The sequence below is a fragment of the Curtobacterium sp. BNK-1 genome (genome assembly GCF_048685235.1).
Taxonomy (GTDB): domain Bacteria; phylum Pseudomonadota; class Gammaproteobacteria; order Enterobacterales; family Enterobacteriaceae; genus Pantoea; species Pantoea agglomerans.
This window is the reverse complement of sequence record NZ_JBLQTJ010000001.1, coordinates 2,464,037-2,521,707: the sequence shown is the minus strand read 5'-3', so window position 1 is coordinate 2,521,707 and position 57,671 is coordinate 2,464,037. Positions and strand designations below refer to the sequence as shown.

At 57.7% G+C, this 57,671-nt stretch carries 30 protein-coding genes and 1 tRNA gene (2 of these 31 running past the window's edge); 15 read left to right on the top strand and 16 right to left on the bottom strand.

The window, feature by feature from the left end; genetic code table 11:
- Both gyrA and rcsC read left to right on the top strand, forming a co-directional pair.
- Window positions 1–1,045, top strand: the 3' portion of a protein-coding gene (gene gyrA, locus ACMGGP_RS11850) for a DNA topoisomerase (ATP-hydrolyzing) subunit A (RefSeq protein WP_498798467.1). 1,628 nt of this gene lie to the left of the window's left edge; only the last 1,045 of its 2,673 coding nucleotides appear in the window; its start codon lies beyond the left edge, outside the window; its stop codon occupies window positions 1,043–1,045.
- Between the two features lie 887 nt (window positions 1,046–1,932).
- A complete protein-coding gene (gene rcsC / locus ACMGGP_RS11845) occupies window positions 1,933–4,785 on the top strand; it encodes a two-component system sensor histidine kinase RcsC (RefSeq protein ID WP_022625067.1) in 2,853 nt (950 codons plus the stop codon).
- Between the two features lie 54 nt (window positions 4,786–4,839).
- Here the strand turns inward: rcsC and rcsB are convergent, their stop codons facing one another.
- Genes rcsB through ACMGGP_RS11830 form a run of 3 tightly spaced genes read right to left on the bottom strand, consistent with a single transcriptional unit; the run spans window position 4,840 to window position 9,323 of the window.
- Window positions 4,840–5,490: a response regulator transcription factor RcsB gene (gene rcsB, locus ACMGGP_RS11840; RefSeq protein WP_009089068.1), complete on the bottom strand. Its 651-nt coding sequence runs from the start codon at window positions 5,488–5,490 to the stop codon at window positions 4,840–4,842.
- Between the two features lies 1 nt (window position 5,491).
- Window positions 5,492–8,149 carry a phosphotransferase RcsD gene (gene rcsD, locus ACMGGP_RS11835; protein ID WP_010248389.1) on the bottom strand — a complete coding sequence of 886 codons (2,658 nt, stop codon included), beginning with the start codon at window positions 8,147–8,149 and terminating at the stop codon, window positions 5,492–5,494.
- Window positions 8,150–8,168: 19 nt separating this feature from the next.
- Window positions 8,169–9,323: an MFS transporter gene (locus ACMGGP_RS11830; protein WP_022625065.1), complete on the bottom strand. Its 1,155-nt coding sequence runs from the start codon at window positions 9,321–9,323 to the stop codon at window positions 8,169–8,171.
- A gap of 737 nt (window positions 9,324–10,060) precedes the next feature.
- On the opposite strand from ACMGGP_RS11830, the gene ACMGGP_RS11825 reads away from it, so the two are divergent.
- The 6 genes from ACMGGP_RS11825 (at window position 10,061) to ompC (ending at window position 37,064) form a co-directional block, all read left to right on the top strand.
- A complete protein-coding gene (locus ACMGGP_RS11825) occupies window positions 10,061–28,066 on the top strand; it encodes an Ig-like domain-containing protein (RefSeq protein WP_498798466.1) in 18,006 nt (6,001 codons plus the stop codon).
- Between the two features lie 347 nt (window positions 28,067–28,413).
- A complete protein-coding gene (locus tag ACMGGP_RS11820) occupies window positions 28,414–30,357 on the top strand; it encodes an Ig-like domain-containing protein (protein WP_498798465.1) in 1,944 nt (647 codons plus the stop codon).
- A gap of 304 nt (window positions 30,358–30,661) precedes the next feature.
- Window positions 30,662–32,017, top strand: coding sequence for a TolC family outer membrane protein (locus ACMGGP_RS11815; RefSeq protein WP_010248373.1), 1,356 nt, complete (start codon window positions 30,662–30,664; stop codon window positions 32,015–32,017).
- Between the two features lie 16 nt (window positions 32,018–32,033).
- Complete coding sequence (locus ACMGGP_RS11810) at window positions 32,034–34,187, top strand: type I secretion system permease/ATPase (RefSeq protein ID WP_010671026.1); 2,154 nt, start codon at window positions 32,034–32,036, stop codon at window positions 34,185–34,187.
- Window positions 34,184–35,353 carry a beta-barrel domain-containing protein gene (locus ACMGGP_RS11805; RefSeq protein ID WP_010248368.1) on the top strand — a complete coding sequence of 390 codons (1,170 nt, stop codon included), beginning with the start codon at window positions 34,184–34,186 and terminating at the stop codon, window positions 35,351–35,353. The genes ACMGGP_RS11810 and ACMGGP_RS11805 overlap by 4 nt, the downstream gene beginning before the upstream one ends.
- 598 nt (window positions 35,354–35,951) lie before the next feature.
- The gene (ompC, locus tag ACMGGP_RS11800) at window positions 35,952–37,064 is read left to right on the top strand and encodes a porin OmpC (RefSeq protein WP_045140631.1); all 1,113 of its coding nucleotides are present in this window, start codon (window positions 35,952–35,954) and stop codon (window positions 37,062–37,064) included.
- Between the two features lie 17 nt (window positions 37,065–37,081).
- On the opposite strand, the gene ACMGGP_RS11795 is transcribed toward ompC, so the two are convergent.
- On the bottom strand, window positions 37,082–37,276 hold the full coding sequence (locus ACMGGP_RS11795) for a hypothetical protein (RefSeq protein ID WP_010248364.1): 195 nt from the start codon (window positions 37,274–37,276) through the stop codon (window positions 37,082–37,084).
- A 431-nt stretch (window positions 37,277–37,707) separates the two neighbouring features.
- On the opposite strand from ACMGGP_RS11795, the gene apbE reads away from it, so the two are divergent.
- The 3 genes from apbE to ACMGGP_RS11780 all read left to right on the top strand — a co-directional run bounded on the left by apbE (window position 37,708) and on the right by ACMGGP_RS11780 (window position 41,144).
- Window positions 37,708–38,754 carry an FAD:protein FMN transferase ApbE gene (apbE, locus tag ACMGGP_RS11790; RefSeq protein ID WP_187510629.1) on the top strand — a complete coding sequence of 349 codons (1,047 nt, stop codon included), beginning with the start codon at window positions 37,708–37,710 and terminating at the stop codon, window positions 38,752–38,754.
- On the top strand, window positions 38,754–39,395 hold the full coding sequence (alkB, locus tag ACMGGP_RS11785) for a DNA oxidative demethylase AlkB (protein WP_033767444.1): 642 nt from the start codon (window positions 38,754–38,756) through the stop codon (window positions 39,393–39,395). Before apbE ends, alkB begins: the two co-directional genes overlap by 1 nt.
- Window positions 39,396–39,491: 96 nt before the next feature.
- The gene (locus tag ACMGGP_RS11780; protein ID WP_010671022.1) at window positions 39,492–41,144 is read left to right on the top strand and encodes a multidrug ABC transporter permease/ATP-binding protein; all 1,653 of its coding nucleotides are present in this window, start codon (window positions 39,492–39,494) and stop codon (window positions 41,142–41,144) included.
- 170 nt (window positions 41,145–41,314) lie between these two features.
- Here the strand turns inward: ACMGGP_RS11780 and ACMGGP_RS11775 are convergent, their stop codons facing one another.
- The 5 genes from ACMGGP_RS11775 to ACMGGP_RS11755 all read right to left on the bottom strand — a co-directional run bounded on the left by ACMGGP_RS11775 (window position 41,315) and on the right by ACMGGP_RS11755 (window position 44,901).
- Complete coding sequence (locus ACMGGP_RS11775) at window positions 41,315–42,031, bottom strand: 4'-phosphopantetheinyl transferase family protein (protein WP_498798464.1); 717 nt, start codon at window positions 42,029–42,031, stop codon at window positions 41,315–41,317.
- A gap of 71 nt (window positions 42,032–42,102) precedes the next feature.
- Window positions 42,103–42,306, bottom strand: a complete 204-nt coding sequence (locus ACMGGP_RS11770; RefSeq protein ID WP_003854174.1) for a hypothetical protein — start codon at window positions 42,304–42,306, stop codon at window positions 42,103–42,105.
- Between the two features lie 440 nt (window positions 42,307–42,746).
- A tRNA-Pro gene (locus ACMGGP_RS11765) sits at window positions 42,747–42,823 on the bottom strand.
- Between the two features lie 73 nt (window positions 42,824–42,896).
- Entirely contained in the window at window positions 42,897–44,651 is a 1,755-nt protein-coding gene (gene yejM / locus ACMGGP_RS11760; RefSeq protein WP_022625056.1) for an LPS biosynthesis-modulating metalloenzyme YejM, read from the bottom strand.
- A gap of 22 nt (window positions 44,652–44,673) precedes the next feature.
- Complete coding sequence (locus ACMGGP_RS11755; protein ID WP_010248348.1) at window positions 44,674–44,901, bottom strand: YejL family protein; 228 nt, start codon at window positions 44,899–44,901, stop codon at window positions 44,674–44,676.
- 158 nt (window positions 44,902–45,059) lie between these two features.
- On the opposite strand from ACMGGP_RS11755, the gene yejK reads away from it, so the two are divergent.
- Entirely contained in the window at window positions 45,060–46,064 is a 1,005-nt protein-coding gene (gene yejK / locus ACMGGP_RS11750; RefSeq protein WP_010248346.1) for a nucleoid-associated protein YejK, read from the top strand.
- A gap of 118 nt (window positions 46,065–46,182) precedes the next feature.
- Here yejK and rplY read toward each other — a convergent pair whose 3' ends face one another.
- Together rplY and radD are read right to left on the bottom strand one after the other, a co-directional pair.
- The gene (gene rplY / locus ACMGGP_RS11745) at window positions 46,183–46,467 is read right to left on the bottom strand and encodes a 50S ribosomal protein L25 (protein WP_003854168.1); all 285 of its coding nucleotides are present in this window, start codon (window positions 46,465–46,467) and stop codon (window positions 46,183–46,185) included.
- Window positions 46,468–46,643: 176 nt separating this feature from the next.
- Entirely contained in the window at window positions 46,644–48,398 is a 1,755-nt protein-coding gene (gene radD / locus ACMGGP_RS11740; protein ID WP_031292692.1) for a DNA repair helicase RadD, read from the bottom strand.
- A gap of 155 nt (window positions 48,399–48,553) precedes the next feature.
- Between radD and rsuA the strand changes: the two genes are divergently transcribed.
- The 3 genes from rsuA to ACMGGP_RS11725 all read left to right on the top strand — a co-directional run bounded on the left by rsuA (window position 48,554) and on the right by ACMGGP_RS11725 (window position 51,134).
- The gene (gene rsuA / locus ACMGGP_RS11735; RefSeq protein ID WP_010248342.1) at window positions 48,554–49,273 is read left to right on the top strand and encodes a 16S rRNA pseudouridine(516) synthase RsuA; all 720 of its coding nucleotides are present in this window, start codon (window positions 48,554–48,556) and stop codon (window positions 49,271–49,273) included.
- Between the two features lie 49 nt (window positions 49,274–49,322).
- A complete protein-coding gene (locus ACMGGP_RS11730) occupies window positions 49,323–50,519 on the top strand; it encodes a Bcr/CflA family multidrug efflux MFS transporter (protein WP_010248339.1) in 1,197 nt (398 codons plus the stop codon).
- Between the two features lie 294 nt (window positions 50,520–50,813).
- Complete coding sequence (locus ACMGGP_RS11725; RefSeq protein WP_010248336.1) at window positions 50,814–51,134, top strand: YejG family protein; 321 nt, start codon at window positions 50,814–50,816, stop codon at window positions 51,132–51,134.
- Here the strand turns inward: ACMGGP_RS11725 and yejF are convergent.
- The 5 genes in view from yejF to pdeN are tightly spaced (at most 43 nt apart) and all read right to left on the bottom strand, a layout consistent with a single transcriptional unit that may run on beyond the window.
- Window positions 51,121–52,725: a microcin C ABC transporter ATP-binding protein YejF gene (gene yejF, locus ACMGGP_RS11720; RefSeq protein WP_498798463.1), complete on the bottom strand. Its 1,605-nt coding sequence runs from the start codon at window positions 52,723–52,725 to the stop codon at window positions 51,121–51,123. The genes ACMGGP_RS11725 and yejF overlap by 14 nt on opposite strands.
- Window positions 52,726–53,748, bottom strand: a complete 1,023-nt coding sequence (locus tag ACMGGP_RS11715; RefSeq protein WP_033772273.1) for an ABC transporter permease — start codon at window positions 53,746–53,748, stop codon at window positions 52,726–52,728.
- Complete coding sequence (locus ACMGGP_RS11710; RefSeq protein WP_010248326.1) at window positions 53,745–54,839, bottom strand: microcin C ABC transporter permease YejB; 1,095 nt, start codon at window positions 54,837–54,839, stop codon at window positions 53,745–53,747. Before ACMGGP_RS11710 ends, ACMGGP_RS11715 begins: the two co-directional genes overlap by 4 nt.
- Window positions 54,840–54,850: 11 nt before the next feature.
- Window positions 54,851–56,659 carry an extracellular solute-binding protein gene (locus ACMGGP_RS11705; protein WP_498798462.1) on the bottom strand — a complete coding sequence of 603 codons (1,809 nt, stop codon included), beginning with the start codon at window positions 56,657–56,659 and terminating at the stop codon, window positions 54,851–54,853.
- 43 nt (window positions 56,660–56,702) lie between these two features.
- Window positions 56,703–57,671, bottom strand: the 3' portion of a protein-coding gene (pdeN, locus tag ACMGGP_RS11700) for a cyclic di-3',5'-guanosine monophosphate phosphodiesterase PdeN (RefSeq protein WP_346554605.1). 594 nt of this gene lie beyond the right edge of the window; only the last 969 of its 1,563 coding nucleotides appear in the window; the start codon falls outside the window, past its right edge; the stop codon is at window positions 56,703–56,705.

The window sequence follows — 57,671 nt, the reverse complement described above, 5'->3', positions numbered from 1 at the left end:
GTCGCATCAGGGCTATGTGAAGTATCAGCCGCTGACCGACTATGAAGCGCAGCGTCGTGGTGGTAAGGGCAAGTCAGCCGCACGTATCAAAGAAGAGGACTTCATTGATCGTCTGCTGGTCGCCAATACGCATGACACGATTCTTTGCTTCTCCAGCCGTGGCCGTCTCTACTGGATGAAGGTTTACCAGCTGCCGGAAGCAAGCCGTGGCGCACGTGGACGTCCCATCGTCAACCTGCTGCCGCTGGAAGCCAACGAGCGTATTACGGCGATTCTGCCGGTACGTGAGTATACCGAAGGCTTTAATATCTTTATGGCGACCGCGCTCGGTACCGTGAAGAAGACCGCACTGAAAGAGTTCAGCCGTCCACGCAGCGCGGGCATTATTGCCGTGAATCTGCGTGACGACGATGAGCTGATCGGTGTGGCGCTGACCAACGGTAACGATGAGGCGATGCTGTTCTCAGCGGCCGGTAAAGTGGTGCGCTTTGCAGAAACCGCAGTCCGTGCGATGGGTCGTACCGCCTCTGGCGTACGCGGCATCAGGCTGGCTGAAGGCGATCGCGTTGTGTCATTGATTGTGCCGCGTGAAGAGGGTGCAATTATGACCGTGACGCAGAATGGTTACGGCAAGCGTACGGCCAACAGCGAATACCCGACCAAGTCGCGTGCGACTCAGGGTGTTATTTCAATCAAAGTGACCGAACGTAATGGTCCGGTGATTGGCGCCGTTCAGGTCGTTGATGGCGATCAGATTATGATGATCACCGATGCCGGTACGCTGGTGCGTACCCGCGTTTCAGAAGTGAGCGTCGTGGGTCGTAATACCCAGGGTGTGATTCTGATTCGTACCGCAGAGGATGAGAACGTCGTGGGTCTGCAGCGTGTTGCCGAGCCGGTTGAAGAAGAAGAGCTGGATTCAATCGACGGTAGCGTGGCGGAAGGCGAGGAAGATATCGCGCCGGAAGCAGAGAACGACGATGAAGAGATTGCGCCGGAAGCGGATGCAGAAGACGAAGACGACGCGGCTGAAGACGAAGAGTAATTTGTCTGGCGTGAGCTGAGGTTCGTTGCAGAAACGGCAGGTCAGGGGAAACCCGGCCTGCCGTTTTTTTTGTGTGATGGGGAGGGAGCAGGGAGCTTAGGGCTGGAGGCTGGTTGCTGGTTGCTGGTGGCTGTGAGTTGGGAGCCGCCGAAAGGCCCACTATGCCCGATCGCAAAGGATTCCCGCATCCATGCGGATCGGCCACGCCATCGCGGGCCAGACGCTTTGCTCTTCGGGCATAGCAGGCCTTTCTTGTTGGGGTTGTGATGTCGCTTTGATGGGATGGGCGTGTTGTTTGAGGTCTTAGAGGCGGGTCGGGAAAATGGCTGATGGCTGTGAGTCGGGAGCTGCCGAAAGGCCTGCTGTGCCCGATCGCAAAGGATTCCCGCATCCATGCGGATCGTCCACGCCATCCCTGGCGTGGACGCTTTGCTCTTCGGGCATAGCAGGCCTTTCTTGGTGGGATTTGGGTGTCGCTTTGAGGGGATGGGCGTGTTGTTTGAGGTCTTAGAGGCGGGGCGGGAAAATGGCTGGCTGATGGCTGTCAGATGGGAGCCGTCGCAAGGCCTGCTGTGCCCGATCGCAAAGGGTTCCCGCATCCATGCGGATCGGCCACGCCATCGCGGGCCAGACGCTTTGCTCTTCGGGCATAGCAGGCCTTTCTTGTTGGGGTTGTGGTGTCGCTTTAAGGAGATGTGTGCGTGCATTTGTTTGAGGGGGAGAGGCGGCGACTTCTTCCTAAGATAAAGATGTTGCTTTGGCTGTCTTAAAAGATTCCCAAACCGCCCGCTAAGCCTGCGGCTGGCTGGCTTTTTACGCCCGATAAAGCTAGTGTATGGGCATTAAAAATCGATGATGCGACTAACCTTGCCAACTGCGAGTTACCTTTGAAATATCCTGTCTCTTTCCGCACTACGCTTCGCATCTCGCGCTATCTTTTCCGCGCGCTGGCGCTGCTAATCTGGACGCTGGGCGCCGTTCTTACTGCGTTTTACATTATCAGCGTGCTGCACAATAAAGAGACGCAGGTTCGGCAGGAGTTTGCCAGCAACTACGGCACCATACAGTGGTATGTGCGTCATTCGGCGGACATGATGCGTGAGCTGAAATATATCACCGAAAACCGCTTAACCAACGCCAGCAGCGGTCTGGATGTGCTGACCGGCATGATGCCAGGTAAAACATCTCAGCCGCAGTTTACGCCCCTGTTTTCGGATGGCGACTGTACCTCGATGAGCAATACCTGGCGCAACTCGCTCGATTCACTCAGTTATTACATCAATTACTGGAAAAGTAACTTCGCTTCATCGTATGAGCTGAATCGGGTGTTCTTTATCGGTGGCGAGAGTCAGTGTCTGGCCGACTTCACGATTGGCAGCAGCAATGCTGACCGGGAACGCAGCCTGAAATCGCTGCGTGAGAATGTGCTGCGCTATCGCAACAGCAGCGAAGAAGATCGCCGCAATCCGATGTACTGGATTAACAGCAGTGCTCAGCCAGGCGTCGGAACCTTCTTTATGGTGGTGCCCGTCTACGTTGCTAATAAGTTACAGGCGCTGCTTGGCGTCGAACAGAATATCCGTCTGGATGAGTTTATTCAGCCGGGCAGCCTGCCGATTATCGCGTCCATTACCGATGAAAATTATCGTCCACTGCTAAATTCGCGGCGCGGCGGGCTGGGCTTCTCGCTCGATAGTCTTCCTGATGATAAAACCTGGTTCGGATACCTGAATGGTTATCGTCAGCTGGTTCTGAAAAAGCCGCTGCCGCCTTCCGATCTTAACGTGGTGTGGTCGATATCTACCGACGTGATGGTGGATCAGCTCAAGCTGATGATCATTAATGCGCTGCTGCTCAATATTTTCAGCGCCGTTATACTGTTTACCCTCGCCTGGCTGTTTGAGCGCCGGATGTTCCTGCCGGCGGAGGAGAACGCGCACCGGCTGGAAGAGCATGAGCAGTTTAACCGTAAGATTGTCGCCTCTGCGCCGGTCGGGATCTGTATTTTACGCACCAGCGACGGCACCAATATTCTGAGTAACGAGCTGGCGCACAATTATCTGACGTTGCTGACGCAGGAAGATCGCCTGCGGCTGAATGAGATTATTGGCGGGCAGCAGGTCAACTTTGTCGATGTGCTCACCGGCAGTAATACCAATTTGCAAATCAGCTTCGTGCATTCGCGCTATCGTAATGAGAACGTGGCGATTTGCGTGCTGGTCGATGTCTCGGCGCGCGTGCGGATGGAGCAGTCGCTGCAGGAGATGGCCCACGCGGCAGAGCAGGCGAGCCAGTCAAAATCGATGTTCCTTGCCACGGTCAGTCACGAACTGCGCACGCCGCTTTATGGCATTATCGGTAATCTCGATCTGCTGCAGACCAAAGAGCTGCCCAGCGGTATCGACTCGCTGGTGACGGCGATGAACAACTCCTCCAGCCTGCTGCTGAAAATCATCAGCGATATTCTCGACTTCTCAAAAATCGAATCAGAGCAGCTGAAAATTGAGCCGCGTCCGTTTGCACCTCGTGAAATCGTGACCCACATCGTCGGCAACTATCTGTCGCTGGTGGTGAAGAAGCGGCTTACGCTCTACTGCTTTATTGAACATGACGTTCCGCAGGTGCTGGACGGCGATCCGCTGCGTCTGCAGCAGGTGATCTCTAACCTGCTGAATAACGCGATTAAGTTCACGCATACGGGCTGTATTATCCTCCACGCTTACGTTGCGCAGGGCTATCTGGCATTCCGCGTCCGTGATACTGGCGTTGGCATTCCGGCTAAAGAGCTGCCACGCCTGTTTGATCCTTTCTTCCAGGTGGGAAATGGCGTGCAGCGTAATTTCCAGGGCACCGGGCTGGGACTGGCGATCTGTGAAAAGCTGATCAATATGATGGATGGCGACATTGAGGTCGACTCAGAGCCAGGCATGGGCAGCCAGTTTATTGTGCGTATTCCAATCTACAAAGGCCAGAAGCCGTCACTGATGCTGCTGGAGGATTTACAGGATAAGAAAATCTGGCTGGCGATGCGTAACGAGTACCTCGCGGAATTTATTACGCGTCAGATTCAGCAGCAGGGCATTCAGGTCGCGGAGTATAACGGTAAGCCTGGCCATGACGATGTGGTGATGACCGATTACGAACTGGATATTGATGTTCCGCTGCGGGCACTGGTCACTTTCGATGGATCGCATGTGGATATGCCGCGTGAACGTCAGCCTGGCCGCTGGATCCACTCTACCGCCACGCTGCATGAGGTTCCGGCGCTGCTGGCGCGCATCTATCGAATCGCACTGGGCAACGACGCCGCAGATGCGCTGTTGCTGGCCGCGCCGGTAGAAGAGAAAGTGCATAACGATGACATCATGGTGCTGATTGTCGATGACCATCCGATTAACCGCATGCTGCTGTCGGAACAGCTCGGCACGCTGGGCTATCAGGTGAAGACTGCGCAGGATGGCGTCGATGCACTTAATGTACTGAGTCGTAATGAGATTGATATCGTACTCACCGACGTGAACATGCCGAATATGGATGGTTATCGCCTGACGCAGCGGTTGCGTCAGCTGGGCCATCTCTTCCCGGTCGTTGGCGTGACGGCGAATGCGCTGGCGGAAGAGAAACAGCGTTGCATGGATGCGGGCATGGATAACTGCCTGTCGAAACCGGTGACGTTAGATGTGCTGAAAGTGACGCTGGCAATCTATGCTGATCGGGTACGTAAAACGCGGATGGGGTAGGGCAGGAAAGGGCAGAGGCGAGGCGGTGCAGGCTGCACCGCCTCAGGAAGTAACTTAGTCTCTTTCGACCTGAGTCTGGCTGACAGACGACAGGTAGTTCAGCAGTGCGATATCGTTATCCACGCCCAGTTTCATCATCGCTGATTTCTTCTGGCTACTGATGGTTTTGATACTGCGGTTCAGCTTCTTGGCAATCTCGGTGACCAGGAAACCTTCTGCAAACAGACGCAGCACTTCGCTCTCTTTCGGTGACAGGCGTTTGTCGCCATAACCACCCGCGCTGATTTTCTCCAGCAGTTTCGCAACGCTTTCCGGCGTATATTTCTTGCCTTTCTGCAGTGCAGCCAGTGCCTTTGGCAAATCGGTTGGCGCGCCCTGTTTCAGTACAATCCCTTCGATATCGAGATCAAGCACTGAACTCAGAATCGCCGGGTTATTGTTCATGGTCAGAACAATAATCGAGAGATCCGGGTAGTGGCGTTTAATATATTTAATCAGCGTAATACCATCGCCATACTTCTCACCTGGCATAGAGAGGTCGGTGATCAGGACGTTGGCGTCAAGCTTGGACAGATTATTGATCAGTGCTGTTGAGTCTTCGAACTCACCTACAACGTTAACCCATTCAATTTGTTCCAGAGATTTTCGGATACCGAAAAGGACAATTGGATGGTCATCGGCAATAATTACGTTTAAGTTATTCATCTTATTGGTTACCTTGCTGCAGCAGTTGATTGACGTAAGCGTCAATATCACTGGTGGTATTTGTAATGTTTGAATCGTCACACGCTTTAATGTGGTGTTCTAACTCTTCACAAAGCTGTTTGCCGGGAGTCAGATTGAGCATGGCAAACACGCCCTTTAGGCGATGCGCTGTCTGAGCAAGCGAGGCGTAGTCCTTTTCCGCCGACTCAGTATACAGCCTCTTCACATCAACCGGTACTGTCTCCGTAAACAGCTGGAAATAGCCGCCGCTCATCAATGGCGTGGCCGCGTCGTCTTCCGTGTCGTTATCCATCACATCATGCGACAGTTGCTTCTCTATCAGTGCCAGCAATGCATCCAGCAGCGCATTACTGAGATTGAAATTGACCCGATACTGCTGGTCGTTCAGTGCATGGTGCCCCAGTTCATCTTCCGCCAGCAGCAGTGCCCAGCCGCTAAGCTTTGATGGATCGTCGGTCACCAGCACATCGTGATCCTGACCGGAAATGCGCTCGTCGGGTGTCAGACAACGCGCTCCCCAGTTTTCCAGATGGCGGCAGACAATTTTATGTACGTCCTCCACGGTGATCTCCACCAGCGCGGTAACGCCATCCAGAATTTTTTCCTCTTCTTCTTCGCGCTTCTGCTCCAGCACCAGCGGCAACTGCATGTTGTAGCGCGTGCCGATATCCGCTTTTGCCACGATATCCAGGCTGCCGCCCATCTGCTTGCAGAGCTGCTTACAGAGGAAGAACGCCATGCCAGAAGCCTGTCCGTAGCGATCCTGACTGGTATCGCCCAGGAACGGGAAGTCGACATTGGCCAGTTCATCTACCGTCAGGCCCGCACCGGTGTCCACCAGCTCGATAATCAATCTATCGGCCTGCTTGTCCGCAGCCTTAACTTCCAGGGTGATTTTCCCCCAGCGGGTGGTGGTCAGGGCGTAGTGCATCAGCGTGGTCAGCACTTTACGCAGGGCGCGACGGTCGCCAAAGCGCGTCTCATCATTAGCCAGGTGATTATTCACCACCAGCGACAGCCCTTTGCGGCGCATCAGCGGCAGGCTTTCCAGTGCGATCTCATCCAGCAGTTCCTGCAGGTTAAAGACGGTCGCATCGGGTGACCAGTCGTGCGCCTCAAGCCGGTTCAGCAGCACGATATCATCCACCAGCCGCGCCAGCCCCTGACTCTCATCGAGCAGGTCCAGCACGGTCTCATCGGCATCACGCTGGCTGAGCTGTACCAGCTGCGTCACCATCTTCTCCAGGGGCTGATTCAGCGCGTGGCCCAGATTGTGCAGCAGCTGCTGTCGCATCTGATGGTTACGATCCAGCACCTGCTGCGCTTTTTGCAGCTTCTTATTCACCAGCAGCTCACGATCCTGGTCACGCATCATAAACAGCTGGGTATGCGGCGAAAGCACGCTGCGGGCGTGGCGAATCTCATACACTTCGTTATTGATGGTGGCCTGCAGCACGCCCTGATGCTGGTCGGACATATTAATGATCTTCTGCAGATTGAGGTGAGGCAAAAGATGTTCAGCAATCTTATTGCTCAACAGGGTGCGGTTGCTGGCAAAGTCATACACCAGCAGGCCGACCGGCAGACTGGCCACAATCTCTTCATTCAATACCCGCAGCGAATCGAGTTCAGCGCTCTGGTTCTCGCTGGGACGCAGCGACTGCTGGCGCAGCAGCACGATACCCGCCAGTGAAAGCAGGAACAGCAGCAGGTTAATCAGCAGCGGCCAGAGCAGATTATGCAGGGTGTCGATAATCAGACGGCCAATCGGCACCTGATAAACCAGCTGCAGCGAGGTGCTGGGCAGGGTGGCCGTAATCTCGATATTGGGATTAACCAGTGAGATGCGGGTATTTTCCACCTCCTGCTGTTCACTGCTGCTGGCAGGCATTGAGCTGTCCTGACGCAGCTGGAAATTTTCCAGCGGCATGTTCTGCGGAACAATATCGTTAACCGGCAGATCAAAGGCGACCACCGTGGCCAGATGGCCTGGCTGGTTAAAGGTGGTACGCAGCGTGAAATAGTGATCGTTCTGGAAGGCGAGGTGGCGCAGCGGTGAGAAACTCTCGCGCTCATCGAGCGCATTCGCCTGCTGCAACATCTCAGCACGACGGCCATCAACCATTGAACTGATGGCACTCTCTTTATAACGCGTCGCCATATCTTTCAGCGGCAGGGTCGAGATCATAATCAGGCTATTGTCCTGACCATTTAAAAAGTACATCGACCAGGTGGGATTTTCTGCGCCCCACAGCGTGTCGAGATAGTTCGACATCCGCATGGTCATATCCAGCGTGCTGCTGTCATGTGAGCCGAAAATCAGCGCTTCCGTTTTACGCCGGGTTTTTTCCAGGTAGTAGACGTCGGGACGCAGTCGCGTCTCCTGCAGGTTACTGCCGGGTGTTGCACCTGCCGCACTTGTAGAAAGGTTTTCATAGATCTGCCAGGTAGCAAAGCGATAGGCATCAATGCGCTTCTGAACGTCACGTGCCAGATCGTCCATGGCATAGCGCTTCCCGGTCAGCCAGGCATTCACCGAGTTATGCACCATAAAGCCCAGCGCCAGCAGGAGCACCAGATTGAAAACCACAAAAAAGCGGGTGACGTTGCCGGAGGTCAGTGGAAACTTATACAACATAGCGTGTCAGGTACCTGAATTATTGCGCAACTTTTCGCGCACTGGCGGCTACCGCTAACAGCAACAGGGCGATCGCTAAAAATGCGCCGCTGAGGCTGATCCATTGCGAAATGAATCCGATTAAAGCCGGACCTGAGAGAATACCCGCATATCCCAGCGTTGTCATGGCAGAAATCGCCAGGTTCGCAGGCATATCCTGTTGATTCCCGGCAGCATTGAACAACATCGGCACCGTGTTAGATAAACCAAAGCCGACCAGCAGGAAAGCCAGCAGGGCGATCTCCGGCCACGGCAGCCAGACGGCCAGACTCATGCCCGCGGCGGCGGTCAGCGCGCCGGTCAGCATCACCGGGTAGCGACCAAAACGCTGGATGATCTTATCGCCGCTAAAACGGCCCAGCGTCATCGCTACGGAAAACACCGCATAGCCCAGTCCGGCCCAGGCGGGTGACATCTCCGGGTTCTGCAGCAGCAGCAGCGCGCCCCAGTCCAGCACGGCCCCTTCCGCCAGGAACAGGATAAAGCAGAGCAGGCCAAGAAACGCGACCCAGCCGCGTGGGATCACCAGCCAGGGTTGATCGGGCTGATGCAGGCGTTCATTCATTAAGACCGGCAGTCGCCACAGCAACAGCAACAACATCACTGCCATTACCACCAGCGTGGCGGCCAGGGGTGAAAAAGACTGGCTCAGCAACAGGCTGACCGTGCCCGCACCCAGAATCCCACCAAGACTAAAGAAGCCATGGAAGCCGGACATCATCGGTTTATCCGCCGCCTGCTCAACCTGAACCGCCTGATAATTCATCGCCACATCCAGCATGCCCAGCCCGGCGCCAAACAGCATCAGCGCAGCCGCCATGACCAGATGAGAGTCAGCCGTGGCCAGTAGCGGCATCATCATCAGCACTAACAGGGTAGAGAAGCACATCACCCGACGGCAGCCAAACCGCGCCACCAGTGTGCCGGTCACCGGCATCGCGGCCAGCGAACCAATACCCAGACAGAGCAGTAACGCGCCCAGTGATGCGCCGCTGAGCTGCAGACGATCGCGGGCAAACGGCACCAGCGGAGCCCAGGCTGACATTCCTAAGCCATTGATCAAAAAGATGGTGCGCGTGCCCCAGTTCAGGCGGCTCTGATGTTTGTTTTGTTGTGCAGCGTCCAGTGCGGTCATAGCTCAGATTCATCAATGGTAAAGCGGAAAAGTGTAGCACTGGCCGTGAGTCAGTGGTCGTTGCGCCTCTTATCAGGAAGGGGATTGCAACATGGCATAAATGACAAAACCGGGAGTTTACCGACTTTTGTCGCGCTGCGAATTTTTTCCAGAACTTTCCTGGCATGACCACCGCCCCGCAGAATGACTTAACTCAAATTTCACTGTCGTTTTTCAACGACTTGCTGCTGAAAAATCGGATCAGGGCCACTGATAAATGATGGCTGAATCGCTTAATGAACAAATTTTTTTTACAGCCCTGATGTTCCGGTAGTGGTGGTTTTTTAACCTTTCCGCATCATTTCCGGAAACAGTCAGCAATAAATTGACATGTAAAAACAAAGGCAAAGCGGATTTTATGAAAGCCTTATTTCAAGTGAGGCTTATGTAATGAAGATTAAAACATAATGAAATCTGTACATTGAAATTGTTTTTTAACACGGCTACGCTAAAACTTAATCTGTCAGAAACGTTACATTTTGCGTGAGTCTGTACAAGTAAAACTAACAATAACACCGTCACTCGCCACTCTGATTAGAGCGTGTGACCAGCTTTGGCTTTGCCGTTTCGACATACACCAGGTTAAGACATCTTCTGATCTTCAGAAGGTGAAACTATGTGTGAACACTGTAAGCATAAAATAATTTTATGTTTATGGATTCAGTATATTAGCTAATCTGGTGGAGTAGAGGTTACAAATGGCAGAACTCACGCAAGGCCGTGTAGACATTATCTCGCGCGAAAACGGCACACTCATCTCGCAGTCCGTCAGCGGTTCGTCACAATCCATTAACCTCACCGAGCCCAGCGTCGTGCGCATCAGCGGCACCCGCGACATGGTGACGCAGTATGAGCGCCAGGGTAACGATCTGGTGCTGCATATGCGCGACGGCAAGACTGTCCGCTATCAGAAATTCTTCCTCGACGACGCCGATGGCCAGCACAGCGAACTGGTGTTCGATGATGGCGTCAACCCACCGGAACACGCGCTCTTTCCGCAGACCGCAGAAGGGGCTGAACTCGCTTCCACGTCGGTCACGCCAACCTATGAATCACTCGACAGCGTAGAGCCGCTGCTGCTGGCAGATAACGCCAACACCTCGATGGGTGTGATAACGGCGGGCGGTCTGGGTGTGCTCGGCTTAGCCGGTCTGGCCGTTGGCGTCGGCGGTGGTGGTGGCGGCGGCGGTGGGGGTAACGGTGGCGGCAATGACGGTGGCACCGATCCTGGAACACCGGTCACGCCGGGGACGCCTGCTATCACGCTCAATGCATTCGCTGGCGATGATGTTCTGGATAACGCGGAAAAAAGCAGCGATCAGGTACTGAGCGGCACCACCAGTAATGTCGAAGCGGGTCAGATTGTCACTGTCACGCTGGGCGGCCAGACCTACAACGCCACCGTCGGTGCTGACGGCAGCTGGAGCGTCACTATTCCTGCTGCCGCGCTGGCGGGACTCGCCGCAGGCACCACCACCATCGACGTCAGCGTCACTAACGCGGCGGGCACGACGACCACCGGCAGCCTGCCCATTACCGTCGCGGCCGCCGATCCCGGCACACCGGCTGCGCCGTCCATTAGCCTGAACCCGTTTGCGGGCGATAACCTGCTGGATAACAGCGAAAAAACCACGCCACAAACGTTGTCCGGCAGCACCAGCAATGTCGAAGCGGGCCAGCAGGTCAGTGTGACATTGGGCGGACAGAGCTATAACGCCACTGTGGGGGCGGATGGCAGCTGGAGCGTCTCAATTCCGGCTGCCGCACTCTCGGCGCTGGCTGCAGGCAGCAGCACCATTTCGGTCAGTGTGACCAGCGCCGCGGGCACGGCGGCTTCCGCCAGCCTGGGTATCCAGGTGCAGGCACCTGACACCACCCCTGGCGTGCCAGCCCTGACGATCGCCCCGTTTACCGGCGACGACGTGCTGAGCAACGCAGAAAAAACCAGCGATCAGACTCTTAGCGGCAGCACCACCAACGTCGAAGCCGGGCAGATCGTCACGGTTACCCTGGGCGGCCAGAGCTACAGCGGCAGCGTGGCAGGCGACGGTAGCTGGAGCATTACCGTGCCTGCTGATGCGCTGACCGCACTGGCATCCGGCACCACCACGGTGACTGCCACCGTTGCTAACCAGGCAGGAACCGCTGCCAGCGGTAGCCTGACCGTAAACGTAGAACCACCACTGACTCAGCCGGGTACGCCCGTTATCACCATCGATCAGTTTGCCGGTGATGACATTCTCAGCAATGCCGAGAAAAGCAGCGATCAGGTACTTAGCGGCACCACCACCAATGTGGAAGCGGGCCAGGTTGTCACCATCACGCTGGGCGATCAGACCTACAGCGCAGTAGTGGATGCGCAGGGCAACTGGAGCGTCACGCTCTCGCCTGCGGCACTGAATGCGCTGGCAGCCGGTTCGGTTGCGATTTCCGCGGTCGTCACCAGCCAGGCTGGCATTGAAGCCAGTGAAAACCGCGCGATCAGCATTGATACGCCGGTCGTTCCGGGCCCGCCATCCGTCACGCTGGATGATTTTGCCGGGGACAACGTGCTGAGTAATGGGGAGAAAGTCACCGATCAGACACTCACCGGCAGCACCAGCAATGTTGAACCCGGTCAGCTGGTAACCGTCACCCTGGGCGGCCAGACTTACAGCGGCAGCGTTGATGCGCAGGGCAACTGGAGCGTTACTTTGCCATCGGCGGCCCTGAGCGCCCTGGCGGCAGGTGAAACGACGCTGACGGTTTCAGTCAGCAATGTGGCCGGTGATACCGTGACCGGCACGCTGCCCATCACCGTGGAAGCGCCTGTCACACTGCCGGGCGAACCCACCGTCACCATTGGTCAGTTTGCCGGGGATGACATCCTCAGCAACGATGAAAAAGGGACGGCCCAGACGCTCTCCGGCTCCACCACCAACATCGAAGCGGGCCAGACGGTGACAGTCACCTTCGGTGGCCAGACTTACCTCGGCACCGTCGATGGCAGTGGTAACTGGAGTGTAATTATTCCGGCAGCCGCGCTGGGTAATCTGCCTGCGGGAGCTAATGCCATCAGCGTCACCGTCAGCAATGCCGATGGCGTGAGCACTACCGAAATCCGCGATATCGCAGTTGAGACGCCAGTAACGGAACCGGGCGTGCCGTCTCTGACCCTGAATGATTTCGCCGGCGACAACCTTCTGAGCAACGACGAAAAAGCGGTCGATCAGCTTGTCAGCGGTAGCACCAGTAATATCGAAACCGGGCAGATCGTGACGGTTACCCTGGGCGGTCAGACCTACAGTGCCAGCGTGCAGGGTGATGGCAGCTGGAGCGTCGCCGTGCCGTCAGCCGCGCTGAATGCGCTGGCAGCAGGCACCACCACACTGACCGTCTCGGTCAGTAATGCAGCGGGCGACACAGTCACTTCAACGCAGCCAGTCACTGTCGAAGCCCCGGTAACGCAGCCGGGTGAAGCCACCGTAACCATCGACGCCTTTGCCGGGGATGACATCCTCAGCAACAGCGAGAAAGCCAGCGATCAGCTGCTGAGCGGCACCACCACTAATATCGGTGAAGGCCAGCAGGTCACTGTCACTCTGAACGGAGAGACTTTTACCGCCACGGTCGGCGCGGATGGCAGCTGGAGCGTGTCGATTCCTGCCAGTTCACTGGCAGCGCTGACAGCCGGTAGCGCAGCCCTGAATGTGACGGTGACAGATCAGTCTGGTACTCAGATCACTGAAACCCGCGACTTCCTGGTGGAGTCCTCGGGCACCGGGCCAGGCACCCCGACGCTAACCCTCAATGCCTTTGCTGACGACAACATCCTGAGCAACGATGAGAAGCTGGAAGCGCAGGCGGTCTCCGGCAGCACCACCAACGTCGAGGCGGGCCAGATTGTCACGGTGACGCTGGGCGGCCAGAACTACAGCGGAACGGTTGGCGCCGACGGCAGCTGGAACATTGCCATTCCGGCCGATGCACTCGGTGCGCTGGCAGCAGGTTCTGCCTCGCTGGTGGTCACGGTCAGCAACGCGGCAGGTACTACCGTCAGCGACACCTTGCCGATCACGGTTGAGCCGCCGGTTACCGGGCCGGGCCAGCCCACTATCACGCTCGATCAGTTCGCCGTAGATGACGTGCTGAGCAACGATGAGAAAACCAGCGATCAGCTGCTGAGCGGCAGCTCAACCAATGTCGAGGCGGGTCAGGTCGTGACCGTTACGCTGGGCGACCAGACTTACAGCGCCACGGTCGGCGCGGATGGCAGCTGGAGCCTGAGCGTCCCGGCCAGCGCGCTGGCGGCACTGACGGCGGGCAACGCGACTATCGCGGCCACAGTCACCAATCAGGCGGGCGTAACAGTCAGCGAAGATCGGGTGATTGCGGTGGAAGCGCCAGCGGAACCGGGTACGCCGACGGTGACGATCGCCCTGTTTGCCGGTGACGATCTGCTGGATAACAGCGAAAAAGCGCTGGACCAGACGCTGTCCGGCAGCACCAGCAACGTGGAGGCGGGCCAGACGGTCACCATTACCCTGGGCGGCCAAAATTACACTGCGCTGGTCAACGCGGATGGCAGCTGGAGCACGCAGATCCCCTCTGCGGCGCTCAGCGCACTGGCGGCGGGCAGCAGCACCATCGCGGTCAGCGTCACAACGGCGGCAGGCGCCTCAGCTACCGACACCCGCGATATTAACGTCGCCCCGGCGGCAGGCGAACCTGGCGTGGTCTCCATTAGTGAACCTGTCAGCCTTGATGGTTTCCTTAACCAGCAGGAGCTGAGCAGCGATCTGATCATCAGCGGCTCTGCGGTAGGCGTTAACCCGGGCCAGGCGGTGCAGGTTAACTTTAATGGCAATAATTACAGCGCGGTAGTGAACAGCAATGGCTTCTGGAGCGTCACTGTTCCGGCAGGCGATCTCACCACTATCACCGACGGCGTAAAACTGATTTCGGTCACCACCACCGACGCCACCGGCGCACTGCTGACCGACTCCGCTCAACTGAATGTAGTCGCAGCCACGCTGCCGCAAATCACGCTGGAGGAGAGCGCAATCACCGATGGCCTTCTCAACCGGGTGGAAGCGGGCAGCGATCTGCTGATCGGCGGCAGCACTGGCAAAGCCGTGCCGGGCCAGCAGGTTGAACTGGAACTTAACGGTAAAACCTACAGCACCACGGTCAATGCAGACGGCAGCTGGAGCCTGGCGCTGCCGGCCGCCGATCTCGCCTTACTGCCACAGGGCGCCAACAGCCTGATCATTACCGCGATTGATGAAGCAGGCAACCGCGTGGATGAGACGCTCAACTTCAGCGTCGACACGCTGCCACCGAATCTGATTGTGGCAGAGGTCGCAGGCGGCGATGGCATTCTCAACAGCAGCGAAGTGGCTGCCGGTCTGCCGGTCAGCGGTTCAGGTGCGTTGCCGGGCGAAGTGGTGTCTGTCTCGCTGAATAACGAGAGTTACAGCGCCACCGTAGATGGGCAGGGCAACTGGACGGTGGATCTGCCGCCAGCGGCGCTGCAGGCCCTGTCAGATGGCAGCAGCTATACGCTGGTAGTTACGCTGACTGATGCCAGCGGTAACACCACCACGCAGACGCAGCCCCTGGCGGTCAGCACGCAGCCTCCGGTTGCAACCGTTACCGCACCGGGCGGTGATGGCGTCCTGACCAACAACGAACTCACTACGCCGCTGCAAATCAGCGGAACCGGCACCCCGGGCGACAGCGTGACGGTGGAATTAAACGGTAAGTCCTACACCGCCATTGTTGACGAAAACAGTAACTGGAGTGCATCCGTCCCGGTGGCCGATCTCGGCACGCTGACCAATCAGACCTATCCGGTGACCGTCACCGTGACCGATCCGGCCGGTAACATCAGCACTCAGAATACGGAACTGCGGGTGGCTACCGCGGTGCCCGCTCTGACGCTCAACGATCTCAGCGATGATGGCGTGATCAACGTCAGCGACGCGCAGCAGCCGCTAATCGTCAGCGGAACCGGCGACGAAGGCGACATCATCCGCGTCACGCTGAATAACGTGGCCTACAGCGCCGTGGTGGCGCAGGGTGGCAGCTGGAGTGTCACCGTTCCGGCATCCGACCTGGTAAATGTGCCCAACGGTACCCAACCGGTATCGGTAGTGGCGACAGACGCCGATGGTAATACCACGCCAGCCAGCAGTTCGCTGATTTTCGCCACCACACCGCCGTTGCTGGAAGTCTCCACGCCGGGCAGTGATGGTTATATCAATATCGCTGAACACACTCAGGATCTCACACTCGACGGACGCGGGGGGGCCCAGGGCGACACCGTCACGGTGAGTTTCAATGGCGAGACCTACACCGCCACCGTGGATACCGATGGCGCGTGGAGTGTTACGGTGCCCGCCGCGATTATCAGCCAACTGGGTGACGCAACCTATCCGGTGGATGTGGTACTCAGCGATGCATATGGTAACAGCAGCACCGTACCGACCAGCGTCACTGTGCTGGCGGCAACGTCGCCGGCGCTGACCATTAATCCCGTGACCGGCGATAATCAGGTCGACAGCGCTGAACAGCTCACCGACATTCTGGTCACCGGTAACGTCACCGGCGTACCGGCAGGTCAGCCGGTATTGCTGACCATCAATGGCCAGTCTTACGATGGCGTAGTACAGGCGAACGGTAGCTGGAGTGTGTCGCTGCCAGCCGGATCGCTGGGCGGTGCAGGCGATAAAACCTTCACCGTGGCGATTACCGATGTGGCCGGTAACCCGGCGCTGCCTGCTGAAGGGCAGTTTAGCGTGGTTACTTCACCCGTACCGTCGCTGTCGATTGCCCCAATCAGTGACGACAATGCGCTGAATGCCCTGGAGGCGCAGAGCGATCTTATCCTCAGCGGCGGTTCAGCGAACCTGCCGGCTAACAGCCCGATCAGCGTAACGCTGGTGACTGGCGGCACCGTCTACACCACCACAACCGATGAAACCGGTGCGTGGACCCTGACCGTGCCGGCTGCCGATCTGGCGACGCTGCCGCAGGGCACGACCAGCGTTACCGTCTCTTCGGGTGATGTGCAGAACAGCCTGCCGCTGCTGGTGGCGACCGCGCCGCTGGCAGACCCGCAAATCAACACGCCATTCACTGACGGCATACTCAATACCGATGAAGCCAGCGCGGCGCAGACGCTGACCGGCACAGTGCTGCCAGGCCAGGCCGTCAGCGTGACCCTGGGCGGTACCAGCTATCCGGCCACTGTAGACGCGAATGGTGAATGGAGCGTGACGATACCCGCAGACAGACTGCAGGCACTTGCGCAGGGCAGCAATCCGATTACCGTGACGGTGAGTGATGAAGCAGGTAACAGCACCAGCATCAGCGAGCCGCTGATTGTTGATACCGGCGTACCGGCGCTGACCGTTAACCCGATTGCTACCGATGGCACGATTAATGAGGCTGAAACCGCCACCGATCTGACCCTCAGCGGCACCGTTACGCCAGGTAGTAGCGTCAGCCTTGCGCTGAATGGCCAGACCTATGACGCAGTGGTTGCCGCCGATGGCAGCTGGACCGCCACCGTGCCTGCTGCGAATCTGCAACAGTTGCCAGATGGCCGTTACGATCTCAACGTGACCGTCACCACCGTGAGTGGCAACGTGGCTACCACGCCATTCCCGGTTACCGTGGATACCACGGCACCAGACTTCAGTATCGCTGCGCCCGCGGGTGATGGCGTGCTGAACATCGCTGAGCAGGCGGCAGGGTTCAGTTTCAGCGGCGCAGGCAGTGAAGGCGACCGCGTCAGCGTGACGCTGAATGGCGTGACCTACACCGGCACCGTTGATGGTGACGGAAACTGGGCGCTGGCTGTTCCGCCAGCGGCGCTTGCCGGTCTGACCAATGGCAGCAGCTATCCGGTGGTGGTCACCGTCACTGACGCAGCCGGTAACAGCAGCAGCCAGAACAGTGCCCTGACGGTTGCGACTACGCCGCCTCCGCTGGTCGTCGCGCCGGTCAGCGGTGATAACGCGCTGAACGTCGGGGAACTGGCAGAGCCGCTGGTGGTGAGTGGCAGTGGTCAGAATGGCGACGTGGTCACGGTCCAGCTCAATGACCAGCTCTACAGCACCACCGTTGGCGTTAACGGCCAGTGGACGCTGCAGATCGCCCCTGAAGCGCTGGCGGCGCTGCCTCCTGGCAGTAATCTGGTGACGGTGACGGAAACCAGTGCTAACGGGAATCAGAGCAGCCAGGTGGTTGATCTGAATGTGGCAACCGCGTCGGACGTGCAGCCTGTACTGACCATCGACAGCAGCACCTTCGCCGGTGACGGCATCGTCACGGCAGCGGAGCAGCTGCAGCCGATAACGGTGCGCGGCAGCAGCACGAATGTCGAACCGGGCCAGCAGGTGATCATCTCCCTGAATGGCATCGAATACAGCGGTGTGGTCGAGGCCAGCGGCAACTGGAGCATTATTCTGCCTGCGGGCGCCCTGGCTGAGCTGGGAGAAGGCAACCAGACGCTGAACGTCAGCGTCATCAACGCCGTCGGTAACACCGCCAGCAGCACGCTTGACTTCAGTGTGGACAACACTCTGCCGTCGATCGCGCTGGCACCCGTCAGTGACGACAACTACCTCAATGCGCAGGAATTGGGTGGCGCCGTCGTGGTCAGCGGCAGCACCAGCGGTCTGCCTGATGGCAGCATTGTTACCGTGCTGGCCAACGGCACCACGGTCAGTACCACCGTGACGGCAGATGGAAGCTGGAGCCTGACCTTACCGGCAGGCACCTTTACCGGATCGGCAGACGGCCCGCAGACCATCACCGCCACCGCCAGCGACGCTAACGGACAGCCGCTGGCGACCAGCGACGCTACCCTGACGGTGATCGCCACTGCATTGCCGGTGGCGACCCCGGGCGTGGCCTTTGATGATGGCATTCTGAACGGAGAGGAAGCCGCTGCCGGTGGTACGATCACCGGTAACACTGGCGTGACCGGCGACGGCCAGACCGTCGTCGTGACGTTGGGCGGCAACAACTACAGCGGCACGGTCGATGCTGCAGGCAACTGGCAGGTCGCCGTTCCGGCCGATGTCTTGTCTGCATTGCCGCAGGGCAATAGTGGCTACACCGTGGTCGTCAGTGATGTGGCGGGCAACAGCAGCCAGGCTGATGGCAACCTGGTGGTGGATACACTGCCTCCGGTGCTGAACTTCATTACGCCATCCGATGGCATCATTAACGCCGCTGAAAGTCAGCAGCCGCTGACGCTGACCGGCAGCAGCGAAGCTAACGCCCTGATTGTGGCCAGCTTCAACGGCACCACCCTGAGCACCACCGCAGACGTCAACGGCGTCTGGTCGCTGGAGCTGCCCGCCACGGTTTACACCGGGCTGGGCAACGGCAGCTATCCGCTGACCGTGACCGCCAGCGATGCGGCAGGAAATGCCACCACCACCAGCCGCGACCTGGCGCTGAAAGTGGAGCCAGGCACACTGCCGACCCTGACGCTGGATGCCTTTGCCGGTAACAACGTGGTCGATGGCGCTGAGCGCCTCACCGATCAACGTCTCTCCGGCACCACCACCAACGTCGAAGCGGGTCAGCTGGTCACCGTCACCGTTGACGGCACAGTCTACAGCGCCGCCGTGCAGGCGAGCGGGGCATGGAGCCTGATCGTGCCAGCCGGTGCGCTGGCCGCGATTAATGATGGCAGCGCCAGTTTTACCGTGGCAGTCAGCGATGTGGCGGGCAACACCTCCACCAGCAATCTCACCTTTGACGTCAACAGCGATGCCTCTGGCCTGGCGATGGATGCCATCAGCGAAGATAACTACCTGAATGCGCAGGAGCTGGGTCAGGCCCTGGTCGTCACCGGTACGTCGGTGAACGTGACAGAGGGCAGCACGGTCACGTTGCTGTTTAACAACATCAGCTACACCGCGCAGGTCTCGGCCAGCGGCCGCTGGACAGTGATCGTTCCGGCTGAGGCACTGACGGCGCTCGCCGATGGGCCTTACACCCTGACGGTCACCGCAACGGACAGCGGTGGGGCGACCCTGAGCAGCGAGGCAGCGCTCAGCGTGCTGGCGACGCTGCCAGCACCGCAGATCGTCTCGGCCTTTGGCGATGGCCTGCTCAACAGCAGCGAGATCGCCACAGCACAAACCCTGAGCGGCACCACCGGCATAACCGGTGACGGCCAGACGGTGAGCGTGCTGCTGAATGGCGCAACCTACAACGGCACCGTCGACGGCAATGGCAACTGGCAGATCAGCGTGCCGGCTTCCGCGCTGGCCGGTCTGCCGGAAGATCTCCTGAACTATACCGTCACAGTCCAGGATGCAGCGGGTAACACCGGCAGCAGCCAGGGCAGCGTGACGGTGGATCTGACGCCACCGACCCTGACACTGAATACGGTTGCGGGCGATAACAGTATCAATATTGCCGAAAGCACCGCGCCGATAGTTCTCAGCGGCAACAGCAATGCCGAAGCCGGACAGCAGGTCACCATTACCCTGAACAACCAGACCTGGACCACCACGGTTGACCAGAACGGCGAGTGGAATCTGACGCTGCCTGCGGGTTCGCTGGCCGGCATTCCGGCCGGGGCGTACATCCTGACCGTGACGGTCAGCGATGCGGCGGGTAACCCGGTAACCGAAACGCGTGAAATCACCGTGGCGACGGCGTCGCTGGCCGTCAGCATAGACACCCCGTTTGGCGATGGTTATCTGAACCTGGCGGAACAGGGGGGCGGCCAGACGCTGACCGGCAGCACCGGTGTAGCGGGCAACGGCCAGACCGTCAGCGTGACGCTGGGCGGGAATGATTATTCCGCTACGGTGGATGCGCAGGGTAACTGGACGCTGACCTTAACAGCAGATCAGGTGCAGACGCTGGGCGAGGGGGTTACTACGCTGGTGGTCAATGCCAGCGATGCCGCCGGTAACAGTGGTTCGCTGACCAGCGCCGTTACGGTCGATCTCACGCCGCCAGTGCTGACCGTCAATGCCATCGGTGGCGACAACATCATCAATTCGGTAGAGGTGCTGGAAGCGGTCGCTATCAGCGGCAGTGCGTCGGTAGCGGATGCCGGACAGACAGTCACCGTCAGCTTCCAGAACGTCGATTACACCACTCAGGTGCTCTCTGACGGCACCTGGGAGGTGACACTGCCAGCCAGCGTCGTGCAGGGACTGGCAGACGGCAACTACACCGTTGCTGTCTCAATGACCGATGCCGCGGGCAACCCGGCCACGGCCACCCAGACTCTGACGCGTGATGCTGACACTCTGAACCTGCCAACCCTGACCATCGGGACCATCAGTGACGATAACTTCCTTAACCAGGCTGAGTCGCTACAGGATCTGAACATCGGCGGCACCAGTAACAACCTGGTGGAAGGCCAGCTGGTGACGGTGACGCTGAATAACATTCAGTACAGCGGCACGGTGGCAGCCGATGGCAGCTGGACGGTGACCGTTCCGGCCGCCGATCTGGGTAATCTGCCGGATGGCGATCAGCTGCTGGTCGTGGTCTCAGCGGATACATCTGGCAATCCGGCCAGCGCCAGCACCAGCCTGGTCGTGCTGGCCAGCGAGCAGGTTCAGCCGACGCTGACCATGAACGTGGTAGCCGGCGATGATGTGATTAACGCCACCGAGGCCACAGCGGATGTTGCGGTCAGCGGCAGCAGCACCCTGCTGGCAGCGGGTACGCTGGTGACGGTGTCGTTTAACGGCACTGACTACAGCACCACGCTCGACGCTGACGGCAACTGGACGGTGAATGTGCCGTCTGCTGCCTTTACCAGCGTGGCTCCGGGCAGCACGCAAATCTTTACCGTGACCGCCACTGATGTCGCAGGCAATCCGGCGACCGCCACTCAGGAGGTTAGTTTCATTACCACACCGCCTGCGCTGACGAATATCACGGTCGATGCGGGAGATACCCTTAACCTGGCGGAGTCGCTGCAGGATCTCACCATCAGCGGCAGCACCACGGGCGCATTGCCGGTGACGGTGACGCTGAATAACGTCAGCTATACCACCACGGCAGATGCCGACGGTAACTGGTCACTTACTATTCCGACCGCTGACCTGCAGCAGCTGGCGGACGGCCCCAATGCGATTACCGTTTCGGTCACCGACGCGGCGGGCAATACCACCACAGACAGCACCACGTCACTGGAGGTCGCGTTTAATACCCTGCCAGCGCTGACGCTGAATACGCCGTTTGGCGATGCGCTGATCAGTGCGGCAGATGCGGAAGGGGCGTTAACGCTGAGTGGTGACAGTACCAATCTGCCGGAAGGCAGTGTGGTGAACATCTCTGTAGGCGGGCAGAACTTCAGCACCACCACGGATGCCAGCGGCAACTGGACGCTGAACCTGGCACCGGGCGCGCTGACGGGCCTGGCCGATGGATTGACACAGGTGGTGGTCAGCGCCGCGGATGGTGCCGGTAATCCGGCGCAGGTTACCGCAGGCGTTGAGATCCTGCAGAGTGATCCTGTTTCAGCCGCCTTCGACACGACACTGTTCGGCGATAACATCATTAATATCAGCGAAGCCGGTTCCGTTCAGCTGGTCACCGGCACCTCCACCGTCGTGCCGGGCCAGACCCTGAGCGTCACGGTAGGCGATGACAATATCCCGCTGTCGGTGACGGTCGATGCCAATGGCAACTGGACTGCCAGCCTGCCCCCAGAGTTCATCGCCAGCCTGGGAACCGGTGAACACACGCTGACCCTGATTACCACCGATCGGGCCGGTAACAGCATTGAAACGACCAAAACGTTCGTCGCTGCGATTACGCCGATTGCTAATCCAACGCTGGATACGCCATTTATTGATGGCCGTATCAATGCTGAGGAGGCCGCCGCAGGCGGATCACTGACCGGTGCGGTAAACATTGATAATGCCACCTCGGTTACGGTAGCCGTTAATGGCACGGTCTATTCCGCTACGCTCAGTGCGGATGGTTCGCGCTGGTCGCTGGATCTGCCGCCTTCTGTATTGCAGTCATTGCCGGATGGCAACTGGCCGGTGAGCGTGACGGTTACCGATGCGAACGGCAACGTCGGCAGCACCAGTGGCACTGTGCTGGTGGCCGTGAATGCGCTGCCGGACGTGACGCTGAACCTGCCGTTTGGAGACGGTGCGCTGAACGCAGCAGAGGCGGCCGGTGAACAGATCCTCAGTGGCACAACCGGCATTACCGGTGCCGGACAGACGGTAACGGTGCTCATCTCCGGCTTTAACAACGGTCAGCCGCTGGCAGCCACGGTGCAGACCGATGGCAGCTGGTCTCTGGCCCTGTCGCCAGCGCAGTTAGCCACCTTCACCAGCGGCACCCACACCATTACCGTGACGGCGACCGATATCGCGGGTAACAGCGACGCGACGGCGCAGAACGTGGTGACAGAGGTGGCGCTGCCTGTGCCGACCTTCAACCCAGGCGCATTTGGCGGCGACAACCTGCTGAACATCAGTGAAGCCGCGGCAGGGGTGACCCTGACCGGCACCACCGGCAGTGTCGGGGCGAACCAGGCTGTCAGCATTACCGTGGATGTCAACGGCAGCCTCTATTCTGGCACGGTGGCAAGCAACGGTAACTGGACTGTTAACATTCCTGCCAACGCCCTGAGTTCACTGGGTGACGGTGCGCAATCACTGACGGTTAACGTCGTGGATGCGGCGGGCAACAGCGCATCGGCGCAGCTGCCGTTCACCGCAGATCTCAGCGCGCCGCAGCCTGCGGTCAATCCGGAATTCCTTGGCAGTTATGTGAATGGCGGCGATGTGGCCGCGGGAGTAACGCTGAGCGGAACCACCGGTGAGGCGGGCGCGAATCAGACTGTGCAGCTTACGCTTGGCGGCACAACCTATTCCGCGACAGTGGATGCCAATGGTAACTGGACGGTGCCACTGACAACGGCGGAGCTTTCACTGCTGCCGGATGCCACCTATCCGGTTACCGTGACAGCAACCGATGCGGCGGGCAACAGCACCACCATTAACAGCTCGCTGGTGCTCGACACCACACCACCGGTGCTTAATGTTGCCGCCTTTACCGGTGACAATGCGCTGAACTACACCGAGAGCATTCAGCCGCAGAGTCTCAGCGGCACCGCAGCGGGAGCCGAGCCGGGATCAGTGGTTTCGATCTCACTGAATGACACGCTGCTTGGCACCGCGATAGTGACAGCCAACGGCAACTGGAGTGTAACGCTGACGCCAGAACAGATGGCCACCTTTGGTCCATCGACGACCCTGGCGCTGGCAGTGACCGATCTGGCAGGCAATACCGCCAACGGCACGGTTGCGCTGACGGTAGATCTTACCCCACCGCCAGGGCCGCTGGTCACGCTGGGCACGGTGTCGGGCGACAACATCATCAGCACTCAGGACGTGGCGGGTGGTGTGGTAGTGAGTGGCACCTCCGCTAACCTCGGTGCGGGTGGGGTAGTGACGGTGTCGATTGGTGATCAGGAGTACGCGACTACGCTGGATGCGTCGGGCAACTGGTCAACGGCGGCATTGCCGGTCAGCGCCTTTGGCAATGCGGACGGCAGCGTCGCCATCACGGTGGATGCTACCGATGGCACTACCCCTGTGACCACCAGCGGTAACGTGCTGATCGACCTTACGCCACCGGCACTGACTCTCAATCCGTTTACCGGTGACAACCAGGTCAATGGCAATGAAAGTGCCACCAGCCAGGCCATCAGTGGCACCGCCGATCTCAGCGAAGTGGGTCGCACGGTGGTGGTGACCTTCAATAATCAGACCTACAACGCCGTGGTGCAGAGCAACGGCACCTGGTCCACAACGGTTCCTGCCAGCGCGATGCAGGCTCTTCCCGATGGCAGCTCGCCGGTGATCACCGCGCAGCTGGCGGATGCGGCTGGTAACGTGACGACGACCACCCAGACGGTGACGGTCGATACCGCCGCGCCGCTGGTCCTGGTCGACGCTTTCCTCGGCGACAACGTGATCAACGCCGCTGACCTGGTGCTAAGCCAGGTGCTGACCGGCAGCGCGCAGGGAGCAGAAGGCCAGACCATCGGTCTCTATCTGGGCGATGCCGCGCCGATCGCCACCGCAACGGTGGGTGCTGACGGACGCTGGAGCATCGATCTCGCGCCGGATGTTCTGTCGAGTCTCACTGACGGTGCGCTGGTGTTTGGCGTGCGGGTCAATGACGGTGCGGGCAACCAGACCGACGCCACGCTGACGGTCAACAAAGTGGTCAACAGTGCCCTGACGCTGGTGGTCGATTCGGTGTTCGGCGACGGCACGCTCAGCGCGCTGGATACTACGGTGGCGCAGACTATCTCCGGGGTTGCGACCTCGGCGGGCGTGGGTGCCACGGTATCGGTGGTGCTGGGCGGCACAACGCTCTCTGCGTCAGTGGGGCAGGATGGTAAATGGGCCATCGTGGTGCCGCCTTCGGTGCTGGGTCTGTTGAGCGATGGCAATCTTGCGCTTGATGTCACCCTGACCGATGCCGCGGGCAACACCCGTACCGTCGGTGAAACCGTCACGGCGATTGTCGATGCGGTGCCGGTGGTTGGCGCGCTCACCGGGCTGTTTGGCGGTGATAACCTGCTGAACATTGCGGAAGCCGCTGCCGGACAGCTTGTCAGTGGCGTGATAGAAAATGCGGCTGTGGGTTCCCAGGTAACGGTCACCTTTGGCAGCAAGAGTTACAGCACGACGGTGCAGGCGGGTGGAGTGTGGAGCGTTAACCTGCCGGGCAGCGATCTGACCTCTCTGCTGGATGGCAATCTGACGCTGGGCGTCAGCGTCAGAGACGTGGCGGGTAACGTTGCCTCCAGCAGCGCATCCATCGGCATCTTTACTCAGACGCCATCAATCTCGCTGACCTCACTGTTTGGTGATGGGGTGCTAAACCTGGCTGATATCGCCACCGGACAGGTGATCAGCGGGGTGGTGAACAACGTCGCGCAGGGCAGTGTGGTGACGCTCTCGGTTGGAAATAGCCAGGTGACCGCCACCGTGGGTGCGGGCGGGGCGTTCAGCGCCACGGTGACGCCAGATATTCTGGGCACGCTGGCGCAGGGCAACCTGACGGTGGGCGCATCGGTAACGGATGCGGCGGGCAATACCGCCAGCACCAGCGCCGGTATCCGGGTCGATACGCTGCTGCCGACCATCACCGTGAATCCGCTGTTTGGCGACGGTCTGCTGAACGTGGCGGATTCGCTGGTCACCCAGGTGATCGGTGGGGTGATTGGCGGCGCGGAAGCGGGATCGCGCGTGGTGGTGTCGGTAGGTTCACAGCAGTTGGTGACGGCGACCGATGCCAATGGCAACTTTAACGTCTCGCTGACGCCAGCGCTGTTGCAGGGGATTGCAGATGGCAATCTGACCGTGGGCATCAGCGTCACCGACAGCGCGGGTAACACCAACAGCACCACGGCCGGGGCACTGGTCGGTATTCACAACCTGCCGAAAGTCACCCTCAGTCCGCTGTTTGGCGACGGCGTGCTGAACCTGGCGGAGTCGCTGGTGACTCAGACCATCAGCGGCACGGTCTCCGGGCTGGCTGCGGGTAGCAGCGTCAGGCTGACGATTGGCAACACTATCGTCGACGCGCAGGTCAACGCGGATGGCAGTTTCTCAACCGCCGTCTCGCCAGCGATTCTGTCAACGCTGCTGAACGGGAACTTCACCGTCAGCGCGGCCGTCACCGATCCGGTCGGAAACGTCAGCAGCACCAGCGCGGGCGTGTCACTGGGACTGTTCCAGCCGACCCTGTCGGTGAATACGGTGTTTGGCGATGGTGTGCTGAGCGCCGCGGATCTGGCCTCTAACCAGACCCTGAGCGGGACGTCCAGCCTCTCTGCCGGTTCAACCGTCAGCGCCACGCTGAATGGCCTGACCTACACCACCAAAGTGGTCAGCGGCGGCAACTGGAGTATTACCGTCCCGAAAGCGGATCTGGTTGCTATCACTGACGGCAGTAAAACCGTCACGGTCACCGGCACCGATGCTTACGGTAACGTGGCAAACAGCAGCGGAACGCTGAGCGTCATCAGTCAGTCGACGCCGGTGGTCGCCATTACCTCGCTGTTTGGTGACAGTGCGCTGAGCGCGGTGGATGTGAAAACGGCGCAGACCATCAGCGGCACCGCCAGCAACGCCGAGGGATCGGTCGTGCGTGTCACGCTGGGTGGTCAGACTTACAGCACGACGGTGAGCAGCAACGGCAACTGGAGTCTCTCTGTTCCGGCGGCTAACCTTGCTGCCATTACTGACGGTCTGCAGACTGTCACCGCCAGCGTAACCAACGGTGCGGGCAGCATTGGCAACACCTCGGCGTCGCTGGGTGTGGTCAGTCACACCACGCCAACGGTCAGCGTCAACAGCTTCTTTGGCGGCGATGGCTACCTCAATATTGCGGAAGCCAACAGTACTGAAACCATCAGAGGAACCAGCACCAACGCGGCGGGCGGCACGGTGACGGTGAACGTGGCGGGCAATATCCTTACCACTACTATTGGTGCGAATGGCGCATGGAGCATCAGCGTGCCGTCAGCGACGCTGAAAGGGATCGCCGATGGCAGCCATCCTCTCACCGTCACGGTGGCGGATATTGGCGGCAACACCGCAACCAGCACCAGCAGCTTTACCGCGCTGTCGCACAATCAGCCGCTGGTCGGGGTCGATCCGGTGCTGAGCATCGTCGGTTCCTTACTGGCGGGTCTGGTGGTGCAGGGGGGATCGCTGAATGCCGCGCAGGGCTCGAAAGTGAACGTTACGCTGCTGCTCTCCAACGGCAACAACGGCCCGACGCTGAACACCACGACCGATGCGCTGGGGCGTTACGCGGTTAACTTCTCACCTTCACTGCTGTCGGTGGGGGGCCTGCTGCTGTCGCTGGGAACGCTGGCGAAAGTCACGATTACCGACGCGGCCGGTAACAGCTACTCGACCACCAATACCCTGTTACTGGGTGCCGTGCTACCGGTGACGCTGGCGGCAAACGAATCGGTTGCGCTGTTCTCGGTGGCGGATGACAGCGCTACTGTCGCCAGCGCGGAGACGCAGCATAACAGCAGCACCAGCAGCGACGAGAGCAGCGCCCATGTGGCAGTGGCTTCCACGCTGATCACCGAAGCGGATACCGTGACACCCGTCGGCAGCAGTGAAAACGCGGCGGCAAATGACGCCGCGGTGGCAGCGGCACCGGCAGAGGAGGCGGGGTACACCATCGGCGGCGTCGTGATTACGCTGGCCGATGGCAGCACCATTGAGGGGGCGACAGTGACCGGCAGCAGCGGGGCGGATATCGTGACGGTCAGTGACCTTAACTTTACCCATATTGATGGCGGCGCAGGCACCGATACCCTGGTGCTGAATGGTGAGCATCTCAGTCTGGATCTCACCGCGCTGGGCCTGAAGGTCGAACACATTGAGGTGCTCGATTTGGGTAAAACCGGAACCAACTCCGTGAAGCTCGATCTCAACGAAGCACTCAATATCACGGATAAACAGAGTGACGATTTGCTGATCAAAGGCGCAGATGGCAGCCAGGTGACACTGGCTAACAGCAACGGCGGAATCTGGGAAGTGACGGGCGAGCGTACCGTTGAGGGCAGAGTCTTTGAGATCTACCACAACTCGGCGCTGACCAGTGATAACACCCTGGGCGATGTGCTGGTGCAGCAGAACCTGCAGGTTCATGTTGTGTAGTGACTGAAAGGTCAGTTCAGTTGATGAACAGAGCGGGTGCGAAAGCACCCGCTTTTTTTGTTTTAGTCACGTGATAATTGCATTTTCCAGATTATCGCCACTATTCATTAGCAGAATGAAAGATTAGGTTAGGCGCAACAAACGGCGTCACGCCGTAAAATCAGCATTCTGACTCTATTTGGCGCTTTTATTAGCGTCCTGTTTATCAATCCTTGTTACCTGCGGGTAACCGGTTTCGACCAGCGGAAACGGGCAGCTTCAGCTGTCCCACTACCATGTCGTCAGACTAAACGATCGGTTTATCCGATGGTTTTTGTCTGCGTTTCTGTTCTGAACTGAGGTTACCTATGTCATCACGCGATACGCTTCGTACTACCCGGCTTGAATCCATTTTTCAGACGGCGGTAAGCGACTTTGCCGTCGCCGATAGCGCAGTGCCCGCCATTGCGCCGGTCACCACGCAAAGTCTGAGCCTTCCTTTCGCCACGCAGAGCCAGAGCCTGCCGATCACCACGCTCTCCACCGAGTCACTGCATAGCAGCCCGCTCAACGACAGCACACTGGCTGTCAGCGCGGTCAAAAGTTCGCCGCCCGCTATGCTGCGACCCTATGAACCGATCGCCAGTGATGGCGTGATCGCTGGCTGGGAAGCGCAAAAGCCGGTGCATCTGCGCGGCCGTGCGGAAGGAGAAGCGGGCTCCACCGTAACGCTGACCTTCAACGATCAAAGCTGGCACAGCACCGTCAATAAGTGGGGCTACTGGAACGCCTCCATGCCGGCTGATACGCTGAAAGGCGTAGCGGATGGCAATCACACGCTGACGCTGACCATTACCGATAAAGCAGGGCAAAGCACGGCAACCATCGTAGATTTTGGTCTCTATACCGACCGCACGATCAAACCTACCCTGACCGTGGACACGGTCAGTGGTGACAACGCGGTGAGTATTGCTGAGAGCATTTATGGCGTCGAGATTAGCGGCAGCGCAACGCACTTGCCGGTGGGGTCGGTGCTGAAACTGACGCTGGGTACGCAAACCACCACCGCCAGCATGGGAAATGACGGTAAGTGGTATGGCACATTTCATGAAAGCGATATGCAGGCGCTGAAAGACGGGGTCTACAGCCTGAAAGTCACGGCGACTGATCCCAATGGAAAAAGCGCCACCGAATATCACGATCTGACGCTGATCACCCATCTGAGTAGCCTGCCAAAAATTACCTTTGATAAGGTCACTGCGGACGATGTGATAAACCTGGCAGAAAGCCAGCAGGATCTGCTACTGAGCGGCACGCTCTCCACCGTCATGCCGGGCCATCGCCTGGTGATCACGGGTGCCAACCAGAAAGATTATGCCGCCACCATAGGCGATGATGGACACTGGCAGGTGGTGATCCCGGCAGCGGATGTGCACGCCTTTATCAACGTTGGGGAAATCCGCGCCTGGTCGATAGACGGGGCCAAAAACTACATCGACGTCACGCATGAGCTGAATATCCACACCGGTTTTATTCCGATCTACACCGAAATGGATATCGGCGGTGACATGACGCTTAACTATCAGGAGGCGCAGCACGATCTGAGCTTCTACGTTGAAGGCGCCAACACCCTGGAGATCAACGGTAAAACCTACCAGCCCGATGCCAAAGGTATGGTAACACTGACCTCCAGCGAGCTGCTGGCACTGCCGGATGGCCCGGTCGCCGCCACCTTTCACCGCTGGGATGAATATGGCAACAGCGACACCCAGACCAGCGATAAACTCTTTACCGTAGCCGTGCACCAGCGGCCAACGCTGACCCTGGACACGGCTTTTGGTGATAACAAAATTGATGCTGCCGATGTCAACAGCTGGCATCTGATTCAGGGCAGCTCCAGTCATCTGCAACCGGGCAGCCTGGTGGAATTAACGCTGGGCGATCAGCACTACAGCGCCAGTGTAAAAGCCGATGGCGGCTGGGCGCTGACCATTCTGGCCGGGCAGCTGGCACCGCTGGACGATGGTGAGTACCAGATGACAGTCAGCGGCAAAGACAGCGCCGGTAATCTGGCCAGTGCCAGCCAGACGGTACAGGTGGCCTCACATACCGAAAGTGCCAACCCGCTGGAGGGTCAGACGGTGGACCAGTTGCTGGAGACGGTCAGCCTGACCCAGCAGGCGGAGACGGCGCACGTGGCGCAGGCATCTTCTGCCGCCGCCGCACCGCAGGAAAGTCATCTGTTCTCTGATATTCCTTATACGCTCGCCGACCACCTGCTGCAGCATCCTGCGGCACACCCCCTGGTCTGACGCTGACACATTAGTAAACGCACTGCCTTCCGGACAGGTCTGTTAAGCCTGTCTGGATTGGCGCGAGCTCGCTCAGTGGTTGCTTTTCGTTCGTTCAGCAGAAATATTAACGATTTCATCTGTTTTTAGCAGGAATAAGCGCGGGATCTGATCTAATAATGTTAAAGGTCGTTTAGCGTCTCGCTTGCGAACCATAAATAAAATAATGCAGTAAATCTGTCAGACGCTGAGTAGCACCCCTTTTTGCTCGCTTTGTTCACCAGGAAAAACACCATGATGATAAGAACCCCTGTTGGTATGGATAATGAACAAAGCGCGATTAACTTTTTTGTTGTGCGCCCTGAGTGGCGTTGCAGTGCACGCGGCCTTTGCCGCACCGTTACCTAAAGCCGAATTTAACTGGCGCGCCGCGCCCACCGAAGAGCAGATTGCCAGCTTAACGCTGCGCGACGCCATTCTTCGGGCCTTCGCCCGCAATCCGAAAATCTCGGAAGCGGCGGCACAGATCCACATCGGTGAGGGGGATCTTGATGCCGCCCGCAGCGCCTGGTATCCGCAGATCTCACTGCAGGGCGCGGCGGGACGCTCTCATCAGACCGACTCCGCCGGGAGCCTGAACAATAACGGCTCCGGTGGCATCACGCTCAGCCAGCTGCTCTACGACTTTGGCCGCACCGGCAGCGCCATCGATGAGCAGCACGCGCTGTCGGATGCTTATCGTTACAGCCTGTTCGACTCGATGACCACCGTGGCGGAAGATACGCTGCAGGCCTACCTCGAAGTCAAACGTTACCAGGCGCTGGCAGAAACGGCGCATACCAATATTGCCTCGCTGAAGCGCGTGCGGGATATTGCGAAACTGCGCGCCGATGCCGGCCTCAATTCCCAGTCCGACGTGCTGCAGGCAGAAACCCGCATCGCCGCGATGCAGGCCACGCTGGAGCAATATCGCGCCCAGCATCGTTCCGCCACCGCGCAACTGACCGTGCTGACCGGCGTGGTCCCCGCTACGCTGCCTGAACTGCCACAGGCGCTGCTTAAGCAGCAGATCACCCTCGACAAAATCGCCTATGAAAGCAGCGCGGCGGTGCGCAGTGCGCAGTCGAAGCAGGAAGCCGCTCGTGAACGGGTGCGCCAGGCAGAGTCCGGTCACTGGCCGACGATTAAAGTGCAGGCGGGCCGGACCCGCTATGAAAACGATCGTCAATCTTACTGGGATGATGAAGTGCAGCTGCAGGTGGAAGCGCCGCTTTATCAGGGCGGCCTGGTGAATGCGAAAACCCAGTCAGCGGAGGGCGATCGTGAAGCGGCGCAGGCCGCTATTCAGCAGGCCAAGCTCGCCATCAATCAAAACGCCTCTACCGCCTATGCCGACATGATTGGCGCGCAGCAGCGGCAGGCTGCCGGGGAAGTGCAGCTGGCCAGCGCCGACCATACCCGTAATGTCTACGCCGATGAATATCGCCTGAGTAAGCGCAGCCTGAACGATCTGCTTAGCGTGGAACAGGATGTGTTTCAGGCTGACAGCTCACGTATCACCGCGCTTTACGATGGCTGGGACGCCACCGTGCGTTATGCCGCCGCGGTAGACAATCTGCTCGATATCATGGGTATCGATCGCCAGCAAAGCAGCGGCGATCTCCTTCCTTCGCTGCAATAGCGATAAGGCATTAATAATGAGTACATCAACCCTGAATACCGATAACTGGATTGCCGCCATGCTGCGCGTAGCCGCGCGATTCGGTAAACCTGCCGATGGCAAAACCCTGCGTCAGCAGATGCGCTGGTTTGAACATCTGCCGGTGTCACAGCAGCTGGAACGACTCTCCGGCCTGCTGGGACTGCATCTGACCATGGTGCCGCAGAACAAACTGCGCTGGCGTCAGGAGATCACCCCGGTGGTGCTGGTGCTGGAGAATGCCAGCGTGGCGGTGCTGGAGAGCATCGATTCAGACAACAGCGCGCGCTACTGGCTCAGTGAAGGTGGCGATGTGGTGCGTGAAAGCGCGTTATCAGAACTGCTGGCACGCGCCCAGGGCGATGTCGGCGTGATTGGCGTAGCGGCGCGTGGCCGTGATGCGCGCATCGACGAATTCGTTCAGCCTTATGAACCACACTGGTTCTGGAAAAATTTTCGCGGTATGGGCCGCCGTATCACGGAAATTTCGCTGGCCTCGGTGATCAGTAATGTGCTGGCACTGGCCGGTATTCTCTTTTCGATGCAGGTCTACGATCGGGTCATTCCGGCCCAGTCGCAGTCCACGCTGTGGGTACTGTTTGTCGGCGTGCTGATCGCTGCGGCCATTGAGTATCTGATCCGGCTGATGCGGACCCAGGTGTCAGACTTAATGGGCAAACGCATCGACCTGAAAGTCTCGGCCATGCTGTTTGCCCGGGCGATGAGCATACGTAATGAGGCGCGTCCGAAGTCGACCGGTTCGTTTATCTCGCAGCTGCGTGAGATCGACCAGGTGCGTGAGCTGCTCACCTCGACCACGGTAGGCGCAGCGGCCGATCTGCCGTTTGTTATCCTGTTCCTGTTTATTATGTCGTTTGTTGGCGGCTGGCTGGTGCTGATTCCGCTGGCAGCGATCCCGCTGATCGTCATTCCCGGTCTGCTGGTGCAGATCCCGATGGCGCGGCTGGCCAAAGAGGGGCTGCGCGAGGGCGCGCTGCGCAATGCGGTGCTGGTAGAGACCATTGAAGGGATTGAGGATATCAAGGCGCTGCAGGCGGAACCCTATTTTCAGCGTCAGTGGGAGCAGACGCATGAAGTCAGCGCCTCAATCAGTAATCAGCAGCGGTTGTGGGGCGCGCGTCTCACTGGCTGGGCCTCGACTGTGCAGCAGCTCACCTATGCGGGCATGCTGGTATTTGGTGTCTATCTGGTGCTCGATTCGCAAATCACTACCGGTACGCTGGTTGCCTGCAGCCTGCTCTCATCACGCACCATCGCCCCGCTGATGCAGCTGACCATGGTCTTCTCGCGCTGGCAGCACGCCAAAATGGCGATGAAAGGGCTGGACGAGTTGCTGAAAAAGCCGCTTGATCAGCCTGAAGCGACGACGCTGGCACACTGCCCGACGCTCACCGGCCAGTACGATCTGCGCAATGTGCACTACAGCTATGACGAAGAGAATGAAAAGAATGTGCTCAACGTTCAGCAGCTGCAGATTAAGCCCGGCGAGAAGATTGCCATTCTGGGCAAAGTCGGCGCAGGGAAATCGACGCTGCTGAAGATCCTCGCCGGTCAGGCGCTGGCTACCCAGGGCAAAGTGATTGTCGATGGCGTCGATATTGAGCGTATCGATCCCACCGATTTACGTCGTCAGCTTGGCTGGCTGTCGCACGACTCCCGCCTCTTTTTTGGCACGCTGCGGCAGAATCTGATGCTGGGCAATCCCCATGCCAGCGAACAGGAGATGCTGCAGGCGCTGCGCATCAGCGGCGCGCTGTCGCTGGTCCAGCAGGATGCCGCCAGCCTGGACCGCATTATCAATGAAGGCGGGCGCGGACTTTCGGGCGGCCAGCGTCAGATGGTGATGCTGAGCCGGTTGATCCTGCGTCAGCCGCAGGTGGTGTTGCTGGATGAACCCACCGCGGCGATGGATGAACAGCTGGAGGAGCATGTGATCCGTCAGCTACAGGGCTGGATCAGCGGCCGGACGCTGGTGCTGGTGACGCACCGTCCGGCGCTGCTGAAGATGGTCGATCGTATTGTGGTGATGGATAACGGCCGGATTGTGGCCGACGGCCCGCGCGACGAGATCCTGCGCCGTGCGACGACACCCGCGCCGGCACCGTCGCCAGGTAAAGGAGACACCGCATGAGTCTGGTTATTGTTGATAAAGATCTTGCCCGTCATGAACGCCGGACATCGGCGATTATCTGGCTCTGCACCGCCGCGCTGGCGATTTTTCTCATCTGGGCGCACTTTGCCATTCTGGATGAGGTCACGGTCGGCACCGGTAAAGTCACCCCTTCCAGCCGCGCGCAGGTGATCGACAGCCTGGATGGCGGCATCGTCAAACAGCTTAACGTGCATGAGGGCGACATTGTCGAAAAAGGGCAGGTGCTGGCGACCCTCGATCCGACACGCTTCCAGTCGAACTTCGGCGAGGCGCAGGCCAAAGTGCGCACCCTGCGCGCCTCGTCCGAGCGGCTGGAGGCGGAGCTGTCGGGCACGCCGCTGACATTCAGCGCCGAAACGCTGAAGGAGCCGAACCTGGTGACGCGCGAACGGCAGCTCTACGAGTCGCGACGCCGTAATCTCACCGAAACCATCAGTAATCTGCAGCAGTCGCTGCGACTGGTGCAGGATGAACTGCGCCTGACGGAACCGCTGGTTGCCAAAGGCGCAGCAGGGCAGGTCGAGGTGATTCGACTGCGTCGTCAGGTCAGCGATCTGCGCGGCAAAATCGATGAGGCGCGCAATGACTATCTGGTGCGCGCCCACGAAGAGCAGGTAAAAAATAATGCCGAACTGGATGCGCAACTGCAGGTTGCTGCAGGCAAAGAGGATCAGCTGACGCGTGCCACGCTCTATTCACCGGTGCGCGGCATTGTTAAAGATATTCAGGTCACCACGGTCGGTGGGGTACTGGAGCCTGGCGGTAAACTGATGGAAATCGTCCCGCTGGAGGATCAGCTGCTGATTGAGACGCGCATCAATCCACGCGATATCGCTTATATCCGGCCCGGTCTGGCGGCTACCGTCAAAGTGACCGCCTATGACTCCTCCATCTATGGCGATCTGCACGGCGAAGTTGAAACGGTGTCGCCAGATACCCTGCAGGATGAGGTAAAACGTGATCAATATTACTATCGTGTTTATGTTCGTACCCAGAAAGCCGAGCTGACTAACCGTGCCGGACGAAAATTCCCGATCGTGCCCGGTATGGTGGCCAATGTAGAGATTAAAACCGGTCAGAAATCGGTTATGGATTATCTGATTAAGCCCCTGAATAAAGTCAAAGAATCGATGCGCGAGCGCTGAAAATCCGCACCAGCTAAAATATCCGCCTGCTTAATTACGGTGATAAATTAACATGGCGGATATTTGGGCAGTCAGGGCGCAAAGTGTGCGTATTTTAACAATATGTGCGGAAACAGGCCGTAGTTAATTTAACCCGGTTAAGAAAGTTTACGAAGATATAACGGAACGGTAAATAGCAGGCAAAAAAATGCCGGACAACTTGTCCGGCGGGAAATAATAAGTTGTACATCTCATTCGGGGAGAATGAAGGTAATAATGGAATAAATGATGATAGCGGGGTCTATTCTATTACCAGATGCCGTATAAGTTTTATCATTCAGTGCTTCGGAATACTCTGATGTAACCTATTGATAACATAGCTCTCTGAATCGGTTTATCGATTTGTGCCCCATTTTTTATCGATCCGTGCTGGTTATTAGTTCCCCGTTATTTACATTATGAAATAACTGTTTCGACGTATGAAACACTTTTGGAAATTTAGTAGCATTTTCCTGGTGGATTATTGCCCGTTATAAAACAACAATGGCCTGCCGGCTGAATTTTTAATCATTCAGTTAGCAGTGGCAAATAATAAAGGCACATAACAGAGGGTAATAAAATGAAACGTCGCGTTCTCTCCCTGATGATCCCTGCGTTGCTGGTTGCAGCAGGATCAGCAAACGCAGCTGAAATCTATAACAAAGACGGCAACAAATTAGATCTCTTTGGTAAAGTTGACGGTCTGCACTACTTCTCTGATAACGATGGTTCTGATGGCGATCAGTCTTACGTTCGCTTCGGCTTCAAAGGCGAAACCGAAATCAGCAATGAGCTGACCGGTTACGGCCAGTGGGAATACCAGGCGGCGCTGAACAACGCCGAGTCTGAAGGTACGGCTGACAGCTACACCCGTGTTGGTTTTGCCGGTGTGAAATTTGGTGATGCAGGTTCGTTCGACTACGGTCGTAACTACGGTGTAGCTTACGACATCGGCGCCTGGACCGACGTGCTGCCAGAGTTCGGCGGCGACACCTACGGCGCAGATAACTTTATGTATCAGCGCGGTAACGGCATGGCGACCTACCGTAACAATAACTTCTTCGGTCTGGTGGATGGCTGGAACTTTGCAGTCCAGTATCAGGGCAAGAATGGCAACAGCACCGAGTCTCCGAATGGCCGTGACGTACTGGGTCAGAACGGCGACGGCTGGGGTCTGAGCACCACTTATGATCTGGGTTCAGGTTTCGGCATTGGTGCGTCTGCCTTCCAGTCTGATCGTACCAACGACCAGAATGGCGCAGCGCAGGGTATTCTGGGGCGTGGTGATAAAGCGGAAGCTTACACCGGCGGTCTGAAATATGACGCGAACAACATCTATCTGGCGGCTATGTATTCACGCGCCTATAACGCTACTCGCTTCGGCAGCAGCGACTCTGCAGCTTATGGCTATGCGGATAAAGCGGACAACTGGGAACTGGTTGCGCAGTATCAGTTCGACTTTGGCCTGCGTCCATCCCTGGCGTACGTCACCTCACGCGGCACCGATGTTCAGAACTGGGGTAAACAGAATCTGAAAAAATATATCGACGTTGGCGCGACCTACTACTTCAACAAAAACATGTCCACCTATGTTGATTACCAGATCAACCTGCTGGACGACAACGCTTTCACCGACGCAGCCGGTATCAATACCGACGACGTGGTGGCACTGGGTCTGGTTTACCAGTTCTGAGTTGTACGGGAGCGCAGTTACCGCTGCGCTCCTGCGTCACCTTTCGGGCTGAGCGCTTCAGCCTTTCGCCACTTGGTGGCTTCCGGCGCGGTTGTCACTGACGACACCACGCTGCCGAATCGCGCGCCTTCAAATGCCACGCCTGCCAGGGTGAAGGCTGAAAAGCTCAGCCAGTGATGCCATGCTGACTGCCACTTCTGTGAATTTTTCATTCTGCACCTCTCAGAGATAAACACTGTTTCAACAGTGCAGAATTCATGCCAGCTTTACCGCTCTCACAGCCACAGACCTCGCGCGCACTTTGGTACACTTGCCGCGCGCGTCAGGGCGATCTTGCCCCAATCAGGTGCAGTGAAGCCTGTTATTGGCGCGGGCGTGAGGGTGTCATGTGACGATGACGACGCTGATGCAAGACTTTATAGCTACTGAAGATAAACAGCCCCAGGGCAATGACGAGAATCAGATAGATCATCTGCCGCTCCTTACTTTGATTAACGTTAGTCGCCTGATAAAAGGCGGATACAGGGTAGATGACCGGTGAATACTGATAGGTTTCAGAGAAATATTCAACTCTCTTTAAGCGTCTTTACCCGAAGTTTATGCTTTGTAGCAGAGCTGAATAAAGTGTTACAAGTGAGGAAAGATGCGTTCTCAGATTAATCTGCTGTTTATAGCGATGTTAGCGTTGGTGTTAACGGCCTGTGATAAGCCAGCGACCACATCCGCGCTGGTGCTGGAAGGAAAAACCATGGGAACCGTCTGGCGGGTAAGCCTGGCCGGTGTGGCGAGTGAGCGCAGAGCGGAACTGCAACAGCGGATTCAGCAGCAGCTGGATGCGGACGATGCGGAACTCTCTACCTGGAAGCCCGACTCCGCCTTATCGCGCTTTAACCAAAGCCGTGACCTGTCACCGCAGCCGGTGAGTGAAAACATGGCAGATATTGTCACGACCTCACTGCGGATTGGCCGTAAAACCGGCGGGGCGATGGATATTACCATCGGGCCACTGGTCAACTTATGGGGCTTTGGCCCGACGAAGCAGCCCGGCCATACGCCGGATGCGGCACAAATCGCCGCCGCCCGGGCGCAGACCGGATTGCAGCATCTGCGGGTGGTGCAGGGCGCAGACGGACAGTGGCTGCAGAAAGATCTGCCAGGTCTCTATGTCGATCTCTCGACGGTGGGCGAGGGCTTCGCCACCGATCATCTGGCGCGACTGATGGAGCAGCTCGGCATCAATAACTATCTGGTGTCTGTGGGCGGCGCCGTGCTGAGCCGTGGCCTTAATGCGCAGCAGCAGCCGTGGCGGGTGGCGATTCAGAAACCGACCGATCGTGAGAATGCGGTTCAGGCGCGCGTTAATCTGCAGGGACACGGCATCAGTACCTCCGGCAGCTATCGCAACTATTATGAACTGGACGGCAAACGCATTTCTCATGTTATCGATCCCGTTACCGGACGGCCAATTGAGCATAAACTGGTTTCCGCCACGGTGATCGCCACCACGGCGCTGGAAGCCGATGGCTGGGATACAGGACTGATGGTACTTGGCACGGAAAAAGCCCAGGCGCTGGCGATCGAACAGCATCTGGCGGTCTATCTGATCAGCAAGCAGGGCGATAAATTTGTCAGCTGGATGTCGCCGCAGTTCGCTGCTTTCCTGATCCCCGCTGAATCCGGAGAACCCTGATGTTAGATCTGTTTAGTGAAGAACAACCCTGGCAGGAGACGCTGGCTGAGGGCGCGGTGATCCTGCGGCGTCGCGCACGTGAGGATGCAGAGGCGCTTTATCAGCAAATAATGGCAATTGCGGAGCAGAATCCGTTTGCCCATCGCATTACGCCCGGTGGCCATCGCATGTCGGTGGCGATGACCAACTGTGGCGATTTCGGCTGGTCGGTGGATTCTCGCGGCTACCAGTATCAGCAGCAGGACAACCTGAACGGGCGTAAATGGCCGGCTATGCCGCCGCTGTTTCGTACTCTGGCGCAGCAGGCGGCGTCTGAGGCGGGGTTCCCTGGCTTTAATCCGGATGCCTGCCTGCTTAATCGCTATGAGCCGGGCGCGAAGCTGACGCTGCATCAGGATAAAGATGAGAAAGATCTGCGTCAGCCTATCGTTTCGGTGTCGCTGGGTTTACCGGCGGTCTTTCAGTTTGGCGGTTTCGAACGGGGTGATAGTACCCAGCGTGTGCTGCTGGAGCATGGCGACATTGTGGTGTGGGGCGGGCCGTCGCGCCTGCGTTACCACGGCATCCTGCCACTTAAGCCAGGCGTTCATCCGCTGGTGGGTGCCTGGCGTTATAACCTGACGTTTCGACGCGCTTTCTGACCCACCACGCCGGTTACGGCGTGGTACGAATAACTATTGCTATCATTTTGCATCCCATTACACTGCAGGCTGTTTTTTGACTGCTGGATTGCCTGCATGACGTTGCTAAGCGTTGTTTTTCGCCAGTTCCGCTGGCCTTTTATCGGGGTGATTGCGCTCACGTTGTTAAGCGCCGTGCTGGGTATCGGCATGATCGCCTTTATCAATCGCGAAATGATTGTCGCCATCAACACCTCATTTGCGGTACTGCCGCAGTTTCTGTTGCAGCTGGTGGTGCTGATGGCGGTGACACTGGCCTCGCAGCTGGCGCTGACCATGCTTGGCCATCAGTTTGTCTGGCGACTGCGCGGCGAATTTATCAAGCGTATCCTCGATACCCGCATTGAACGCATCGAGCAACTCGGTAGTGCGCAACTGCTGGCGGGACTGACCAGCGACGTGCGGGCCATTACTCTGGCCTTTGTACGCCTGCCGGAGCTCTTTCAGGGCGTGATTATTACGCTTGGCTCAGCGATCTATCTCGCGTGGCTGTCGCCTAAAATGCTGCTGGTAACCAGTGTCTGGCTGGGTGTCACGCTGGTTGGCGGCTGGCTGCTGGTCTCGCGGGTTTACCAGCACATGGCAAAGCTGCGGGAAATCGAAGATAACCTCTATCGTGATTATCAGACGGTGATTGAAGGGCGCAAAGAGCTACAGCTTAACCGCTCACGCGCTCAGCAGGTCTACGACACGGTTTATCAGGAAGATGCCCGCGCCTGGCGACACCACATTGTCCGCGCCGATACTTATCATCTCAGTGCGGTCAACTGGTCAAATATCATGACGTTAGGCGCTATCGGCATGGTCTTTTTTATGGCCAACAGCCTGGGCTGGGCCAATACCGCCGTCGCCGCTACCTTTTCCCTGACGCTGCTGTTTTTACGCACGCCGCTGCTCTCCGCGGTGGGCGCGTTACCGACGTTGCTCAGTGCCCAGGTCGCATTCCGTAAGCTCAATGCCTTTGACCTCGCTCCTTATCAGTCAGGATTCCACTCCGCCTCAACGTCCTCAGACTGGCAAACGCTGGAGTTGCGCGATGTCTCTTTTCACTATGGTGATAACGGCTTCCAGGTCGGGCCGGTTAACCTGACGCTGCGCCGGGGCGAACTGGTCTTTCTGATTGGCGGCAACGGCAGCGGGAAATCGACGCTGGCGATGCTGCTGACCGGTCTTTATCAGCCTCAGTCCGGCACGCTGCTGCTGGATGGCAAGCCGATAACGGCGGATGAGCTTGATGTGTGGCGCAGTCAGTTCTCGGCGGTCTTTACCGACTTACATCTGTTTGACCGGTTAATCGGGCGGGAGGGGATTGCGGCCAATCCGGCGCTGGTTCAGCTCTGGCTGGAGAGACTGAAGATGCAGGATAAGCTGAAGATTGAAGGCAACAAAGTGCTGAATCTGCAGCTTTCTAAAGGACAGAGTAAGCGACTGGCACTGCTGCTGGCGGTGGCAGAAGAGCGCGATGTGCTGCTACTGGATGAGTGGGCGGCGGATCAGGACCCTCACTTCCGACGTATCTTTTATCGCGAGCTGCTGCCGTGGCTACAGCAGGCGGGTAAAACGGTGTTTGCCATCAGCCATGACGATCACTACTTCATTCATGCCGATCGGCTGCTGGAGATGCGTGAAGGCAAGTTGACGGAGCTGACCGGTAATGAGCGCGATCTTGCCACGCTCGACTCGGTAAAACGCACCGACACCGGGCTTTAACGGTAGCTGGCAAAGCTTAGCAAAAAAGCGTAGTGGCGTGCTTCGCCTGAACCAGGCTACGTTAGCGATCAGCAGAAACTCCGGTTTCTGCCATTCTGAACCTTTTCTTTCGTCTGTGTTACCCCCGGCTAAACCGCAAAGTTTTAACGCGTATTGTTTAGCCGGTTTTTTTAAAGCCGATGTGTGATTAGCGTGATTACCTGAGTATCCCGCCACACAAAGCTCGCCTCCAGTAACGTTCCCATCGCAAAACACCCGCTGAAGTCCTGAGTCAGTCGCAACGTCGCCCGCTGCTGCGCGAAATCTACCGACACCAGTTCCGCATCCGGAAAGTCCATCGGCTGAAGCAGTTGCGGCCAGATGGCTTTATAAACGCTCTCTTTGAGGGAGAAGAGCAGGGTAGCGGCAGCGCAAAAAGAGACGGGCAGCGTCCGTAACAGGTGCTGTTCCTGCTCGTTCATCAGCAACTCAGCCGTTTCATGCGCCGTCGTCTCCGACATGAACTGCTCGACATCCACCCCAACAGCGCAGGGCTGACGGGTTGCCGCTACCACAACGATGCCTGCACTGTGCGACAGTGACGCCTGAATGCCAGCGGGCCAGCAGGGGGATCGATCGGCTGCATTAGTCAGAATGAAATCAGCAATACCCAGTTCTGCCATCACTGACCGGACCAGCAGACGGCTGGCGATGTATTCAGCACGCCGTTTACTGACAGCCTGCTGCAGTCGGGCAGGCAGCGGAATATCCCATTCGACAGCCAGCCCGTCATGATACTTTTGCGGATCGAAGTGACTCACCGCCAGCAAAGGATCGCTGCGGTTAAGGTGCCGGGAAAGGATAAAGCCGCCTGCAACAGGCGGCAGCGGCAGGTCGGGATAGCGCATGCGGGACCATCATCAAAACCAAAAAGGCATTAAATCAGGCGCGATGGATCAGGGCAAGCAGCCCGCCGGAATCAGTCGTTGGGAGGAATGGCAAAACTCTTCAGAGAAACAACGAAATGGTGGTGACCCCTGCTGATGCGTGCACCTCGGTCGCACCAGTGGCTTGCCAGACGAAAGAAATCGTCGCTGCCAATGTCATACGCCAGTTCCACTTTGCTAATGCCTGAATGCAGCAACGCTTCTGCATCCTTCAGGCTTTTCGCTTTGATCGCCATAAAAATTATCCGTCAATTTCTGGGGATTTCAGGGTAGGCATTTTCTGTGACATTTTTGTTTCAGTTTGATGAATAAGCGCAGCCGGTAGCCGATTTTGTGAAGCAGATCAGATTATAATGCAACTGTTAACCTGCTGATTGTAAGAGGAATGTTAACTGCCACACGGGAATATTCTGAATGTTAAACGGAGAGGTAAGCTTACATAGAAAGGCCGCGTCAGACGCGGCCCCGTGGGTTACTTCTGGTCTGGCGGGGAAGGTTGCTTATCGCCTGACTCGGGTGCTTCTGTTGGATCGTCTTTTTCAATATATGTCATGAACTCTCCTCTTGTTACCCACACGCAGTTAAGTATAGAACGGATTGCGGGAGGTGCGAGGAAAGTTAAGGTTTGATGACATAAACGAAAAAAGCAGCCTTTAGGGCTGCTTTTCAGGGAATTTGGTCGGCACGAGAGGATTTGAACCTCCGACCCCGGACACCCCATGACCGTGCGCTACCAGGCTGCGCTACGTGCCGAACACTGGAGGATTAGTCTACTGGTTATCACCATTAATGCAAGATACCTGCCGACTATTTGCCTGATTATTAATCAGTTAGCGATAAACCGCTTCTCTTCAGTTAATACCTGCAACAGCAGCGCCAGTTCTGGCTTGTGATCTTTCAGGGCGTTGCCCTGCGCATCATAAGCGCGATAGCTGCCGTTATTGTTGAGTACCAGCGTCACCTGCGGCGTGGTAATCACCAGCTTATTCTCTTCGCTGCTGACGACCCAGTCATGGCGACGGCGCGCAGCAAACAGATCTTCACCCTGAGAGTAGTTCACTGGATTGGTCCGCACATGCAGCAGTCGCTGCATCAGCGTCGACATCACATCCTGATGATCAGAAAGGCGATCAACGGTCTGCGCGGGCGTATCAGGCCAGTGAATCACTAACGGCACCTGCAGAGTCTGGCGGTTTCCAGCGCTGTCAGGATTGCCATCCAGTGCCAGTCCACGCTGCGCCGTAATCACCACCACCGTGTTCTTCAGTAAATCACGCGCCTGCAGGCTGCTGAGCACCGCGTGGATCTGCTCATCAACGGCAGGAGCCTGGCGCAGATAGCTGCGCTGACGCGCTTTTGCACTGTCGCCGGTGACGTCCGGGCCGTTCAGGGCAATCCATGAGAACCACGGTGCCTGTGAACCGTTCTGTTTCTCCAGCCAGTTCTGCCATTGCGCCACAGTACTGGCGTTGGGCTGGCTGGTGGTTGCAGGCAGTGAATAATCAGTCAGCAACGCCTGCCGGTAGAGCGGCGGATTAAAGCCTTCCGAGGAGAAGAGGCCAAACTGGTAACCCTGGGTGCTAAGCGCGCCCAGCAGCGCCGACGGCGTTCGGGATGCCAGAATACCGTTCATGTAGCTGGATGAGATCCCATAGAACAGGCCAAACAACCCTTTCTCCGGCGTATCACCCGCGCTGTAGTGCTGGGTAAAACGCACGTTCTCGCTGGCGAACTGATTAAGCTCCGGCAGCGCTTTGGCCAGCGTGGCGTTGTTCAGACCATCGACCGTCAGCACCAGCAGGTTGTTGCGTGTGCCGGCATCACGGAAAGTAATCTCGCTCAGCGGATATTCCACCGCCACTGCTTCCGGGTCGCCCTGCTGAATCAGCCGACGCTGATACTCCTGCGCATCCAGCAGACCATGACGCTCAAGGAAGCGGCGGGCGGTCATCGGGTAGGAGAGCGGCAGGTTGGCACGCTGCATCGTAATCGGACGATAAAAATTCGCATCGGCCCAGATATACATCAGGTGGCTGGCAAAGAAGGCGCTGATAAACAGGGCGGCGACAGGCTTACCAAACGAACGGCGATTCAGGCTGCGAAGCTTCTGCCAGCTCCAGGTCGCAAACAGCATCTCAACCAGGAAAATCAGCGGCACGCTGATAAACATCAGCTGCCAGTCGCGCGCCATCTCGCTCTGATCAGGGTTAATGACCAGCTCCCACACCACCGGATTCAGGTGCAGGTGGAAGCGGCTGAACACCGCACTGTCGACCATCACCAGCGTCAGCCCGGCGGTAGCGACCACCGCGGACAACACCCGCATCAGCCGTTGCGACATCACCACAAAAGTCAGCGGGAAGATAATCAGCAGATAGGCGGCAAAAACAACAAAACTGAAGTGACCAACCCAGCTGGTATAGGCGTAGATGCGCCCCGCCAGCGAAGAAGGCCAGTCGGCGACCAACAGGTAGCGACTGCCTAAAATCAGCGCGAATAAGATGTTAAACAGAGCAAACCAGTGACCCCAACTGATCATCTGGGAAACTTTTTCGCGGTAGCGCTGCCGGTTGGTTACCATATTATGAAGTCAAATCAGCCAATTAATGGGCGTTATCGTCACGCACAGACGCCTGAAGGGCATCGGCGAAAGATCGTGCCAGTGAACGACGTTGCGCCGGAGCGACATCGCTGTTAATTAAGTTGGTCACCATATTTCCCAGAACCATCAGGGAGAGATCGGTGGGGGCCTTGTCCTTGTGCAGGATTTGGGCCATTTCCGCGAGGAGTTGTTCCACGCGTTCGTCACTGTAACGGGATGATTGTGCCATATCGTCGTCTAAGCTCATTTCAAAAGGCGATATATTACCGGAACAGCGCACTTTTTACCGCAATTTTATCGAAAGCAGCGCGTTCGCTATACGCATGGAGTTGAAAGCCGATGCTGGCGGTGTTTGAATACGCGCCTGTGCTAAAAGGAGAGTCTACCATGAGTCTGGATATCGACCAGATTGCCCTGCATCAGTTAATCAAACGCGATGAAAACCAGCTTGAACTGGCGCTGCGCGATTCGCTGCTGCCTGCCACCAACACGGTCAACGCGATGGTGGAGGAGTTACACCGGGTTTATAGCGCAAAAAGCAAAGCCTATGGCCTGTTCAATGCAGAGAGTGAACTGGCAGAAGCGCTGCGTAATTGTCGTAAGGGCAACGATGATTTTCTCGCTTTTAGCCGTGCCGCGACCGGTCGTCTGCGCGATGAGCTTGCAAAATACCCCTTCGCTGAAGGCGGCGTGGTGTTGTTTATTCACTACCGCTATCTGGCGGTGGAATACCTGCTGATTGCGGTGCTGAACAGCCAGTCCAGCATGCGCGTCAACGAGCAGATGGATATCAGCAGCACCCACTATCTTGACATCAATCATGCCGACATCGTGGCACGCATCGATTTAACCGAGTGGGAAACTAACCCGGAATCGACCCGTTACCTGACTTTCCTGCGTGGCCGCGTCGGACGTAAAGTGGCTGACTTCTTTATGGATTTCCTGGGTGCCGAAGTGGGATTAGACACCAAGGCGCAGAACCGCGGTCTGTTGCAGGCGGTAGATGACTACTGCAACGAATCGGAACTGGATAAGCAGGAGCGGCAGAACTATCGCCAGCAGGTCTACAGCTACTGCAACGAGCAGCTGCAGGCGGGCGAGGAGATTGCGCTGGAAGAGTTGTCGAGCGAACTGCCACCACTGGGTGAAAAAACGTTCCAGGCTTTTACCCAGGAGCAGGGGTATGAACTGGAAGAGAGCTTCCCGGCGGATCGCAGTACTCTGCGCCAGCTGACGAAGTTTGCCGGAAGCGGCGGGGGACTGACCCTGAACTTCGATGCGATGTTGCTGGGCGAACGCATTTTCTGGGATCCTGCAACGGACACCCTGACGATTAAGGGCACACCACCCAATCTGCGCGATCAGCTGCAGCGCCGTACCAGCAGCAAATAAAAAAGCCGGGCTTAGCCCGGCTTTCATTCCCTGCACGCGGCGATCATTTCACCGGGCAGCGCCAAAAGAAAAGGGCCGGTTTCGCAACCGGCCCTTCTGCTTTCAACGAAGTTCGCGATTAAGCGCGAACGAAGTCGATGTGGAACAGTTTTGGCTTGAACGGGTGACGCTGAACAGCCTGAACTTTCACTTTAGTTTCTTTACCGTCAACTGACAGGGTCAGCACTTCGTCGTAGAAACCTGGCTTAGATTGCAGGTTCATTACGGAGTCGTGATCCAGGTCGATGGCAACAGCCGCTTCAGAACCACCGTAGATGATGGCCGGGAAACGGTTTGCTGTACGCAGGCGGCGGCTCGCACCCTTACCCTGCTCTTTACGTTCTACTGCATTGATAGTGAGCATTAATATATCTCTTTATTTAATTCCTGCTACAGGCGACCCAGTAACAGGCTGGTTATTCAATACCGCTGATGCACATGCAAAAGCGGGCGGCAGTATAGCCGTTATGCCGGGTGGTAGCAAACGATATACCCGCCAGCCGGGCTCGGCATCCGGTTAGCCGGACCCGATAGCGCTCATTAGCGCAGCTCATTGGCACGGCGATAGCGACCCTGATAATCGAACATTTTTTCGCGGATCTGCCAGAACTGACCTTTGGCCCGCGCCACCACAAAGTCGGGATGACGCAGCAGCGGCTGCAGCGCCAGCACGTCAGCGGCGCTTTGCCAGCCCAGCGGCACGCCGGGCGCGCGCTGATGCGGGCGCATAAAGAGCTGTTCAAACGCTTTGCGCTGGGCCGGTGTCTGCAGACGAAACCGTTCGCTGACGCTGGTGCCTTCCTCGTCATAATAGGTCGCCTTGAGCCATTCACCTTTGGCATCACGGCCCTGTTCCAGCGTCATGCCGCCACAGCGCAGCACCAGCGCATCTTTAAGCTTCAGCGCCGCTTTAAGCATATCGTCAGGATCGACCAGAATTTTGTCGCACTGGTGACAGCGCCGGGCGGCAATATCATTCTCTGCGCCACAGTCGGGGCAGCTTTTAAAGCGGAAGCGGAAGTCACACTGTTCGCGCTCGCCCTCATCATCTTCCAGCACGCCCTGACAGCGTCGCCCAAAATGTTCGATAACCATGCCATCTTCGGTCGCCTTGCCCCAGAAGGTGTTGGCGAAACCGCAGGCGGGACAAAAAACCTGTACCGGCTGATTGTCGCTGGCCCCCTTGGGCGCGCCGACCTCGGGCGTAAAGAGATCGTGCGGATTACCGGCATAATCGAGAATCAGACAGTCGGTTTTACCGGGCGAGAGCCGCAGGCCGCGTCCGACGATTTGCTGATAGAGGCTGACCGACTCGGTCGGGCGCAGAATCGCAATCAGATCAACGTGCGGAGCATCAAACCCGGTGGTCAGCACCGCCACGTTAACCAGGAATTTCAGCTGCTGCGCCTTAAAGGCCAGAATCAGAGCATCGCGCTCTCTGGCAGGCGTTTCGGCTGATACCAGCGCGCTGTTAGCGGGCAGCAGCCGCAAAATTTCATGCGCATGCTCCACCGTTGAGGCAAAAATCATCACCCCCAGCCGATCTTCAGCGAACTCCACGATCTGACGGATAATATGGGGCGTCACGCGCTGCTGCTGTTTCAGTTCACGATTAAGATCGGCTTCGCTGAACAAGCCGCTGCTTTGTGCCGTCAGGCGGCTGAAGTCATACTGCACCACCGGCATATCCAGTCGCTCCGGCGGCACCAGAAACTGATGTTTGATCATGTAGCGCAGCGGCAGTTCATAGATACAGTCGCGAAACAGCGATTTTTCGTCGCCACGCACCATGCCGTGATAGTGGAACTGATAAATCCAGCCCTTACCCAGCCGGAAAGGCGTGGCGGTCAGGCCCAGTAAACGCAGTTGTGGATTATGCTGACGCAGATGATTGAAGATCTGCTGATACTGACTCTCTTTATCATCACCGATACGGTGGCACTCATCGACAATCACCAGTGAAAAGGCGCTGTCGAACTGGTCGAGGTTACGCGCCACTGACTGCACGCTGCCAAACACCACTTTGCGCTGACTCTCTTTACGCTGAAGTCCGGCGGCAAAGATATCCGCCTCCAGCCCGTAAGCCTGATATTTACTGTGGTTCTGCGCTACCAGCTCTTTGACGTGCGCCAGCACCAGCACCCGGCCACGCGCCAGCCGTGCCAGCTCGGCAATGACCAGGCTCTTTCCGGCACCGGTCGGCAGCACAATGACTGCAGGCTGATGATGACGACGGAAATGCGCCACGGTGGCATTCACCGCATCCTGTTGATAGGGGCGTAAGGTAAAAGACATGATGCTCACTTTTGCAAAACTGGGGGTAATTATGCCATGAAAGTGCGGTAAACGCGCTGTCAGGCTGGCGCGGATCACGTTATACTTCCCGCACATTTTCAACGGTTAACCAGGCCGTTTCAGATTCCCTCCGCAGTAACAGGCAAAACGAATTCATGCGACTCGACAAATTCATCTCTCAGCAACTGGAAATCAGCCGCGCCATCGCCCATCGCGAGATCCGTGGCCAGCGTGTCACCGTTAACGGGGAAATTGTACGCGATACCGCGTTTAAACTGCTGCCCGACCACGAAGTCGTCTATGACGGCAACGTACTGCAGATGCAGACCGGTCCACGCTACTTTATGCTGAACAAACCGCAGGGTTACGTCTGCTCAACCGACGATCCCGATCATCCCACCATCATCTATTTCATTGAAGAACCGATGTCATTCAAACTGCACGCGGCGGGGCGTCTTGATATCGACACCACCGGACTGGTGCTGCTGACAGATGATGGCCAGTGGTCACACCGTATTACCTCGCCACGTCATCACTGCGAGAAAACCTACCGTGTGACCCTGGAATCGCCGGTCAGTGACGATACCGCCGCACAGTTTACGGCGGGCGTGCAGCTGCACAATGAGAAGAGCCTGACTAAACCGGCTCAGCTGGAGGTGATCACCCCAACAGACGTCCGGCTGACACTGAGCGAAGGCCGTTATCATCAGGTAAAACGGATGTTTGCGGCAGTAGGCAATCGGGTCCTTGAGCTGCATCGCGAGCGCATCGGTGACATCGTACTGGACGCCGATCTGGAACCGGGCGAATATCGTGCGCTGACAGAAGAAGAGATCGCCAGCATCGGTCTGCCGAAAGAGCTGCAGACAAAATAACCGGACGGGCCCGGCGGCCCGCATTACGACCATAAGGGCAGGAGAGGGTGTGCGTAAGGAAAAGAATTCGCCAACAGGACTGGTGGTCATCCTCGGTCTGTTAGCCATGCTGATGCCGTTGTCGATCGACATGTATCTGCCCGCCATGCCGCAGATTGCACGTGAGTTCGGCGTTTCAGCCGGTAGCGTGCAGATGTCGCTCAACCTCTACATTCTTGGCTTCGCGATTGGGCAGCTGATCTATGGGCCGCTGGCAGACAGCTATGGGCGTAAGCCGGTGATTGCGCTCGGCACCCTGATCTTTGCCTGCGCCGCCGCGGCCTGTGCGCTGTCGCAAACCATCGATCAGCTGATTACGATGCGCTTTCTGCATGGACTGTCGGCTGCCGCAGCCAGTGTGGTGATCAATGCGTTAATGCGTGACAGTTACTCGAAAGAGGACTTCTCCCGCATGATGTCCTTTGTGATGCTGATTACCACCATTGCGCCGCTGCTGGCGCCGATCATCGGCGGCTGGCTGCTGGTGCTCTGGAGCTGGCACGCCATCTTCTGGGCGCTGGCGGGCGCGGCGTTAGTGACGACCGTGCTGGTGACCACGCAGATCCGTGAAACCCTGAAGCCGGAGCAGCGACAGCGGTTTCATCTGCGTACTACGCTGGGCAATTTCGTAACGCTGTTTCGCCACAAGCGCGCGTTCAGTTACATGCTGTCGAGCGGTTTCTCCTTTGCCGGGCTGTTTACCTTTCTCAATGCCGGTCCCTTTGTTTACATCGAACTGAATCACGTTTCACCGCAAAACTTTGGCTACTACTTTGGCCTCAATGTGGTGTTTCTGTTTGTCCTGACGCTGATTAACAGCCGCGCCGTGCGCCGCTTTGGCCCGGTGGCGATGTTCCGGATGGGACTGCTGATACAGTTCTGTATGGGGATCTGGCTGCTGCTGGTCAGCGCCTTCAGCCTCGGCTTTTTGCCGCTGGTGATGGGGATCGCGATGTTTATCGGTTGCGTGTCGATGGTCTCATCGAATGCGATGGCGGTGATTCTGGATGAGTTTCCGCATATGGCGGGTACGGCATCGTCCCTGGCGGGCACCCTGCGTTTTGGCGTCGGGGCATTTGTCGGCGCGCTGCTGTCGCTGGTGAGTTTCAACAGCGCCTGGCCAATGGTCGGCACGATTGCACTGTGCGCGACAATCTCTCTGCTGCTCTTTTTCTACGCTTCACGTCCCCGCACTGCGTCCCGGTAATCGGGCGCAGTGGTTTCCCTCTGCAATGACCTGCCGACTTGCACGCCTCCTGACTTTGTTTCGATATTGTGAAAATATTTAGTTAAAAAAGTAATCACAATGCAGCTAAAATGATTGTTAACGGCGTGTGAACGCGGTACATATAGGCTGAAGTGCGATGTGAGTCGCAAAAAATGCGCTTCTGCAATCCACACGGACGGGCCATTAAACCCTGTCCGGACTCAGCGGTTATCAGGCCGCTTCCAGCTGGGCTGCTTTGTGTTGCGACATAAACTCATCCGGGGAGAGTAAACTATGCTGCAACTTTCGATTGTGCATCGTCTGCCACAGCATTTTCGCTGGGCCAGCGATCACCACAGTGCTATCGAATCCGATGACACCACGCTGGACGAGCAGGATTTCGTTGCGCTGCGCTTGATCAGCCATGATGGCATTCCGGCGTGGGAGATCCTTCAGCAGCTAAAAGAGGTTCTGGCGGATATTCAGGTCGATTGTAAAGTGGCCGAGTGCGAAGGACAGCCCTGCCTGTTCATTCAGCGTCGTGACGAAAGCGCCACCAACTGCTGCCTGAAAAATCAGGGCGTAGCGATTGCCGAAACCTTTATCGCAGGTTGAGTTGCGCCGACTGCAGCAGCTCGCGGGTATATCCGGCCGTGGGTGAAGCAAACAACCTTTCACACTCTCCCTGTTCCACCACTTCTCCCTGACGCAGCACAATAAGCTGGTGACACAGGGCGCGTACCACATCCAGATCGTGACTGATAAACAGATAGCTGAGCTGCCGCTGCTGCTGTAAGCGGCGCAACAGCGTCAGAATCTGCTTCTGCACCGTGCGATCCAGCGATGAGGTCGGTTCATCCAGCACCAGCAACTCCGGTTCCAGAATCAGTGCCCGCGCAATGGCAATACGCTGTCGCTGACCGCCCGAAAATTCGGCCGGATAACGATGGCGACTTTCCGCTTCAAGCCCCACCTCCGCCATCACCGCGATGACCCGCTGCTCCTGTTGCGCATGGCTAAGTTCGGGCTGATGTACCGCAAGCCCTTCCGCAATGATCTGCTGCACTGTCATACGCGGATTCAGTGAAGAGTTAGGATCCTGAAACACCACCTGAATGCGCTGACGCAGCGGCAATAACTGACGACGTGACAGCTGATGCAGCGGCTGGTCGTCAAACCAGACTTCGCCGCGTGAGGCAATCAGTCGCAGCAGTGCCAGCCCTGTAGTGCTTTTACCTGATCCGGACTCGCCGACCAGCCCCAGACTTTCGCCGCGCCGCAGGCTAAAGCTCAGGCCGGAGAGCACCTGTTTCTCACCACTCTGCCGGCGGAACAGCCCGCGCCGCAGCGGAAAGCTGACCTGAAGATTATCGACCCGAAGAATGACCGGCGCGTCTGCGGGCAGCGGCAGCGCTTTTCCTTCCGGTTCGGCGGCCAGCAACTGCTGGCTGTAAGGGTGTTGCGGCTGATTCAGCAGGGTCTGGCAGCGGTTCTGTTCGACGATGTGACCATTGCGCATCACGCTAACGTTATCCGCCAGCTGACGCACGATATTCAGGTTATGGGTGATAAACAGCATGCCCATATTCAGCTCTCGCTGCAGTTCACGAAGCAGCGTCAGGATTTGTGCCTGCACCGTCACATCCAGCGCGGTGGTTGGCTCATCGGCAATCAGCAGCTGAGGCTCGGTCAGCAATGCCATGGCGATCATCACCCGCTGACGTTCTCCACCCGAAAGCTGGTGGGGGAAATCATTGAGCCGGGTGGCGGGCTGCCGTATCCCGACCCGATCAAGCACGCTGAGAATTTCACCGCGTGCCGCCGGACGACGCAACCCGCGATGCAGCGACAGCACTTCATACAGCTGCTTCTCCACGGTGTGCAGCGGATTAAGCGATACCATCGGCTCCTGAAAAATCATCGCGATCTGGTTGCCGCGAATCCCGCGCAGGCGCTGCTCGCGCGCGCGCAGCAGATCTTCACCGTTAAACAGAATCTCACCGCTGGGATAAACCACCGCAGCCTCATGCAGCAGTCGCATCACCGAGAGTGCCGTGACGCTCTTGCCGGAACCCGACTCGCCCACCAGCGCCAGCGTTTCGCCCGCGTCGATGCGCAGTGAAACGTCATTCACCACCTGGCGAAGCGTCTCGCCCTGACGAAAGGCGACCGAGAGATGATTGATGGCAAGCAATGGCGTGTTCATTCAGGCTCCTTTGCCCGGATCAAAAGCGTCGCGTACCGCTTCGCCAATAAAAATCAGCAGCGAAAGCAGGATCGCCAGGGTGAAAAAGCCCGCCAGGCCTAACCAGGGTGCCTGCAGGTTATTTTTGCCCTGCAGCAGTAACTCGCCCAGCGAGGGCGAACCCAGCGGCAGGCCAAAGCCGAGAAAGTCGAGTGAGGTCAGCGTGGTAATCGATCCGCACAGAATAAACGGCAGAAAGGTCAGGGTGGCGACCATGGCATTTGGCAGCATGTGGCGCAGCATAATCCGGCCGTCGCTGACCCCCAGCGCCTGCGCCGCACGGATGTAATCAAAGTTTCGGGTACGCAGAAACTCGGCCCGGACCACGCTGACCAGGCTCATCCAGCCGAAAGCCACGGTGACCAGCAGCAGCCACCAGAAACCCGGCTGGATCACGCTGGAGAGGAGAATCAGCAGAAACAGCGCAGGCATGCCGGACCAGACTTCAATCAGCCGCTGCCCAATCAGGTCAATCCTGCCGCCGAAATAGCCCTGCACCGCGCCGACCACAATCCCGATGACGCTGGAGAAGAGCGTCAGCATCAGTCCGAACAGCAGAGAAATGCGCGTGCCATAGAGCAGGCGTGCCATCACGTCGCCGCCGTTAGCATCCGTGCCAAGCCAGTTCTGCGCAGAGGGCGGAGAGGGGAAGGGCACCTCGGTGGCAAAGTTGATAGTGCTGTCGCTGAAACGAATCGGTGCCCATATGGCCCAGCCATTCTGCTCAATGCGCTGCCGCAGCCAGGGATCCTGATAATCCGCCGCTGTCGCCAGTGCGCCGCCATAGTCGGTCTCGCTGTAGTCAAACAGCAGCGGCACTGTCCAGCGCTGCTGGTAATGCACCAGCAGTGGCTTGTCATTGGCAATCAGTTCGGCACCCATCGACAGCAGAAAGATGATCAGAAAGATCCACAGCGACCAGTAGCCGCGCCGGTTATGACGAAAGCGCTGCCAGCGCTGTTGATTCAGCGGAGAGAGCGTCATGAGCGGCTCCCGAAATCGATGCGCGGATCGACCAGCGTATAGGTCAGATCACTGAGAATATTCATCAGCAAACCTATCAGCGTAAAAATATAGAGCGTGCCAAACATCACCGGATAGTCACGTTGCAGAGTCGCATCATAGCCGAGTAGTCCAAGCCCGTTGAGCGAGAACATGACCTCGATCAGCACTGAACTGGTAAAGAACATGCTGATAAAGGTGGCGGGGAAGCTGGCGATCACCAGCAGCATCGCATTGCGAAACACATGGTGATAGAGAATACGGCGCTCCGGCACCCCTTTGGCGCGCGCAGTCACCACATAGAGCTTGCGGATCTCATCCAGAAACGCGTTTTTCGTCAGCATGGTCAGCGTGGCGAAGCCGCCGATCACTGTCGCCAGCACCGGCAGGGCGATATGCCAGAAGTAGTCCAGCACTTTGCCATACCAGGGCAGTGTGTCGTGCTGCGCAGAGGTGAGGCCGCGCAGCGGAAACCAGTCCAGATAGCTGCCACCCGCAAACAGCACGATTAACATGATGCCAAACAGAAAAGCCGGGATGGAGTAGCCAATGATGATAAAAGCGCTGCTCCAGACATCGAAAGCGCTGCCATTGCGCACCGCTTTGCGGATCCCCAGCGGGATCGACACAAGGTAGATGATCAGTGTGCTCCATAATCCCAGACTGATCGAAACCGGCAGGCTCTCTTTGATCAGCCCGATCACCGAGGCACTGCGAAACAGGCTGTCGCCAAAATCCAGACGCAGATAATTCCACAGCATCTCGCCGTAACGCTGCCAGAGAGGTTTATCGAAACCGTAACGCTGTTTAATCTCAGCAATCACTTCGGGATCCAGCCCGCGTGCGCCACGATACTGATTATCGGCCGGATTGAGATGACTGACGCTGGCGCGTGAACCGGCGCTGTCTGCGCCACTGCCGGGCAGACCGGTTGTCTGACCAAACTGAATGTTAGCCAGCGCCTGATCGACCGGTCCGCCGGGCGCGATTTGCACGATAAAAAAATTAAGCGTGATGATCGCCCATAACGTTGGGATGATCAGCAGCAATCTGCGCAGAAAGTAAGCGGCCAACGGTGATCTCCTTAGCGTTTGCTGGCCGGCAGGCGTCCGGCTTTGTTTGTGTCGTACCACCAGTTTTCCAGTCCGACGCTGTAGGCTGGCTTGCGGGCAGGGTGAGAAAACTTATCCCAGTACGCCAGCCGCTGCTCTGCGTTGTACCACATCGGGATCATATACGCATTCCACAGCAGCACCCGGTCCAGCGCCTGGGCCAGCGGCCGCAGCGCGGCGGGATCACCCTGATGCGCCACAATCTGTTTCACGAAATGATCGACTACAGGCTCTTTGACCCGCGCGGTATTCCACGACGAGGCGATAAAGTCAGACTGCCACAGGATCTGCAGACTGGAGGTCGGGATCGGCATTGCCCCATAGACCGTGGCAATCATGTCATAGTCGCCTTCGCGCCAGCGCCGCAGATACTGCGAGTTGTCGATCTGCCGCAGGTTCAGCGTAATGCCAAGCCGGGAAAGATTGTGCTGGAACGGTAACGCCCAGTCGGTATTGGTGCCACCGCGCAGCAGGAGTTCTATGGTAAACGGCTGACCGGTTTTATCATTGACCAGACGGTGATTTTTTATCTGCCAGCCCGCCTGTTTCAGCAGGTCAGACGCTTTTAACAGGCTGGCGCGGTCATAGCCGCTGCCGTCGGTTTTGTGTGGCTGATAAGGCTGGCTGAACAGCTCAGGTGGCAGTTGCGCGCGCCAGGGTTCAAGCAGGGCCTGCTGCTGTGCATCCGGCACGCCGCTGGCCGCATACGCCGTGTTCTGGAAATAGCTGCTGGCGCGCTGCCAGGCACCATAATAGAGCGCCTTGTTCATCCACTCGAAATCGAACATCAGTGACAGCGCCTGACGCACGCGGCGATCCCGGAACAGCGGTTTTTCATTGTTGAATGCCAGCCAGCGGGTATCGATAGCGGCATCGTTAGGCGTGGTCTCTTTAACGATGCTGCCATCGTCAAAATTGCGGCCACGATACTGAGTGGCCCATTTCTTTGCCGATGTCTCTTCACGCAGATCGTAAGCACCCGCCTTGAAGGCTTCAAATGCCACATTGTCATCCAGATAGTAGTCATAGCGCATTCGATCAAAATTAAAGCGTCCGCGATTGACCGGCAGATCAGCGGCCCAGTAATCTTTTACCCGGCTGAACTCAATAAACTGTCCCAGCTTCCAGCGAGTGATGCGATAGGGTCCGCTCGACAAGGGTGGCTCGCTTAACGGCTCATTAAACTTCTTATCGCGCCAGAACGACTCTGCGATAACCGGCAGCGTCAGTAAGCCAAGCAGCAGATCTTTATCCGGCTTCTGTGCCTCGATGCGCACAGTGAGATCGTTCAGCGCTTTAACGGTCACGCCACGGTAGGCGACGCGAAATTGAGGCACGCCCTCGGTCATGAATTTCTGATAGGTGAACGCCACGTCGCGGGCGGTGATGGGTGTGCCATTCTGAAAACGGGCGCGGGGATTAAGGCGGATCTCAATCCATGTAAAATCGCTGGCGTAGCGCGCTGACTCGGCAATCAGCGGATAATAACTGCCAGGCTCATCGTCTGAGCTGGTGTAAAGCCCATCATAAAGCGTGCCGGTGTTAATGCCCGGATTACCGCGTGAAGCGTAGCGGTTGAAGTTGTCGTAAGTGCCCACCACCGCCATGGTGATGCTGCCGCCTTTGGGTGCGCGGGGATCGGCGTAGTCGTAATGGCTGAAGCCGGGCGGATATTTCGCTTCACCGGCCTGGGTGAACGCGTAGCTTTGCTGGACAGAGGCTGCCAGCAGCGGGGCGCTGAGCAGGCTGCACAGCAGCAGAAGTCCGGAACGAAACAGCATGCACTCTCCTGTCAGATGTCTGGCGCGATTGGGCCAGGTAGTGTCAGGCGTTATGACGCCGGAAATAGTCTATCAGCGTTTCCGGCCGCAGCGGACGGCTAAAGATGTAACCCTGCAGATGGGTCACACCGCGGTTAATCAGCCAGGCAGCCTGCTCGCCGGTTTCTACTCCTTCGGCCACACTTTTCAGGTTCAGCTTCTTCGCCAGCTGCAGCACGGTATCGAGCACCGGCGAGGTCAGGCTATCCGTACCGATGCTCTGAACAAAGCCGCGATCGATTTTCAGATAATCAAAGTCATAACGTTCCAGATAGATCAGCGCGCTGTGACCGGTACCGAAATCATCAATGGCGATATGGATCTGCTGCTGATGCAGCCAGTCAAACAGTTCTCCAACGTTTTCCTCGCGCACCATGGCTCGCTCGGTGATCTCAAACACGTAAGTAAAGTGGTCCGCAGGCATGGTATCAAGCCAGCGCAGCACATCCTGACGGAAACCGCTGTCAGCCAGATGCAGGGGCGAAATGTTGAGGCTGAGGCAGGCATGACGGGGAATGGTATGACACAGCAGGTGGGCATCACGGGAAACCAGCTGAAACAGATGTCGGGTCAGGGGAATAATCAGGTTCTGCGCCTCGGCATAGTGAATAAACACATCGGGCGGAATCGGGCCTTTCGTCGGGTGGGTCCAGCGCAGTAACGCTTCCATCCCATACGGCTGACCATCATGGGAGGTGACCAGCGGCTGATATTCGACGTGAAATTCACCGCGCTTCATGCCCCGAATCAGCTCTTTACCAGGGCGCTGATAAACCGACAACAGCAGCCAGCAAGCGCCTGAAACCAGCAGCGACAGTAGCAGGCCGCTCAGCAGGATATTCTGATAATCGCTGAACGCCAGAGTGGAACCGTACAACACAAACTGCAGCGGATAGCCTGTCAGCGTCTGCCGGTGCAGCGGCATCGGCAGGTTTTTATTCTGCATGACGACGGATTGCCAGCTGGTTAAGGC

Bases quoted from the DNA above. Each gene is read 5' to 3' on its own strand.
- ACMGGP_RS11810 (WP_010671026.1), top strand. From the start codon at position 32,034: ATGAGTACATCAACCCTGAATACCGATAACTGGATTGCCGCCATGCTG.
- ACMGGP_RS11780 (WP_010671022.1), top strand. From the start codon at position 39,492: ATGACGTTGCTAAGCGTTGTTTTTCGCCAGTTCCGCTGGCCTTTTATC.
- yejF (WP_498798463.1), bottom strand. From the start codon at position 52,725: ATGAACACGCCATTGCTTGCCATCAATCATCTCTCGGTCGCCTTTCGT.
- ACMGGP_RS11775 (WP_498798464.1), bottom strand. From the start codon at position 42,031: ATGCGCTATCCCGACCTGCCGCTGCCGCCTGTTGCAGGCGGCTTTATC.
- ACMGGP_RS11805 (WP_010248368.1), top strand. From the start codon at position 34,184: ATGAGTCTGGTTATTGTTGATAAAGATCTTGCCCGTCATGAACGCCGG.
- rplY (WP_003854168.1), bottom strand. From the start codon at position 46,467: ATGCTCACTATCAATGCAGTAGAACGTAAAGAGCAGGGTAAGGGTGCG.
- ACMGGP_RS11705 (WP_498798462.1), bottom strand. From the start codon at position 56,659: ATGCTGTTTCGTTCCGGACTTCTGCTGCTGTGCAGCCTGCTCAGCGCC.
- yejK (WP_010248346.1), top strand. From the start codon at position 45,060: ATGAGTCTGGATATCGACCAGATTGCCCTGCATCAGTTAATCAAACGC.
- ACMGGP_RS11820 (WP_498798465.1), top strand. From the start codon at position 28,414: ATGTCATCACGCGATACGCTTCGTACTACCCGGCTTGAATCCATTTTT.
- ACMGGP_RS11715 (WP_033772273.1), bottom strand. From the start codon at position 53,748: ATGACGCTCTCTCCGCTGAATCAACAGCGCTGGCAGCGCTTTCGTCAT.
- ACMGGP_RS11725 (WP_010248336.1), top strand. From the start codon at position 50,814: ATGCTGCAACTTTCGATTGTGCATCGTCTGCCACAGCATTTTCGCTGG.
- ompC (WP_045140631.1), top strand. From the start codon at position 35,952: ATGAAACGTCGCGTTCTCTCCCTGATGATCCCTGCGTTGCTGGTTGCA.
- ACMGGP_RS11825 (WP_498798466.1), top strand. From the start codon at position 10,061: ATGGCAGAACTCACGCAAGGCCGTGTAGACATTATCTCGCGCGAAAAC.
- ACMGGP_RS11830 (WP_022625065.1), bottom strand. From the start codon at position 9,323: ATGACCGCACTGGACGCTGCACAACAAAACAAACATCAGAGCCGCCTG.
- ACMGGP_RS11815 (WP_010248373.1), top strand. From the start codon at position 30,662: ATGAACAAAGCGCGATTAACTTTTTTGTTGTGCGCCCTGAGTGGCGTT.
- ACMGGP_RS11795 (WP_010248364.1), bottom strand. From the start codon at position 37,276: ATGAAAAATTCACAGAAGTGGCAGTCAGCATGGCATCACTGGCTGAGC.
- rsuA (WP_010248342.1), top strand. From the start codon at position 48,554: ATGCGACTCGACAAATTCATCTCTCAGCAACTGGAAATCAGCCGCGCC.
- yejM (WP_022625056.1), bottom strand. From the start codon at position 44,651: ATGGTAACCAACCGGCAGCGCTACCGCGAAAAAGTTTCCCAGATGATC.
- ACMGGP_RS11755 (WP_010248348.1), bottom strand. From the start codon at position 44,901: ATGGCACAATCATCCCGTTACAGTGACGAACGCGTGGAACAACTCCTC.
- radD (WP_031292692.1), bottom strand. From the start codon at position 48,398: ATGTCTTTTACCTTACGCCCCTATCAACAGGATGCGGTGAATGCCACC.
- alkB (WP_033767444.1), top strand. From the start codon at position 38,754: ATGTTAGATCTGTTTAGTGAAGAACAACCCTGGCAGGAGACGCTGGCT.
- rcsD (WP_010248389.1), bottom strand. From the start codon at position 8,149: ATGTTGTATAAGTTTCCACTGACCTCCGGCAACGTCACCCGCTTTTTT.
- ACMGGP_RS11770 (WP_003854174.1), bottom strand. From the start codon at position 42,306: ATGGCGATCAAAGCGAAAAGCCTGAAGGATGCAGAAGCGTTGCTGCAT.
- apbE (WP_187510629.1), top strand. From the start codon at position 37,708: ATGCGTTCTCAGATTAATCTGCTGTTTATAGCGATGTTAGCGTTGGTG.
- rcsB (WP_009089068.1), bottom strand. From the start codon at position 5,490: ATGAATAACTTAAACGTAATTATTGCCGATGACCATCCAATTGTCCTT.